49 protein-coding genes and 3 pseudogenes (1 of these 52 running past the window's edge) are annotated in these 57,671 nt (G+C 69.0%); 31 read left to right on the forward strand and 21 right to left on the reverse strand.

Annotated features, from left to right (window positions below; all coding sequences use genetic code 11):
* From ACWC5C_RS38175 to ACWC5C_RS38190, 4 genes are all read right to left on the reverse strand, one after another.
* Positions 1-686 (reverse strand): electron transfer flavoprotein subunit beta/FixA family protein (locus ACWC5C_RS38175; protein WP_450883288.1); only part of this gene is annotated, 686 nt, incomplete at its 3' end.
* 199 nt (positions 687-885) lie between these two features.
* Positions 886-1,392, reverse strand: a complete 507-nt coding sequence (locus ACWC5C_RS38180) for a flavin reductase family protein (protein WP_385436556.1) — start codon at positions 1,390-1,392, stop codon at positions 886-888.
* Between the two features lie 56 nt (positions 1,393-1,448).
* Entirely contained in the window at positions 1,449-1,589 is a 141-nt protein-coding gene (locus tag ACWC5C_RS38185; protein ID WP_450883290.1) for a putative leader peptide, read from the reverse strand.
* A 37-nt stretch (positions 1,590-1,626) separates the two neighbouring features.
* On the reverse strand, positions 1,627-1,998 hold the full coding sequence (locus ACWC5C_RS38190; RefSeq protein ID WP_450883292.1) for a TlpA family protein disulfide reductase: 372 nt from the start codon (positions 1,996-1,998) through the stop codon (positions 1,627-1,629).
* Between the two features lie 190 nt (positions 1,999-2,188).
* On the opposite strand from ACWC5C_RS38190, the gene ACWC5C_RS38195 reads away from it, so the two are divergent.
* Entirely contained in the window at positions 2,189-2,920 is a 732-nt protein-coding gene (locus tag ACWC5C_RS38195; RefSeq protein WP_450883294.1) for a lysophospholipid acyltransferase family protein, read from the forward strand.
* A 61-nt stretch (positions 2,921-2,981) separates the two neighbouring features.
* Here ACWC5C_RS38195 and ACWC5C_RS38200 read toward each other — a convergent pair whose 3' ends face one another.
* From ACWC5C_RS38200 to ACWC5C_RS38210, 3 genes are read right to left on the reverse strand one after another with little or no spacing between them, the layout of a single operon-like run.
* Complete coding sequence (locus ACWC5C_RS38200; protein ID WP_385436560.1) at positions 2,982-4,043, reverse strand: threonine aldolase family protein; 1,062 nt, start codon at positions 4,041-4,043, stop codon at positions 2,982-2,984.
* Positions 4,040-4,825 carry an SDR family NAD(P)-dependent oxidoreductase gene (locus tag ACWC5C_RS38205; protein WP_450883297.1) on the reverse strand — a complete coding sequence of 262 codons (786 nt, stop codon included), beginning with the start codon at positions 4,823-4,825 and terminating at the stop codon, positions 4,040-4,042. The genes ACWC5C_RS38200 and ACWC5C_RS38205 overlap by 4 nt, the downstream gene beginning before the upstream one ends.
* Positions 4,826-4,869: 44 nt before the next feature.
* A complete protein-coding gene (locus ACWC5C_RS38210; RefSeq protein ID WP_450883299.1) occupies positions 4,870-6,270 on the reverse strand; it encodes a DUF6421 family protein in 1,401 nt (466 codons plus the stop codon).
* A 264-nt stretch (positions 6,271-6,534) separates the two neighbouring features.
* Between ACWC5C_RS38210 and ACWC5C_RS38215 the strand changes: the two genes are divergently transcribed.
* Positions 6,535-7,218, forward strand: coding sequence for a glycerophosphodiester phosphodiesterase (locus tag ACWC5C_RS38215; RefSeq protein ID WP_450883301.1), 684 nt, complete (start codon positions 6,535-6,537; stop codon positions 7,216-7,218).
* An 11-nt stretch (positions 7,219-7,229) separates the two neighbouring features.
* Here the strand turns inward: ACWC5C_RS38215 and ACWC5C_RS38220 are convergent, their stop codons facing one another.
* Positions 7,230-7,778 carry a GNAT family N-acetyltransferase gene (locus ACWC5C_RS38220; protein ID WP_450883303.1) on the reverse strand — a complete coding sequence of 183 codons (549 nt, stop codon included), beginning with the start codon at positions 7,776-7,778 and terminating at the stop codon, positions 7,230-7,232.
* A gap of 274 nt (positions 7,779-8,052) precedes the next feature.
* Between ACWC5C_RS38220 and ACWC5C_RS38225 the strand changes: the two genes are divergently transcribed.
* On the forward strand, positions 8,053-8,445 hold the full coding sequence (locus tag ACWC5C_RS38225) for a VOC family protein (RefSeq protein WP_385436564.1): 393 nt from the start codon (positions 8,053-8,055) through the stop codon (positions 8,443-8,445).
* Positions 8,446-8,453: 8 nt separating this feature from the next.
* Here the strand turns inward: ACWC5C_RS38225 and ACWC5C_RS38230 are convergent, their stop codons facing one another.
* Positions 8,454-8,777, reverse strand: a complete 324-nt coding sequence (locus tag ACWC5C_RS38230) for an AzlD domain-containing protein (RefSeq protein WP_385436565.1) — start codon at positions 8,775-8,777, stop codon at positions 8,454-8,456.
* Positions 8,762-9,520, reverse strand: coding sequence for an AzlC family ABC transporter permease (locus ACWC5C_RS38235; protein ID WP_450883305.1), 759 nt, complete (start codon positions 9,518-9,520; stop codon positions 8,762-8,764). The genes ACWC5C_RS38230 and ACWC5C_RS38235 overlap by 16 nt, the downstream gene beginning before the upstream one ends.
* 66 nt (positions 9,521-9,586) lie before the next feature.
* Between ACWC5C_RS38235 and ACWC5C_RS38240 the strand changes: the two genes are divergently transcribed.
* From ACWC5C_RS38240 to ACWC5C_RS38265, 6 genes are all read left to right on the forward strand, one after another.
* A complete protein-coding gene (locus ACWC5C_RS38240) occupies positions 9,587-10,165 on the forward strand; it encodes a helix-turn-helix domain-containing protein (RefSeq protein WP_450883307.1) in 579 nt (192 codons plus the stop codon).
* A gap of 120 nt (positions 10,166-10,285) precedes the next feature.
* The gene (locus tag ACWC5C_RS38245; RefSeq protein ID WP_450883309.1) at positions 10,286-10,840 is read left to right on the forward strand and encodes a DUF5134 domain-containing protein; all 555 of its coding nucleotides are present in this window, start codon (positions 10,286-10,288) and stop codon (positions 10,838-10,840) included.
* Positions 10,841-10,972: 132 nt separating this feature from the next.
* A complete protein-coding gene (locus ACWC5C_RS38250) occupies positions 10,973-11,908 on the forward strand; it encodes a M56 family metallopeptidase (protein WP_385436569.1) in 936 nt (311 codons plus the stop codon).
* An 83-nt stretch (positions 11,909-11,991) separates the two neighbouring features.
* On the forward strand, positions 11,992-12,681 hold the full coding sequence (locus ACWC5C_RS38255; protein ID WP_450883311.1) for a phosphatase PAP2 family protein: 690 nt from the start codon (positions 11,992-11,994) through the stop codon (positions 12,679-12,681).
* Positions 12,678-13,646, forward strand: a complete 969-nt coding sequence (locus ACWC5C_RS38260) for a pirin family protein (protein ID WP_450883313.1) — start codon at positions 12,678-12,680, stop codon at positions 13,644-13,646. Before ACWC5C_RS38255 ends, ACWC5C_RS38260 begins: the two co-directional genes overlap by 4 nt.
* A 705-nt stretch (positions 13,647-14,351) precedes the next feature.
* A complete protein-coding gene (locus tag ACWC5C_RS38265; protein WP_450883315.1) occupies positions 14,352-14,672 on the forward strand; it encodes a hypothetical protein in 321 nt (106 codons plus the stop codon).
* An 11-nt stretch (positions 14,673-14,683) separates the two neighbouring features.
* Here ACWC5C_RS38265 and ACWC5C_RS38270 read toward each other — a convergent pair whose 3' ends face one another.
* The 3 genes from ACWC5C_RS38270 to ACWC5C_RS38280 form a co-directional block, all read right to left on the reverse strand.
* A complete protein-coding gene (locus ACWC5C_RS38270; protein WP_450883317.1) occupies positions 14,684-18,931 on the reverse strand; it encodes a tetratricopeptide repeat protein in 4,248 nt (1,415 codons plus the stop codon).
* A gap of 626 nt (positions 18,932-19,557) precedes the next feature.
* Entirely contained in the window at positions 19,558-20,268 is a 711-nt protein-coding gene (locus tag ACWC5C_RS38275; protein ID WP_450883319.1) for a hypothetical protein, read from the reverse strand.
* Positions 20,240-26,521 carry a hypothetical protein gene (locus ACWC5C_RS38280; RefSeq protein ID WP_450883321.1) on the reverse strand — a complete coding sequence of 2,094 codons (6,282 nt, stop codon included), beginning with the start codon at positions 26,519-26,521 and terminating at the stop codon, positions 20,240-20,242. The genes ACWC5C_RS38275 and ACWC5C_RS38280 overlap by 29 nt, the downstream gene beginning before the upstream one ends.
* A gap of 1,651 nt (positions 26,522-28,172) precedes the next feature.
* Here ACWC5C_RS38280 and ACWC5C_RS38285 point away from each other — a divergent pair.
* The 3 genes from ACWC5C_RS38285 (at position 28,173) to ACWC5C_RS38295 (ending at position 34,558) form a co-directional block, all read left to right on the forward strand.
* Positions 28,173-28,529, forward strand: coding sequence for a hypothetical protein (locus ACWC5C_RS38285; RefSeq protein ID WP_450883323.1), 357 nt, complete (start codon positions 28,173-28,175; stop codon positions 28,527-28,529).
* On the forward strand, positions 28,526-32,428 hold the full coding sequence (locus ACWC5C_RS38290) for a caspase family protein (protein ID WP_450883325.1): 3,903 nt from the start codon (positions 28,526-28,528) through the stop codon (positions 32,426-32,428). The genes ACWC5C_RS38285 and ACWC5C_RS38290 overlap by 4 nt, the downstream gene beginning before the upstream one ends.
* 1,881 nt (positions 32,429-34,309) lie before the next feature.
* Positions 34,310-34,558, forward strand: coding sequence for a hypothetical protein (locus ACWC5C_RS38295; protein ID WP_450883327.1), 249 nt, complete (start codon positions 34,310-34,312; stop codon positions 34,556-34,558).
* Between the two features lie 169 nt (positions 34,559-34,727).
* On the opposite strand, the pseudogene ACWC5C_RS38300 reads toward ACWC5C_RS38295, so the two are convergent.
* Positions 34,728-34,877, reverse strand: a pseudogene (locus ACWC5C_RS38300) (site-specific DNA-methyltransferase); the annotation flags it as partial.
* Positions 34,878-35,533: 656 nt separating this feature from the next.
* On the opposite strand from ACWC5C_RS38300, the pseudogene ACWC5C_RS38305 reads away from it, so the two are divergent.
* From ACWC5C_RS38305 to ACWC5C_RS38390, 18 genes and pseudogenes are all read left to right on the forward strand, one after another.
* Positions 35,534-36,620, forward strand: a pseudogene (locus ACWC5C_RS38305) (C40 family peptidase).
* A 73-nt stretch (positions 36,621-36,693) separates the two neighbouring features.
* On the forward strand, positions 36,694-37,002 hold the full coding sequence (locus tag ACWC5C_RS38310) for a DUF6112 family protein (protein WP_450883329.1): 309 nt from the start codon (positions 36,694-36,696) through the stop codon (positions 37,000-37,002).
* Positions 37,002-37,682, forward strand: a complete 681-nt coding sequence (locus ACWC5C_RS38315) for a hypothetical protein (RefSeq protein ID WP_450883331.1) — start codon at positions 37,002-37,004, stop codon at positions 37,680-37,682. The genes ACWC5C_RS38310 and ACWC5C_RS38315 overlap by 1 nt, the downstream gene beginning before the upstream one ends.
* Before the next feature lie 30 nt (positions 37,683-37,712).
* The gene (locus ACWC5C_RS38320) at positions 37,713-39,113 is read left to right on the forward strand and encodes an SCO6881 family protein (RefSeq protein WP_450883333.1); all 1,401 of its coding nucleotides are present in this window, start codon (positions 37,713-37,715) and stop codon (positions 39,111-39,113) included.
* 95 nt (positions 39,114-39,208) lie between these two features.
* Positions 39,209-40,681, forward strand: a complete 1,473-nt coding sequence (locus tag ACWC5C_RS38325; RefSeq protein ID WP_450883335.1) for an SCO6880 family protein — start codon at positions 39,209-39,211, stop codon at positions 40,679-40,681.
* Between the two features lie 49 nt (positions 40,682-40,730).
* Complete coding sequence (locus ACWC5C_RS38330) at positions 40,731-41,186, forward strand: DUF6238 family protein (protein ID WP_450883337.1); 456 nt, start codon at positions 40,731-40,733, stop codon at positions 41,184-41,186.
* Positions 41,187-41,207: 21 nt separating this feature from the next.
* Positions 41,208-42,716 (forward strand): ATP-binding protein, encoded by a 1,509-nt coding sequence (locus ACWC5C_RS38335; RefSeq protein WP_450883339.1) that lies wholly within the window; start codon positions 41,208-41,210, stop codon positions 42,714-42,716.
* Between the two features lie 76 nt (positions 42,717-42,792).
* Positions 42,793-43,458 (forward strand): hypothetical protein, encoded by a 666-nt coding sequence (locus ACWC5C_RS38340; RefSeq protein WP_450883341.1) that lies wholly within the window; start codon positions 42,793-42,795, stop codon positions 43,456-43,458.
* A gap of 84 nt (positions 43,459-43,542) precedes the next feature.
* A complete protein-coding gene (locus tag ACWC5C_RS38345; RefSeq protein ID WP_450883343.1) occupies positions 43,543-43,992 on the forward strand; it encodes a hypothetical protein in 450 nt (149 codons plus the stop codon).
* 13 nt (positions 43,993-44,005) lie between these two features.
* Entirely contained in the window at positions 44,006-44,200 is a 195-nt protein-coding gene (locus tag ACWC5C_RS38350) for a hypothetical protein (protein WP_450883344.1), read from the forward strand.
* Positions 44,201-44,643: 443 nt separating this feature from the next.
* Positions 44,644-45,141 (forward strand): annotated as a pseudogene (locus ACWC5C_RS38355) (hypothetical protein).
* Between the two features lie 14 nt (positions 45,142-45,155).
* On the forward strand, positions 45,156-45,641 hold the full coding sequence (locus ACWC5C_RS38360; protein WP_450883346.1) for a hypothetical protein: 486 nt from the start codon (positions 45,156-45,158) through the stop codon (positions 45,639-45,641).
* 81 nt (positions 45,642-45,722) lie between these two features.
* The gene (locus ACWC5C_RS38365) at positions 45,723-47,519 is read left to right on the forward strand and encodes a type IV secretory system conjugative DNA transfer family protein (protein WP_450883348.1); all 1,797 of its coding nucleotides are present in this window, start codon (positions 45,723-45,725) and stop codon (positions 47,517-47,519) included.
* Between the two features lie 90 nt (positions 47,520-47,609).
* Positions 47,610-47,837 carry a hypothetical protein gene (locus ACWC5C_RS38370; RefSeq protein WP_450883350.1) on the forward strand — a complete coding sequence of 76 codons (228 nt, stop codon included), beginning with the start codon at positions 47,610-47,612 and terminating at the stop codon, positions 47,835-47,837.
* Positions 47,834-49,015 carry a DnaB-like helicase N-terminal domain-containing protein gene (locus ACWC5C_RS38375; protein ID WP_450883352.1) on the forward strand — a complete coding sequence of 394 codons (1,182 nt, stop codon included), beginning with the start codon at positions 47,834-47,836 and terminating at the stop codon, positions 49,013-49,015. Before ACWC5C_RS38370 ends, ACWC5C_RS38375 begins: the two co-directional genes overlap by 4 nt.
* A 191-nt stretch (positions 49,016-49,206) precedes the next feature.
* A complete protein-coding gene (locus ACWC5C_RS38380) occupies positions 49,207-49,812 on the forward strand; it encodes a DUF4913 domain-containing protein (RefSeq protein ID WP_450883354.1) in 606 nt (201 codons plus the stop codon).
* Complete coding sequence (locus ACWC5C_RS38385; protein WP_450883356.1) at positions 49,809-50,342, forward strand: hypothetical protein; 534 nt, start codon at positions 49,809-49,811, stop codon at positions 50,340-50,342. The genes ACWC5C_RS38380 and ACWC5C_RS38385 overlap by 4 nt, the downstream gene beginning before the upstream one ends.
* The gene (locus tag ACWC5C_RS38390) at positions 50,339-50,815 is read left to right on the forward strand and encodes a hypothetical protein (RefSeq protein ID WP_450883358.1); all 477 of its coding nucleotides are present in this window, start codon (positions 50,339-50,341) and stop codon (positions 50,813-50,815) included. Before ACWC5C_RS38385 ends, ACWC5C_RS38390 begins: the two co-directional genes overlap by 4 nt.
* Positions 50,816-51,268: 453 nt before the next feature.
* Here ACWC5C_RS38390 and ACWC5C_RS38395 read toward each other — a convergent pair whose 3' ends face one another.
* Positions 51,269-51,694 (reverse strand): hypothetical protein, encoded by a 426-nt coding sequence (locus tag ACWC5C_RS38395; protein ID WP_450883425.1) that lies wholly within the window; start codon positions 51,692-51,694, stop codon positions 51,269-51,271.
* Between the two features lie 60 nt (positions 51,695-51,754).
* Positions 51,755-52,312, reverse strand: coding sequence for a hypothetical protein (locus tag ACWC5C_RS38400; protein ID WP_450883360.1), 558 nt, complete (start codon positions 52,310-52,312; stop codon positions 51,755-51,757).
* Positions 52,313-52,863: 551 nt separating this feature from the next.
* Here ACWC5C_RS38400 and ACWC5C_RS38405 point away from each other — a divergent pair.
* Positions 52,864-53,439, forward strand: coding sequence for a hypothetical protein (locus tag ACWC5C_RS38405; RefSeq protein WP_450883362.1), 576 nt, complete (start codon positions 52,864-52,866; stop codon positions 53,437-53,439).
* A gap of 220 nt (positions 53,440-53,659) precedes the next feature.
* Here the strand turns inward: ACWC5C_RS38405 and ACWC5C_RS38410 are convergent, their stop codons facing one another.
* The 5 genes from ACWC5C_RS38410 to ACWC5C_RS38430 all read right to left on the reverse strand — a co-directional run.
* Positions 53,660-54,067, reverse strand: a complete 408-nt coding sequence (locus ACWC5C_RS38410; protein WP_450883364.1) for a hypothetical protein — start codon at positions 54,065-54,067, stop codon at positions 53,660-53,662.
* A gap of 78 nt (positions 54,068-54,145) precedes the next feature.
* Positions 54,146-55,879, reverse strand: coding sequence for a relaxase/mobilization nuclease domain-containing protein (locus ACWC5C_RS38415; RefSeq protein WP_450883366.1), 1,734 nt, complete (start codon positions 55,877-55,879; stop codon positions 54,146-54,148).
* A 4-nt stretch (positions 55,880-55,883) separates the two neighbouring features.
* Positions 55,884-56,246: a plasmid mobilization protein gene (locus tag ACWC5C_RS38420; protein WP_450883368.1), complete on the reverse strand. Its 363-nt coding sequence runs from the start codon at positions 56,244-56,246 to the stop codon at positions 55,884-55,886.
* Between the two features lie 269 nt (positions 56,247-56,515).
* On the reverse strand, positions 56,516-57,166 hold the full coding sequence (locus tag ACWC5C_RS38425) for a winged helix-turn-helix transcriptional regulator (protein WP_450883370.1): 651 nt from the start codon (positions 57,164-57,166) through the stop codon (positions 56,516-56,518).
* A gap of 410 nt (positions 57,167-57,576) precedes the next feature.
* Positions 57,577-57,671 carry the 3' portion of a DUF2637 domain-containing protein gene (locus tag ACWC5C_RS38430; RefSeq protein WP_450883372.1) on the reverse strand. 772 nt of this gene lie beyond the right edge of the window, so the window shows 95 of its 867 coding nt (coding positions 773-867); the start codon falls outside the window, past its right edge — the gene reads right to left on this strand; the stop codon is at positions 57,577-57,579.

The raw sequence follows: 57,671 nt of genomic DNA on the forward strand, positions 1-57,671 counted from the left end.
GCGCCGTCGACCTTCGTCCAGGCACCCTCCAGGCCCACCTCCTCGGCCTCGATGTCGAGGTCCGACAGATCCCAGGAGGTCACCGGCTTCTTCTTGGCCGCCATGATGCCCTTGAACGACGGGTAACGGGCCTCACCGGACTGGTCGGTCACCGACACGACCGCCGGAAGCGACGCCTCCAGGTGCTCGGTCGCGGTGTCGCCGTCGCGGCGGCCCTTGACGGTGCCGTCCTCGACCGAGACCTCCGACAGGAGCGTCACCTGCGGGACGCCCAGGCGCTCGGCGAGGATCGCCGGCAGCACGCCCATGGTGCCGTCCGTGGAGGCCATGCCGCAGACAACCAGGTCGTAGCCGGTCTTCTCGACCGCCTTGGCCAGCACCAGCGAGGTGCCCAGCGCGTCGGTGCCGTGCAGATCGTCGTCCTCGACGTGCACGGCCTTGTCGGCACCCATCGACAGCGCCTTGCGCAGCGCGTCCTTGGCGTCCTCGGGGCCCACGGTCAGCACCGTGATCTCCGCGTCGTCCGCCTCGTCCGCGATCTGGAGGGCCTGCTCGACCGCGTACTCGTCCAGCTCCGAGAGCAGGCCGTCCACATCGTCACGGTCGAGCGTCAGGTCCTCGGCGAAGTGCCGATCGCCGGTGGCGTCGGGCACGTACTTCACACAGACAACGATCCTCAAGCTCACGCCGGCTCTCCTACTGCATCGTCTCTTCCGGGCTGCCTTGTGCTGGCAGCATAGGCGCCCTCGGGGGCTCTTCCCGGTCGGTTGGCGGCCGGGGACGGCCCATGCACCGAACGAAATATTACTCGCCAGTACACCCAGGGTGTTACCCGTACGCAACCCGGTTGAACTGTGACCTTGCCAACGGACGATCAGCGGCGGCTCAGTCGCGCAGCGCGTTGAAGCGCCCCTGGTGGTACAGGAGGGGACGGCCCGCTCCCGCCGGGTCGCCCGCGACGACCTCGCCGATCACCACGCGGTGATCCCCGGCGGGTATCCGGGCCACCACCCGGCACACCAGCCACGCCAGCACCCCGTCCAGCACCGGCACCCCCTCGGGCCCGGTGTGCCAGCCGGTGTCCGGGCCGAAGCGGTCCGCTCCGCTGCGCGCGAACGTCGCGGCCAGCTCCCGCTGGTGCTCGCCCAGGACATGCACACCGACGTGCTCGGCCTCGGCGATCACCGGCCAGCTGGACGAGTTCTTGCCGACGCCGAACGACAGCAGCGGCGGCTCGGCGGCGACGGACGCGAGGGACGTCGCGGTGAAGCCGACGGGGTGATCCCCGTGCGCGGTGACCACCGCGACACCGGCGGCGTGCCTGCGGAAGACGGAACGGAAGAGTTCGGGGGCGCTGAGCCGGGGCGTGCCGAGGTCGGGCGAGGCAGTCATGAACCTGTCCTTCTGCGGTGGGATACGAGCGGGGGGAGCCGTGCTGTCGTCGTCGCTCACCCGCCCGGACACCGCGCACTCGCGGTCCGCACGAGATCCACGTGTACGCGTCCGTAGAGAAGAAGAAGTCCAGGCCGCATGACGTCACCCTGACCATCCCCGCAGCGCACCGTCAAGTACGGACCGGTGGAGGGCATTCCGCGACTAGGGCATCCACCGGGATCTCACACCGGATCAGACCGCCTCGCCGAGCGCCGCGATGACGTCCGCCGTCCGCGGCTGTCCGGCCGCGCGGCGCACGATCCGGCCCCGCGCGTCGAGCACCAGCACGGTGGGCGTCCGCACGATGTCCAGCATCCGTACGAGGTCCAGATGCGCCTCGGCGTCGATTTCGAGATGAGCCACGCCATCGACCATGTCGGCCACCTCGGCCAGGACCCGCCGGGTGGCCCGGCAGGGCTGGCAGAAGGCGCTCGAGAACTGGACGAGGGTGGCCCGGGTACCCAGTTCCGCTCCGAGCTGGGCGGCCTCGAGCTGTTCGCCCCCGTCTGCCTCGCTCTGCCCCTGCACGTGTCGCACGCTGTCCTCCGAATTCGATGCCGTCATAGGGTGCAGCGATACGGGCCTTTAGGGGATTCCCCAGAGCCTGACGTGATGAGGATCTCGCGGACTGGCGGGGGCCCGCGCTAGCACAGAGAGATGACATAGGGCACCATCTGCCAGAAGCCGGGAAACCTACGGCTGCGTAACTTCCGCCGGGAGAGCCCTCCCAGGGAAAACGATGAAGGGTCCCTCTATGGCAGAGCTCGTCTACCCGCCGGTGATCGGCGCGGCCCGCACCATGTTCAAGGCGCTGGACCTGCGTATCGACATGAAGGGCATCGAGAATGTCCCCGAGCGGGGTGGCGCGGTTCTGGTGAGCAACCACATCGGCTATCTCGACTTCGTGTTCGCCGGGCTCACCGCCCGTCCGGCGAAGCGTCTGGTGCGGTTCATGGCGAAGGAGGCGGTCTTCCGGCACAAGGTGTCCGGACCGCTGATGCGGGCCATGAAGCACATCCCGGTGGACCGGGCGGCGGGCATGGACGCCTACAAGCACGCCCTCAAGGCCCTGCGCTCCGGCGAGATCATCGGCGTCTTCCCGGAGGCGACGATCTCGCGCTCGTTCACCCTCAAGAACTTCAAGTCGGGCGCGGCCCGGCTGGCCCAGGAGGCGGGCGTTCCCGTGCTGCCGGTGGCCCTGTGGGGGACGCAGCGGCTGTGGACCAAGGGCCAGAAGCGCGCGCTGGGCCGCAACCACTTCCCGATCACGATGCGGGTCGGCGAGCTGATGGAGGCCGACCCGACGGAGCCGTCCGACACGCTCACCGACCGGGTGCGGGGGCGGGTGCAGGAGCTGCTGGAGGCGGCGCAGCGGGCGTATCCGGTGCGGCCGAAGGACGCGGACGACACCTGGTGGGTCCCGGCCCATCTGGGCGGTACGGCCCCCACCCCGGCGGAGGCCATCGCTCTGGACCGCGGGCGGTAATACCGCGGCCGATGCCCGGCGGCCGTCCCCCGGCGGGAGCGGCCACCGGGGGTGGAGACCGCTAGCGCTTCATCTCTTCCTGAAGGGCCGCCACGAAGCCGTCGACGTCCTCTTCCCGGGTGTCGAACGAGCACATCCAGCGCACGTCGCCCGCCGCCTCGTCCCAGAAGTAGAAGCGGAACCGCTTCTGGAGCCGTTCGCTCACGTCGTGCGGCAGCCGGGCGAAGACCGCGTTGGCCTGGACGGGGTGCAGGATCGTGACGCCGTCGACCGCGCGCACCCCCTCGGCGAGCCGCTGGGCCATCGCGTTGGCGTGGCGCGCGTTGCGCAGCCACAGATCGCGGGCGAGCAGCGCCTCCAGCTGGACGGAGACGAACCGCATCTTGGACGCCAGCTGCATGGACAGCTTGCGCAGATGCTTCATGGCGCGCACCGCGTCCGGGTCGAGGACGACGACGGCCTCGCCGAAGAGCATGCCGTTCTTCGTACCGCCGAAGGACAGCACGTCCACGCCCGGCACATTGGTGAACGAGCGCATCGGCACGTCCAGCGCCGCGGCCGCGTTGGCTATCCGGGCCCCGTCGAGGTGGACCTTCATGCCGCGCTCATGGGCGTGCTCGCAGATCGCGCGGATCTCGTCCACCGTGTAGAGGGTGCCCAGCTCGGTGTTCTGGGCGATCGAGACGACCTGCGGCATCGCCCGGTGCTCGTCGTCCCAGCCGTACGCCTCGCGGTCGATGAGCTCGGGGGTGAGCTTGCCGTCCTCGGTGGGCACGGTGAGCAGCTTCAGTCCGCCGACCCGCTCGGGCGCGCCGCATTCGTCGACGTTGATGTGCGCGGTGTCGGCGCAGATGACCGCGCCCCAGCGGTCGGTGAGCGCCTGGAGCGCGACGACGTTGGCGCCGGTGCCGTTGAAGACCGGGAACGCCTGCGCGTAGGGGCCGAAGTGGCTGCGCATGACGTGCTGCAGATGCGCGGTGTAGTCGTCCTCACCGTAGGCCACCTGATGGCCGCCGTTGGCGAGGGCGAGCGCGGCGAGGATCTCCGGGTGGCCGCCCGCGTAGTTGTCGCTGGCGAAGCCGCGTACCTCGGGGTCGTGATGACGGCGCGCGTCGGTGCTCACGGCTTGGGGGTCAGCCACTGGCGGGTTCCGTTCACTTCCCGGGCGGGCCGCTCCCAGACTCCGGTGATGGCCTCGGCCAGCTCCGTGACGTCGGTGAAGCCCGCGAACTTCGCGTTGGGGCGCTCCGCGCGCATGGCGTCGTGCACCAGCGCCTTGACCACCAGGATGACAGCCGCGGCCGCCGGGCCGCCCTCGCCCCCCAGCTTGCGGAACGAGTCGCCGAGCGCGAGTGTCCACGCCTCGGCGGCGGCCTTGGCGGCGGCGTACGCGGCGTTTCCGGCGGTGGGCTGGGACGCGCCCGCCGCGCTGATCATCACGTAGCGGCCGTTGCCGGTGCGCCGCAGGGCGTCGTGGAAGGCGAGCGAGGTGTGCTGGGCGGTGCGGATCAGCAGATTGTGCAGGGTGTCCCAGTCGGCGAGGGGGGCGTCGGCGAAGGTCTTGCTGCCGCGCCAGCCGCCGACGAGGTGGACCAGGCCGTCGACGCGGCCGAACTCCTTCTCGGTCCGGTCGGCCCAGGCGCGGGTGGCGTTCAGGTCGAGCAGGTCGACCGTCTCCCCCGTGACGCGGGCGCCGCCGTGGGCGTAGCGCGCCGCGTCGACGGCCTCGGCCAGCCGCGCGGGGTCGGAGTCGGAGGCGACGACGGTGGCACCGGCCTCGGCGAGGCGGCGCAGCGTGGCGCGGCCCGCCGGGCCCGCCGCACCGGCCACCGCCACCACGGCGCCGTCCAGCGGCGTCCTGCCGCCCGGCTCGTTCGGGCTCGGGCTCGACGTCGGTGTGGTCATGCTTGCTGTCTCCTCTGCTGTGGGACGGTTCGCCGTGTCACGGCTCACGCGGCCGCTCGTATGTCGTCGTCGCCCGCCGTGATGCCCTTGGTGGAGGCGACCACGTCCCGCAGCTTCTTGGCGAGCGCCTCGTAGAACATGCTCAGCGGAAACTCGTCGGGGAGCACGTCGTCCACGAGCTTGCGCGGCGGCTGGGTCAGGTCCAGCGCGTCGGGGCCCTTGGCCCAGACGGAGCCGGGGTGCGGGGCGAGATAGGTCGACACCAGCTCGTACGCCTTGAACCAGTGGACGAGCTTGGGCCGGTCGATGCCGTCCCGGTACAGCTTCTCGATCTCACCGCACAGCTGGTTGGTGACCTGCGCGGCGCGCGACCAGTCGATGTGCAGGGTGTTGTCTGTCCAGCGTACGACGTCGTGCTGGTGGAGATAGGCGAACAGCAACTGGCCGCCGAGTCCGTCGTAGTTGCGGACCCGCTCACCGGTGACGGGGAACCGGAACATCCGGTCGAAGATCACGGCGTACTGGACGTCCCGGGCCTGGGCGAGCCCCTCCGCGTCGAGCTTCACGGCCTCCTTGAAGGCGGTGAGGTCGCAGCGCAGCTCCTCCAGGCCGTACATCCAGAACGGCTGGCGCTGCTTGATCATGAAGGGGTCGAACGGCAGGTCGCCATGGCTGTGGGTGCGGTCGTGGACCATGTCCCACAGGGCGAACGCCTCCTGGCAGCGCCGCTGGTCGGCGAGCATGTCCCGGATGTCGTCGGGGAGTTCGATGCCCAGCGCCCGGACGGCGGCCGCGCTGACCCGGCGGAAGCGGGCGGCCTCGCGGTCGCAGAAGATGCCGCCCCAGGTGAAGCGCTCGGGGGCCTCGCGCACGGCGATGGTCTCCGGGAAGAGCACCGCCGAGTTGGTGTCGTAGCCGGAGGTGAAGTCCTCGAAGGCGAGACCGAGGTAGAGCGGGTTGTCGTAGCGGGTGCGCTCCAGCTCGGCCAGCCAGTCGGGCCAGACCATGCGCAGGACGACCGCCTCCAGATTGCGGTTCGGGTTGCCGTTCTGCGTGTACATGGGGAAGACGACGAGGTGCTGGAGGCCGTCGGCGCGCGTCTTGGCGGGCTGGAAGGCGAGCAGCGAGTCGAGGAAGTCGGGGACGCCGAAGCCGTCGTCGGCCCAGCGGCGCAGATCGGCGACGAGCGCGCGGTGGTACGCGGCGTCGTGCGGGAGCAGCGGGGCCAGCTCCTCGATGGCCGCGATCACCCTTTCGAGGGTGTCGCGGGCGCGGTGGGCCGGTGGTGCCCCCTCGGCGTCGAAGTCGATGGAACCGTCCTTGGACTGCCAGGGGCGAATCGTTTCTACAGCACCTTTGAGGGATGGCCAGGCCTGGTGTTCGATCACACGCTCCGCAGGCAGAATGCCACCGTCCGCTATGGCGGACGAAAGAATTTCCGTCATGACGACTCCTTCACCGGAGAACCTTCCGTGTAGACACCGTATCCGTGGATGACCTCGCCACTCAAGGGCGGGCAACGGAAATCGTCCTGCGTCACCTCCGTCCCGCCGCTGTTTTTCCTGCCCCATCCGCCCCGGACCATGCCACGGCCGTGCTTGAGCGGCCCTGCTGGAGTCGGCCGTTAGGCTGAGCGCCGGTCCGGACAGCCCGTGACTCCACACACAACCGAAAACCGACACAAAGCCCGACAGAAGAGCGAGATCACGTTGACCTTTCTCACCATCGGACACCGCGGAGTGATGGGCGTCGAGCCGGAGAACACCCTGCGCTCATTCGTCCGGGCCGAGCACGAGGGCCTGGACGTCATCGAACTGGACCTGCACCTCAGCAAGGACGGCGCACTGGTCGTCATGCACGACGCCCACGTCGACCGCACGACCGACGGCAAGGGCCCCATCAGCGACTTCACCCTCGCCGAGCTGCGCGAACTCGACGCCGGGGACGGTGAGCGGATCCCGGTCTTCGAGGAGGTCGTGGACGCGGTGAAGGCGCCGATCCAGGCCGAGATCAAGGACGTGGCCGCCGCGCGGGCCCTGGCCGAGGTGCTGACCAGCCGCGATCTGCTCGGCCGGGTCGACGTGATCTCCTTCCACGACGAGGCCCTCGCCGAGATCCGCACCCTGCTGCCCAGCGCCCGCACCGCCCTGGTGGCCAGCCGCTACGGGCTCGACGCCATCGACCGGGCGCACGCCGTCGGCGCGCGGACGCTTGTGCTCAACATCCGCCGGCTGACCCTGGAGCTGGTGGAGCGCGCCCACGCCGCCGACCTCAAGGTCATCGGCTGGACGGTCAACACCCCGGACCATCTGAAGCTGGCCCGCGGCCTCGGCCTCGACGGCGGCACGACCGACTTCCCGGAGATCCGGCGGGCGGTGCGCTACACGGCGTGAGCTTCTAGGGGTCAGCCCAGGCGCTTGACCAGCAGCTCGAACGCGAGGTCCGGGCGGCGCGGCAGGCCGAAGCGCTCATCGCCGTACGGGAACGGGGTCGTCCGTCCCGTACGGGCGTAGCCGCGCCGCTCGTACCAGGCCATCAGCTCCTCGCGGGCGGTGATCACGGTCATGTGCATCTCGCGGGCGGCCCACTCGGCGGCCGCGAACCGCTCGGCCTCGGCGAGGACCGCCTTCCCGAGGCCGCCGCCCTGCAGGCCGGGGCGGACGGCGAACATGCCGAAGTAGGCATGTTCGCCGCGGCGCTCCAGCTGGCAGCAGGCGATCAGCTCGCCGTCCCGCTCGACGACCGTCATCCGGCTGTCCGCGCCCCGTACGACGGCCGCCACGCCCTCGGGGTCGGTGCGCTGCCCGCCCAGGATGTCCGCCTCCGTCGTCCACCCGGCCCGGCTGGCGTCCCCGCGGTACGCCGACTCGATCAGCGCGACCAGCGGCCCGACGTCGGCCTCGATGGCCCCTCGGTAGGTGAGCGCGGAGGTGTCCACGGCGGGGGTGCTCATGGCGGGAGTGTTGGGGGCGTTCATGGCTGTGCGTCCTAGCGGCCGGAGATCCGTCGAAAGGACCTTAGGGGATGTCTTCCGGATCATGCCGGGCTCCCGACGCCGCTGTGACATCAGCCGCTGCCGCGGCGGGCGGCACCTCGCGACCCCGCGCTCGTCGCTCCCCCAGCTACCGCTGGGAGGTGCCCCCTGACGCCGCTCGCTGATCCGGCCTGATCCGAAAGACACCCCCTAGCGCCGCCCCGCCCGGCGCGGGGTGCGTAGGGTCACGCACATGGTGCACGTACTGAGCGGCCGCACACTGCTGCGGCCAACGGACCCCGAGCGCTCCCGGACCTTCTACGGCGAGGCGCTGGGACTGGCGATCTACCGTGAGTTCGGGACCGGCCCGGAGCGCGGCACGGTCTACTTCCTGGGCGGTGGCTTCCTGGAGGTCTCCGGCCGCTCCGAGACCCCGCCCGCGCCGGGGCTCCAGCTGTGGCTCCAGGTCGCGGACGCGGAGGCGGCCCACGAGGAGCTGGCGGCCAAGGACGTGGAGATCCTGCGGCCGCCGAAGAAGGAGCCGTGGGGGCTGGTCGAGATGTGGATCGCCGACCCCGACGGCGTGCGCATCGCGGTCGTGGAGATCCCCGAGGACCACCCCCTGCGCTACCGACCGGGCCTTTAAGCCGGGCCTTAAGCCACGCCGAGCAGGCGCAGCCCGGCCGCGGTGGCGGCTGCGGCCAGGACGACCACCAGGAACGGCGCCTTGCGCCAGGCGAGCACTCCGGCGACCGCGACCCCGGCGGGGCGGGCGAACCCGGCGGGTCCGTGGCCCTCGGTGAGTGCCGTCGTCGCCACGACCGCCGCCAGCAGCACGATGGCGGCGGTCTCCATCAGCTTCTCCGCCCGGGGCGGCAGCGTGATCCGGCTGCGCAGCAGCGGCCCGGCGAGCCGGAGGGCGAACGTACCGGCCGCGAGCGCGAGGATCGCGGCGGCCAGGGTCAGGGAGCCGGGCACGGGCGCTCCTCCTTGGGGTCGTTCGGCTCGTTCTCGGGGTCGTTCGGCTCGTTCTCGGGGTCGTCCGGCTCGTTCGCCTTCCTCGGTACGGCGGCCAGCGCCACTCCGGCCAGGGCGAGCAGGACGGGCACTCCGGCGGGCAGGAACGGCGTGGTGGCCAGGGCGATGACGACACCCGCCGGGACCGCCCGGCGCTTGTCGCGGTCTCGCAGCGCGGGCAGTACGAGGGCCAGCAGGATGGCCGGGAACATCGCGTCGAGCCCGAACAGATCGGTGTCGTCGATGGCCGTGCCGATCAGCCCGCCGGTCACCGCGCCCAGCGGCCAGCACAGGAGAACGCCCAGGCCACAGGCCCAGTAGGCGGCGCGCTGCCGCGCGATGCCGTCCTGGGCGAGGGCGAAGACGACGCTCTCGTCGTTCATCAGATGGCTGCCGACCAGACGCCGCTTGCCGCCTCCGAGGACATCGGGCAGGGCCAGCCCGAACGGCAGATGGCGTGCGTTGACCACCAGCCCGGCCAGCACCGCCGCGAGGGGGCTGCCGCCTGCGGCGATCAGCCCGACGAACAGGAACTCCGACGCCCCGGCGAGCACCAGCACGCTCAGTCCTGCCGGGACCCACAGCGGAAACCCCGACGCCACGGCGATCGCCCCGTACGACAGGCTGGTGACGCCGATGGCCAGGCAGACGAGCACGATGTCCCGCAGCAGCACACGATCGAGCGTTCTCCATATCGAATGCATGACGCTTATAATGAACACCACAGGCGGCGTTCGTCAAACCGAACAGAAGACGCATGGAGCGAACGGATGGCACAGGAAGTACCGGCGGCGGCTTCGGCCAAGGTCCCGATGGACTCGATCGCGGCTGTACTGCGACGCGAGCGCGGCCGGGCCGGGCTGTCGCTCACCGAGGTGGCCCGGCGCGCCGGAATCGCGAAGTCCACCCTGTCCCAGCTGGAGTCCGGCAGCGGAAACCCGAGCCTGGAGACGCTGTGGGCGCTGTGCGTCACCCTGGACGTGCCACCCTCGCAGCTCCTCGACCCACCGCGCCCCCGCGTCCAGGTGATCCGGGCCGACGAGGGCGCGTCGCTCGCCTCCTCGCAGGCCGAATACAAGGCCGCCCTGCTGTCCGCCAGCCCGCCCGGGGCGCGCCGGGACATCTACCGCCTCAGCGCCGAACCGGGCTCGGTGCGCGCCTCCGATCCGCATATGCCCGGCGTGGTGGAGCACATCCTGCTGGCCACGGGCCGGGCCCGGGTCGGCCTCGCCGTCGAACCGGTGGAACTGCGCCCCGGTGACTATGTCGCCTATCCGGGCGACCTGCCGCACATCTTCGAGGCGCTCGAACCGTCGACGCGGGCGGTGCTCATCTCCGAGCACAACTGAGCACAACTGCCGCGTCCGCGCGCTCCCCCGCTGCGCCAGTGCGCTCCCGTAACCGGGTCCGCGCGCGGGCAATCTCCCGGCATACGTACGTCCGCGGCGTTCCGGACCGGGAGGTGTGCCGTGCACGGACCTCCACTGATCGGCTGGCTGCTGGTCGCGCTGTGCGCCGCCACCGGCACGTACTGCCTGCTGCGCGTGCGCGGCGAGCCGCCCGGACCGAGCCGCCGGGGTGCGCGCGCCGAGGCGCTCATGGGGTGGGGGATGGCGGCGATGGCCGTGCCGTCCGCCGCCCTGGACCCGCGGCCGTGGGGCCCGCCCGTCTTCGCGGCGGTGTTCGGCGTGGCGGCCGTACGGGCGGTGGGGCATCACCATCCGCATCACGCCATAGGGGCGTTGGCCATGGCGTACATGGCGCTCGCGATGATGGCGCACCCCACGGGCGGCCACGGCCATGACGCCTCCATGACGGCAGGCGACGACATGACGCCGGGTGGCATACCGGTGCTCACGGGCGTACTGCTCGCCTACTTCGCGGTCTACGCCGTCCGCTCCGGTCTACGGCTGCTGCCGATGACGGACGGCACGGTGACAGCCATCGGCCCGCCGCCCGAACTGCAGCACGCGTGCCGCCTCACGATGGCGATAGGGACGATCGCGATGCTGCTGACGTTCTGAGCGCGCCCCCTGCCGGGGCGCGCGCCGGGCAGGCCGGGTACGCCGGGTGATGAGGCCCACAAACCGTGGCGTGCGTCACTTCGCCCGCGCGGACATACCCGGGCCGACCGCCACGACCATAGGCTGACGGCCATGATGGTCCCGCTCGCGCTGATGGGCCTCGGCGCACTGGTGGCGGCAATGGCGCCGCGCCTGATGTCCCGTTCCACCTGGGTCGACCGCGAACCCGTACTCGCACTGTGGGTATGGCAATGCGTCGTCGTCGGAGTGCTGCTGTGCTGCGCCTTCACCATGGCGCTCACCGCGGCGGCGGCCTCGGAGGCCGTCCGGGGGAACGTCTTCGCCCCCGCGCCGAGCGGTGTCGTGGAGGCGTACGCGCTGTCCGCGTACGGCCCCTGGGCGGCGCCCGTCGCCCTCGCCCTGGCCTTCGGCGCCGTATGGTCCGCCGTGATGCTCAGCCGCGAGATCGGCCGGGCCCGCGCCTGGCGCAGGCAGCACCGCGCCGAACTCCTCGTCCGCTCCCCCGTCTTGCCCGGTGAGGAGCCCGCCGGGGAGCGGCTCGTCGTCCTGGAGGGCGACAAGCCGGACGCCTGGTGGCTGCCGGGCACCACGCCCCAGCTCGTCATCACGACGGCGGCCCTGCGCCGCCTCAAGGGGCGTCGGCTGGACGCCGTGATCGCCCATGAGCAGGGCCACGCGCGGGCCCGTCACCACTGGCTGCTGCACTGCTCCGGCGCGCTCGCCGGGGGCTTTCCGCAGGTCCCGGTGTTCGCGGCCTTCCGGGACGAGGTCCACCGGCTGGTCGAGCTGGCCGCCGACGACTCCGCGTCACGGCGGTTCGGGCGGACGACGACCGCCCTGGCCCTCGTCGAACTGAACGAGGACCGGGGGGTGTTCGGCCCCTGCCCCAGCGGACTCGCACAGGTCCCGCAGCGGGTGGACCGGCTCCTGGCCCCCGCGGCGCGCTTCACCCCCGTACGCCGTCTGCAACTCACCGCCGCGGCCGCGCTGGTCCCCGTCGTCCCCCTGCTGGTGACCCTGGTCCCGGCGCTGCGGGTGCTGGGCTGAGCCTCCGGGGTACGGCCCACCGCCGGCGTACGGCCCACCTGCGTGTTGGCCCCGTACGCCCGGCGTCGGCGATCATCGACACCATGCAGCCGCAGACCCCCCACCCCCGCCCTCTCCGCGTGGCAGCGGTGCTCAGCATCCTGTTCGCCGTGCTGCTCGCCCTCGTCGCCGCCCGCTGGGGGCCGCTGATGGGCACGGACCGGGACCTCATCGTCCCGCTGCACCGCTCCGCGCTCGACCACCCCGGCTGGACCCAGACCAACAGAGTGCTGACGGACTGGGTCTGGGACCCCTGGACGATGCGCGCCCTGACAGCCGTGATCGTCCTGTGGCTGCTGCTCCACCGGGAGCGGACGCCCGCCCTGTGGGTCGCCGTCACGGCCGCCGCCGGTACCGCCCTCCAGCAGGGCATCAAGGCGCTCCTGGACCGCCCCCGCCCGCACTGGGCGAACCCGGTGGACTCGGCCCACTACGCGGCCTTCCCCTCCGGCCACGCCCTCACCGCGACCGTCACCTTCGGGCTGCTGCTGTGGATGCTGAGGCTGCACGGCGCCCCCGCCGTCTGGCAGCGCCTGGCCACCGCCGTGGCCGCCGTCTCTGTGCTCGGCGTCGGATTCACCCGCACGTACCTGGGCGTCCACTGGCCCACCGACATCCTCGGCGGCTGGCTGCTGGGCGCGGCGCTGGTCGCCTGGGCGGTCGCCATGTACCCGTCCACAGTTATCCACAGGGGCGAGCGGAAATCTCCCTCCGATGGGAAAGTTCGTCCATGAGCAATCTCGATCCGCGGCCCGCGGCGACCATCTGCGGCGGCCGCGCCGACGTCACCGCGCGGCCGGTTCGCGAACTGCTGGCCTCCAAGCAGGTCCCGCTGGGCGAGTCCACCGTGGTGCGCCGCCTGCTGCCGAACCTGGGCCGCCGCATGATCGGCGCCTGGTGCTTCGTCGACCACTACGGCCCGGACGACATCGCCGACGAGCCGGGCATGCAGATCCCCCCGCATCCCCACATCGGCCTCCAGACGGTGAGCTGGCTGCACGACGGCGAGGTGCTGCACCGGGACAGCCTCGGCAGCCTGCAGACCCTGCGCCCCGGCGAGTTGGGGCTGATGACCTCGGGGCGGGCCATAGCGCACTCCGAGGAGTCCCCCCGCGACCACGCCCGGCTGCTGCACGGCGCCCAGCTCTGGGTGGCCCTCCCCGACAGCGACCGCCACACGGCCCCCACCTGGGAGCACCACGCCGAGCTGCCCCAGATCACCGGCGGCGGAGGCCTCCGCGCCACCGTCATCCTCGGCGACCTGGACGGCGCGACCTCCCCCGGCACCACCTTCACCCCCCTGATGGGCGCCGACATCACCCTGGCCGCAGGCACCACCACCCGCCTCCCGGTCCGCCCCGACTACGAATACGCGGCCCTCACCATGTCCGGCGAAGCCGAGGTAGACGGCGTACGCCTGCCCCCCGGCTCCCTGCTCTACCTGGGCTGCGGCCGAAGCGAGCTTCCCCTGCGCGCGGATGTGGACAGCGCGTTCATGCTGCTGGGTGGCGAGCCCTTCGAGGAGAAGATCGTCATGTGGTGGAACTTCATCGGCCGTCACCACGACGATATCAAGCAGGCCCGAGAGGACTGGGCAGAGGGCCGCCTCTTCGGCCAGGTCCACGGCTACGACGGCCCTCCGCTACCCGCTCCCGAACTCCCCCCAGTACCACTGAAACCGCGCGGACGCATGCGTTGACCTGCACTTTCACCGAAGGTGCGCTACCACCGAGCGCTTGATCATTTATGGTCGACATCCAGCGGCCACGTGACATGGACACGCCTCTTGTCGTCGCTTCACCGGGGCATCCGACGAGCCCCAGGTTTGACCGTCTGTGACAGCCTCTGGCAGACCTTATGCTGACCCAATGCTGACTTTCCTGACTCATCATCAGGTCAGAATCGTCCGCTCGATCCACCCGAGGGGCACCCCACGCGAGACGGGGTCGGAGCCAGGTCGCGCTGCGCGATGCTTGAGCGACGGTTCTTGCTGACCGCTGCAGCTGACGATGAGATCGGGCAGCAACGTGGCACGCGCCGCTTTTGTTGCTCCTCTACAAGCCGGTAGGAGTGTCGAGGTGCGACGCAGGAGACGGCTGTGATCAGATGCGGCGTGCGCAGGCTGGTGCTGATCTCGCGGGTGTCCTGCTACGAGGCATGCAGATGTCGGACCGCACCGAAGATTTCGGCGCACGCCCTTCCCTGCTGATCGACCATTGACGCCTCGCACCGGGCCAACGACCAGAGGCCCATTTCAGCCCTGCCCTACCCCAGGGAATAAACGGATAGCCGTGTCGATTCTCGCCCTGCAGGTGATCGCGCTGGAGCAGGGAGGAGTGCATGAGCGACCTGAAGGTCTTCCGGGTCAGAGGTGGCCGGGCGACGGTAGATTCCGGGTGCGTCGATGGCGGTGGAGCGTGAGCTGCAGTCGCTGATCGAGGCCAACATGGAGGCAATGCTCGGCATCCGGTTCCTGGCCACGGAGTACCGGACCGGTGGGCACCGAGGCCGGGTCGATTCGCTGAGGCTCGACGAGAACGGCACCCCGGTGATCATCAAGTGCAAGCGTTCGAAGGACCAGAACGTCTGCGTCGGTACCACGCTTGCCCTCGACGATGACCAGCGCTCCAGTCTAGAGATCTTTAAGCGTGTGGGTCATGGACCAACCGGCCACATCAAACGCGCCGGCGTCGCCGATCGCAACGTACAACGAGATTCATCATGACCGGGGGCGCATCACCCCCCGCTCGCCGGCACCGCCCGCCCATTGCAGCAATGCTTGAATTTCCGCCCCCTCCGCATCATGCATGGACACGGCGCATTCCTGCGTGGCCGCACCACCGCGAACGGCACGGCTGCACCAACAGCCTGCCCGAGGAGGATGGCGCGGTTGAGGTACGTGGGGTCGTCCGCCACCATGCCCGGAAGGTTCCGGCCGGCGACGACGATCAGCGAGCCATGGTGGGCCCGCTCGTACCAGGGAGGTAGGAAGTTGAGCGGCATCCCCGACAGGAGGTCGCCGTGGGGGCTGCTGAGGGTGATTTTGTTGTCGACCAGGCGGGCCTGAAGGTCCCGGGCGGGGACGGGTGGCAGGTCGCGGAGGTCGAGGGGTTTGCCGCCGTTGTCGGTGTACAGGGTGCGCAGGTTGGTGAAGCCCGATTCCAGGAAGAGCCGGAGATGGACGTCCTCGATGCGGCGGCTGCCGTTGATCGCTCCCCAGCCGCCGTGGCAGTCGAGGACGATTCCGGCGCGGTCGCCGCCGAAGAGGATGCATTCGGCGTCGAAGCGATCCGGGGAGCGATCGGGGGCCGGGCCGGTGAGTTCGATCACGTCGGAGAGGTGGCAGTGGGAGTGCGCGAGCCGGAGCATCGGGTGGTGGACGTCCGGGTGGCGGAGGTAGAGGAGTTCGGCCTCGCCGGACTCGTCGATGATCAGATTGCACATAGTGCAGTACTGCCTGGAGGTGGCGAACCGAAGCGTGAGCGACTCCAGGTCGAATGCGGCCAGCGCCTGCTGCACGGTGTCGGAGATCCGCACGCTGCGCAGCCGGGGCAGGGCAGGGGACGGCACCACGGCGTCGTCACGACCGTCCCGGAGGGCGCGAGCGCGGAGTGATTCGAAGACGCGCAGGTCGACCGGGCCGCCGCCCACAAGCTCCACGAGGCTGGGCACGGTGCCATCTGGCTCCGTCTCAAGATGGAGTGCACCCAGGAAGACCAGGGCCTCGCCCGCCTCCGGCCAGTTGCCGAGCGCCTGGTGGAGCGCGAAGGTCTGCCGGGCGCGGGAACGCGCGGCCTCAAATGCGTGGAGGGCCTTCTCGGCGCGGGCCATGTTGAACAGGCAGGTGGCGCGCAGAGGGCCGTCGTCGAGGCGTTCGCTGATCTGCAGGGCCGTGTGGAAGGACGCGGCCGCGGCGGGATGGTCGCCGGCCTCGGCGTGGCAGGTTCCGAGGTTGGTGTGCAGGGACGTCAGCACGCTGTCCATGCCGAGCTTTTCAGCGAGCGGAACGCTCTTGGTCATCAGGGCGACGGCTTCGTCCCGGTTGCCGGTATGCAGCATGCACGTCGCGGCCTGCGCACGGGCGGAGAGGAGGACATGGAGATCTTTGTGCTCGGCAGCGGCTCGCGCGGTCTGTTCGTACTGGTCGGCGGCTTCAGCCCACCGCCCGGCCCGTGCGTGGATGTTACCCAGTGCCATCCGGCAGTGCAGGACGCCATCGACGTCGTCGTGCCGCTCACAGCCGTTAAGTGCCCTGGTGATCGCGGACAGGGCTTCAGCGTGCAGGCCGCGTCGTGAGTGGAGGACGGCCAGGGCTCGTGTCGCCCGGGCCCGGGTATGGGGTGTGGCGGCGTCGCTGAAGTCGGAGACCACGGATCGCAGCATGCGGGCGCCGTCCTGCCACTGCCCCGCTACGACCAGGGCTTCGCCCAGGGCCGCCCGGACCTGGGCGAGTGCCCGACTCTCGTCGGTGGCGGCGAGAGACTGCTCCGCTTCGGTCAGCAGGCGGACGGCGTCTCCGATCCTCCCCCGGTGCCACAGCAACTGGGCTCGCCTCTGCAGGACCTCTGCCTGAAGTACCGGGCTGCCGGACTCTTGGGCCATGTCCGCCGCGACCTGGAACTGCGACTCCGCCGTGTCGTGGTGCCCGATGCCGCCGCTGTACGAGGCGAGATAGGTCAGGGAGCGCGCCGCATGCTGATGGTCGCCGATTCCGATGGCGAGCTCGGCGCACTGCGCGAGGTAGGTCGCGGCCTGGTCGAGATCAGCACGGTGCGCGGCATCCTCACCGAGCCGGAACAACGCCCGGACCTGGCCCTGCACGTCACCCGTCTCCTGGTGGATGGATAGGGCGGCCTCGAGGGGCTCGGCCGGAGCCGACTCCGGCCGGGCGATGGCCGGGACCGCCGCGAGGTCCATCAGCGCCTGCGCCTCCCATTCCCGGCTGCCGATGGCCCGTGCCCGTTCAATGTCCCGAACGGACTCTTCCGCCGCTTCCGCCTCACGGCCAGTGCTGCTGAGCAGTGTGGCGATCGATCGAGTGGCGAGCATTTCGCCGAAGCCGCTGCTCCGGCTCAGGTCCCGGCTGTTGCGCAGGTAATTTTCGGCCCGGCGGGTTTGTCCGACCGCCAGGTAAGCCTGGCCCAGGTGCCCTAGGGCGAGCGCGAGTACCTGATGATGGCCGACGGTCCGCCAGTAATGCAGTCCGCTTCGCAGGTACTCGATGGCGTCGCGGGGCCGGCCCAGGTTGATCAGCAGCGTCCCCAGGCCGAGCTGCGCCATGAACAGGTGCTCGGCATCGTTGGCCGCGCGCGCCGTTTCGGCGCAACGGTGGTACAGATCCACCGCATCCTGGCTCTCACCGAGGTGCCCGGCAACCACGGCTCGGTTGTACAGCGCGGTGGCCGTCCAATGGACGTGACCGGCCAGCTCCCCGGCCTCTTGTACGCACTGGTAGACGCGGTCCAGCTCCTTCCAGTGGCTGGCAATCCGCAGGTGCTCGGTGAGCGCGAAGGCGAGAAGCAGCAGGTGGTCCCAGGTTTCGTAGTGCCGGGCCGTCTCGACGAGAGCGACTGCGCCGGGACGGTCCGCGTCCAGCGACCGCAGCGCTTCGGCATTGCTCTCGGCGGGGACGGTTGCCTCCTCGTCCAGGAAGCCGATCGCATCGGTAGACGACCGCACACGGACGGCTGTGACGAGACAGGAGTGACGGACCACATCCGCCCGTTGCGTCTCCGACCACGGCGCGGACGTCAGCCGGGCGAAGCGGTGCTGAATTTCGTGCATCACGAATCGGTCGTCGTCGAGCTGCTCGATGAGGCTGAGCTCGACCAGCGAATCGAGGAGCGCGGCTGTGTCCGCGAGGCTGACCTCGTTGACCTCGTCCAGCGGAGGCGGTGCGATGCTCGCTGCGACGACCTCGACGGTGAAGGACATGTGCGGCAGGACGCCGAGCGCGGAGAAGACCTGTGCCTGGTCGCGTTCAAGCGCGTCGAAGCTCTGCTGAAACACGGGCTGCAGTGCGGTCTGGCCGGCAACGAGGGCCTTGACGCTGCGGTCGGGGTTGGTGATCTCGGACAGGTAGCGGTCGGCGTTCACGCGGGGCCGACGGGCCAGGTGCGCCGCGGCGATATGCAGGGCAAGCGGGTGACCGGCGCACGCCGCGGACAGCGCGGCCGTCTGCTTGCCGGTCAGCCGGCCGGGGCCGGCGACCGACCGTACTAGCTCCTCGCTGGGCGCGGCCGACAGTGGGCCGAGGTCCATGAGGCGGACCAGGCCGCTGAGCCCGCTGAGCTTGACGCGGCTGGTCCCCACCAGCGCGAACGGGCCGTCGACGGAAAGGATCTCAAGGAGCGCCTCCTCCGAGACGATGTCGTCGACGAGCAGCAGGACACGCTTGTCGGCGAGCGTCGTCCGTAGCAGCGCCAGCTGCTGATCACGGCGGTCCGGCAGGGGAGGCTCGGGCGGAAGGAGCGCGTGAAGTATCGACGACACGAGGTCCGTGGGGTTGGTCGACAGCGCGAGATTCATGTGGAACTGGCCGTCCGGGTACCGCTCCGCGGCCAGCCGGGACATGCGCAGGGCGACGTCGCTCTTGCCGATGCCAGGAGCCCCGGTCACCACAACCGCCGCCCGGCCGCCGCCGTCCGCGCGCCGCAGCACCTCGAGGCCGACAGAGATCTCCGCCTCGCGCCCGAACAGGCGCGGGCGCCGCTCACCGGGCAGGACGGAGTCCTGCACCGAGCGGGACTGTGGAGACGGCAGCGTCACACGGACATCGCCCGCTACGTATCCGGAGATTGCCACCCCACCGTGCGAGGCGTGCGCCGCCCCCGTCGCGCTGACCCAGACGGAACCGGGCGCGACGGCCGCCGTCGCCGCGCTGACTCCGGTGATCGCGGTGCCGCCGTCCGTCGCTCGGGCGTCGCCGCTGTCCCGCACCTCAGCGCCCGGCCGTGCGTCGCCGGACCCGTGCTCGTCCTTCATCAGCCCGCTTCCCCGAGACTAGCTGTAATCGATCCCGGTACCGGCGCTGCTGCCGGAGCCATCAGCCGTCGCGTCACCAGTCCGATCCACCCGTGCCGATCCTGTGGCCACCCCACCGGGCCTGCGGATCCCGGTGTGCGCCGCCCCACCACCGGACGCCCTCGCTTGGCCCGTATCTGTGGCCGAGTCCCCCTGCCGGGGCTGCAACCACGCCCACACCAGCGCTGCGACCCCGGTGCCGACCTGCAACGACGCCGCGATCAGCTCCCCGGTCCCTGGGCCGTTCAGTAACCACACCATCGGTGTCACCGCGATGCAGGCCACCCCGACCACAATCAGCACGATCTTCCACGGCTGTGTCACGCCGTCCCACCTTCCCCCTAGCCAGCCTTTCCGCAGGTATACCAAGGACATTCATACCGTAGCCACTGGTTCCGGCGGTCCGGTTTGTACCTCGTGCGATCCGTGCGAACGCTGACGGCCAGCACGAGCGGGCTGACGTAGGTGTACGCGGCGAAGTGGACGTTGATTACCAGGAGAGAGACGGGAAGGCGGCCGACACAATCGGCATGTCCAGCTCGTATGCGACACGCCCATGCATGACATGCGGCAACGGTGTCTTTCGTTCATACTGGACCGTTGGGTTCATTATCCGATGGCATCGTCGGCTGACGGTCTTCGAGGGCCCGTCGAGCTTCTGCGAGCTGTGACTCGGCATGTTGCAGAGCGGCGATCAGCTTCGGGAGCCCTGCGTCTACGGCCGGGCCCCCATCGGCACCATCGGTGTACGTCTCGAGGGTGCGTGCCAGCCGAAGGAGAGCGTCCCGGGCCGCTCGTTGTTCGTCCTCTTCGAGATACTCCGAGAGCTTAAGCCACTTGGCCTCCTTGTCGGCGGCTTCTTGGGCAGCAAGCGCGACAATCTCACCTGCTACGCCGCGGGCGGTCTCTTCAAGGCCCAGCGCGAGCCGGAGCAGTGGTGCTCCGACCATGTCGTCCTCGCTGGGTTCATGCCCAGGCGGGAACATCCGGTAAAAGCTCCAGGGGCCTTGGGGCTCGCTCAGTCGCTCCAATGCTCTGAACACGGGCTCGAACGCCCCCAGCGGTGGAGCCGGGAATGGCAATGCCATCCGGTGGTTCCAGAGCGCGAGTATGGCGGTCGTAGCTTCGCGACGTACGCCGTCTGCCTCTGCCCCCGTGGCGTTCTCCGCCTGGGTGATCAAGTCACCGATGTGATGGGCCATCCAGCGGCCCAGGACATCACTTTGGGAGAGACTTTCGGCGATCTCCTTGCCAAGTTCGAGGGTCCGCTCAAAGCTCGCCGCATCCTCCGGAGTCATCGAAGAGGTAAATCTTGTAGGATCGTTCACGCGGGGGGAGGGATTCGTCATCGTCTTGGCGGGACCCTATCGTGTAGCTCTGCTCGTGGTCTTTGTGAGTGCGGTCGATCATCACTTCGACGATCAGGCTGCGTCCGGCCAGATCCAGCAGTTCCTGAAGCGCGTCGCGCTGAATTTCCAGCCGCCGTCCCTGAGTTCCTGTCAGACGGCCCGAACTGGTCGCGGACGTATCGTCCCAGTAGGTGCTGCGAAGAGCGATTCCACCGACTCGAGTCCATTCGCGCATATCTGCGTCCGGTTCCAGTCCGAGCAGATTCATGAATTCACCAGAAGGCATATAGGGCGGGTACTTGATCCCTGCGGCCAGCGGATCTTTACTGTCCATCCCCTCATGTCCGTCAGGATCCACGATCCAACCCGTCAGCTGGAAACCTTGTACGTCGAACTGGTAGTCGCTGTCATTGGCGTCGGGAATGCGGTAGCCCATATAGGAAGGGGCCGTCTGCAAGGCGCGTACCAGTGCCCTGGCCGTCGCGGAAGTGACGAGGGCACTACGGATCAGCACTCCCTGCGCAGCTTCATAGCCTGCATCATCGGAGCTTTCCCACACCGTGACCCATCCGTCACCCGCGAAGAGACGCTCGCTGAAGTGCCTGCTGTTCAACCGCCAGACCCAGTCGGCGTCCAGGTCGTCCTTTCCCTCCAAGATGCTCTGCGGTGAGGGATCCCGTCGGTCGGCAAGCCATCTGCCGTCGTCTCGGGTGACCCGGAAATCGCGAAGCCAGTCGGTGAACTGGTCCAAGTCCGCCTCGCTGTCCCGGTACACGGGATGAACCCTGAGCAACTCCCCGGCCACGCTCCACAAGGCGTGAGTCGAGAGATAGAAGTCCAGGTCGTCGGCGTCCGGCCGGGTCGTACGGTAGGCGAAGGTGCTCCCCTCTCTGTACAGCCTGAGGGTGTGGCGCGGGTCGTCCTCGTGGGTGCCGCGGTAGGGAAGCCGCCAGGTGTGCGTGATCGTGCGCCCGGCGAGACGCAGGACAGTCTCCTCGGAAATCCCAAAGGCTTCACCGAGGGGCTTGCACCAGTCGTCCTTGAAGTCCCAGGAGAAGCGGAAGCCGCTTGATTCGGATTCGTGGGTTTCCTCCTCCGTACCGTTTCGCCTTCTTGCCCCTCGCTCCTCCCACGACTCAGTGAGGATTTCCGTCGGGATGTTGATCCCGCGCACGATGGCGAGTTCCTCCGTGCTCAGGATCCCCGGGCCGGACGAGGCGAGTGCCAGACAGATCGCTTTCGCGCTCTCCTGCATCACGACATGCGGTCGGTCATCGAAAATCACTTTCCGCAGCAAGGGCTCGAACTCTGCCAGTGTCCGATGTGTCGCGGGGTTCTGAGCAGCCCGTGCGAGAGCGAGGAGCAGCCACTGGCGGGCGTGCCGATCGTAGAAGGGCAGACGGGCATCGTGGAACGGGGTCACATCGAGCGTGCCGAGCGCGAAACGTAGGAGGGCGTCCAGCTCTTCTTGGCAGTCGAGTTCGGTGAGGAGCCGGACGCAGTGTGCGGCCCGCCACCTGGCGTCGTGCTCGGAGTCGCCGAGGACGGCCCACAGATAGCCTGCGAAGCACTCCGCAGCGCTGGTCGGTCCAGCGGGAAGGTCGGCGAACCTACCGTCGCCCGAGTCCTCGGGCGAGAGGTCAGCCAGCATGGTGCCGAAATCGTCGAGGACGATCTGCGCCTGCTCTCCGGTAAGCCGTGGGGCGAGTCGGGCTGCCAGGTGATGACAGTCCTCGGGGGGAAGCACGGCCGACTGTGAACCGAGTTCTCGAAGAGCCGTCGCGAGCAAATCCGCATCAGGTTCGTCGGCCAACCTGGCGAGTTCTGACAGGTCGATGGGGTCGTAAACCTTGGTGGTCAGCTCCCGACTGAACCGCGCCGCGGCCGTGTCCGCAAGATGCCTCAGTTGCCGACGTGCCGCCCGTGGCAGCAGCGACAGCTCGGCCAGCCTCTTGACCAGTCGCGCGTAGTCGAAAGTGTCGAGGTTGGGGTTGGCCTGGAACGCGGCGAGCATGTCGTCGAGTTCACGCAGGGGCGCTGTGACCGCTTGGTCTATGACCTGCTCCATATGCAGCAGGCGCCCCGACGCGCGAACCAGTTGGCGGGCTTGCTCCCAGCCTTCGGCGGTGGAGAGGTCACACGCCGCAAGGGCGTCCTTGACCTGCCGTGCACGCGCCAGTCGCTGGTCGTCCTGCTCCTCATCCGGGGTCCACCGGCCCGAGTTGTGATCGCGCGACACCGGGAAGGCAATGTGGCGTGTGCCAGCGGCGAGCAGCGTTCCGGAGAGGTCGATGTCCAGTTCGCCAGCGGTCTGGTCGAGACGTTCGAAGGAGGCACTGCTGAAGCGTCGTGCCCGCAGGAATTGTCCCAACGTCTTAGCGATGCGCTTGCCGTCGCCGGGAGTCTCACGCAGTGCTCGCTCGGCGAGGCGGAGGTCATCGACGTGGTGCTCGCCGAACGGCACCAACGCCAAAGCGGTGACAGCGGACGGAGCGAGCGGGCCAGCCTCTTCGTCGAGCACCGCCTGGATGAACGGGCCCTCGGAACAGAAGCGGCGGTCGCGCCAGCGGGAGGCGACGGTCATCGTGGTCGTGGCGCTCAAGTGGCCCATGGTGGCCAGTACCTCGGAGTGGTTCATTGCGTCCCCGAGGTAGGGTTCCAGGCTTTCGGTGAGTTGGGCGACGCGATATGCGCGGCGGTCATCATCGTGGTTGCCGTCGGATGCTCGATGGGCGACGGCGAGGAAGGCTCGCCACAACGCGTGTACATCGTCGCCCACACGGTCGGTCAGGTCGATTGCCTGGGTGAAGTAGGCGTGAGCTTCACTTCTGTCGAATCGCTGGACGGCTCGAGCGAGTTTCACCATCTGCTCCGCCTTGTACTCAGCACTCTCCTGAACCACGTCGAGCGACGCGGCCACGGATTCAGCGAGTTCGACGGCGACGTGCTGCAGCTCGTCGACAGGAGCGGCTGCTCGGACAGCGTCGATGAGGACACCATCCGGAAGGTGCCGCTGCGCACCTCGGTACCAGTCGAGCAGGTTTTGGCGCGACGCCTCGGACGAGCCGAAGGCGAGAATCCGGACACCGAGCCGGGCAATGCCTCTGTGCAGGAAGTGGGGCAGCTCCTCATGGCCCCGGCGGGACGGGGTGGGAGGCACGAGTTCTCGGAAAGGGCCGCCCGTGTCGCTGGAGGATCCGACAAGGCAGTCGATCCACAGGCTCACCCAGGCCCCGAGGGGCACGACACTCTGCTCGTGGTCCTTCACGGTACTTGAGTACGTGTGAGGCTTCTTTCGCGCTTCTCTGACATCCTCGCCAGCGAACTCGTCCACGTCGAAGGGATGCCTCCGGACCTTCGACAGCAACGCGAAGCCGCAGAGCAGCGTGATCGTATCGGTGCCACGACCCCAGCGGCTTCCGGCACCCCTGCCCAAGTTGCCAGGGAGATTCAGGCGCAGGATCCGTTCGGCCTCCCCGTCCGACAGCAGTCCATGGCGCAGGCCCATCGCGATGATCCAACCGACCGCCGTAAGTTCCTTGCTCTCTTCTGAGAATCCCGAATGCTGGCGAACAGAGACGGGTCTGCGCTGACGCTTCAGCATTCTCACCAAACGCCGCGCAACGGGTGCCTGGCAGACGAAGTTGGCCTGCCACGCGGCATAAGCGACCGCGAGCTGGAGGTATTTCAGGGACACGGCCGCGTAGCCGAGACCCTCCAGTTCTTCCGTACGGCCCGAATCGGCAAGCCGGGTGGCAATGATCACTCCGGCCTCGAAGCCCACCCAATTGGGGCGCCACCGAGCAAGGTGGTTGACGCATGCCTCCACTCCGTCGGTATTGAGGAGTCCGAAGGCGACTTCGGCGATATCCGTGGCGGTGACGCTGTGCCGGTTCGAATCGTCGTCAGGCTGCTGCACCCACGCCCTGAGCCATTCCGACGCACTGCGCAGCCGACTGCGGGCGAAGTCGGTCTGGCCTTCGGCGAACGAGAGAAGGGCGCCCTCGCAGTGAAGATTGGAGCCAGGCCAGTCGTCAGCAAGGCTGCGGTTCGCGACAACGTCCTCGATCGTGATGGCGTCCAGGAACTGGCCCGCCAGATCGGTGTTGGACCGCAGCAGGTGAAGTCGGCGAGAGTGGCCGGCGGCCAGGCTGCCGGCCTTGACGGCCAGCCGGGTCGCTTCCCATTCCTTTCCCACGCGCAGTGTGGCTTTGAGAGCGAACTGGGCCCGTTGCTGGGCGATCTCCCGTTGTTCCAGGTCGTTGCCCTCGGGGAGGGCACCGTCGGTCATCGCCAGTTCGACAAGGGTGTCGACCTGACCAGCCTCCCACAGCAGTTGGGGCAAGCTCGCAGCCACGTACGGTTCGTCGGCGGCGAGCGGGGTCAGTCGGTTGATGAAGTCGATCAGGGAGTCGCCGGTCGGACGGTATTTCGTCCGGAACCAGGTCTCGGTTGGTTCGTCACGGAATTGCAGGGTGTCACCGTCGACGAGGAGCGGGCGTCCGAGGTCGGCCGCGAAGCTGTGCACGAGGGCGGCCGATACTCCGCACAGTTCGGTCAGAACTTTGACGGGCATCCTCGGTCGGAGTGCGGCCATGGCCTCGCACAGACGGTCGATCTCCGTACTCAGGTGGTTGGCGTCCTTGCACTGGTCCACCATGCCCTGGAGGAGTTCGTCGAACAGAGAGCTGTCGGGATGCCTCGCCTCACCGAGAGAAACCAGACAGGATTCGAGGTCCGAGGCCGTGCCCAGAACGAGGGCCTGGATTCGGGGGTTGCCGCCGGTGCGCCGATGGAACTCGGCCGCCTGCGCCTCCGCGACAGGACCGAACACGGACTCTAGGTGCTGCCTGGACTCGGCGACGCCGAACCCCTCAAGCTCGATTCTGTGGACGCTGGGTGGCGGTTCCAGCAGATCGATGCGTTCGGTGCGGCACAACATCACGAGCCGCACATTGTCCGGCAGGGTCTCCCGCAGCACACCCGTGACGAAGGTCCGCTCCCCGCCGTCTTTCGCGATGAGCGCCGCGTTGTCGGCCGCGTCCACGACAAGAACCAGGAGCGCCCCTGGAGCGGAGGCTGTGACAGCCGCCGCAGCGCCCCGGACCCTGGCCATGAATGCCTTCGCGTAGTCGGTCGGCTGAGCTGTGGCGACCGGGATCAGCGGGTCGCAAAGGGCATGCGCTGCAAGTTCGTTCGCCAACTGCACCAAGCCCTGCCGATGTTGGTGGCGCGGTGAACTAGATCGCCGGTAGCCACCGTTTCCAAAGCAGTCGTAGACGAGGGTGACGGAGCCGGAAGGAAGGTTCCGTTCGATCTGTGTCGTGAGCACCGACTTGCCTACACCACCGGCCGCGTGAACAACGACGGGCCGCCCGGCGAGTCCGACGATGTCGTCGACGATCGCGCGAGTCTGCTCAGTCACGATGACGTGCCCAGGCTCGTCGATGAGGTTGGGAGCAGGCAGCACGTGTTCCGGTGGGACTCCGAGAGCAGTAAGCACGGTGGAGCGTTCGACGACGTGGTTCGCTTCGAGCGAGGTCGCGCGTCTGGTGATCATCTCCTTCAGCAGAAGGGGTTGCACATCGGGAGCACCGGGAAGAAGGCCCGTCAAGTCCAGGCGGAACAGCCCTTCAAGCCGCAACAGGCCCGGAGCCGTGGCATCCACCTCCAGGCGGCTGAAGAACGCGGCCTCACCGGCTGCGTCACCAGGGAAGTTCGCGTACTGCCTCAGGTACTTGACATCGTGCGCATACTCATGGGCCTCTCCGCCGACTGCCAAGGTGCCGATCGCTCGAAGCACCGACTCACGGACCGGCCGATTGGAAAGGAACTCGAAGGTCACCTTCTCTTCGAGCCCCGGCGACTCCTGGCGGATCTGCCTGAACTTCTCCGCGAACCCTTTGACCGTCTTCGAGAGACCCGACACAGACCACTCCTCCGTGGCCCGTACGGTCGAGTGCTTCAGCTGTCGGTACACCACACGCTTGGCCTCGTGAAGGCCGGTCGCACCGTAGTACTCGGCGATGTCGATTACGTCCTCGCCGTCTTCGCCCTGGGTGTCGTCGGGCGACACGCCCTCGACAGCGATCGCAGTCAGATCGGCGTCGGGAAGCAGCAGTTTCAGCGCCTGACGAGCCGCCCAGTGGTAATGGAACTGATCACCGTCCCGGCTGGCACGCAGAAGATCGGTGTCAGGCATGCCCACTCCCGGCATCCCTCACAGCGACGGAACGGGGCAAGGGTATCCTCACATCACAGCAGACCAAGACGGTATAAGCGCACACACATTACCCACCCCTCCCGGAGTCGGACAACGGGTCCGCTGACGCCTCCTACCTTTGACTCCATCAGGCGAACAAGCCAAGGACGATTACCCCACCCCCGTCCTCCAGACCGTACTGATCGCCCTCAGCACCGGCGATGTCAGCCGACGACGAACCTACTGGCAGGCTCCCGCCCTACCTGCGGCAGCTACTCAGTGTGCCCACGGCACGCCCCAGTTGGACTGGCTTCCCCTCGCCAGTAGCCGCAGCGCGGGCCATCTCTGGGGAGAATTTGGAGAGTACGAACAGCTATGGGGAGCGCGCGGGAAGAATCAATTAGAGCGGGCCGGAACGGCAGGTCACCTCGCTGGCCGACCCCCTTCCGGTGCATCTGCCCAGCAGGACTCAGTCGGTCTGCACTCAGCGTCGCCTGCCCTCATCCCCCATCGGTGCTTGTCACCTAGACAAAGTCTCACCTGCCCGATAATGCGCCTGACACCCCATCACAACGAGCGTCAAATGAGCGTCATTTCAGCGTCAAGATATCGCCCGTAACGCCCACACCGCACATAATGGGGACGCGCAAAACCGCAGGTCAGAAGCCCGTCGCGGCAGGCTCCAGCACCGCCACGCACTCCACGTGGTGCGTCGCCGGGAACAGGTACCGCGACCAGAGACAAGGAAAGATGCAGGTCAGAGAGCCTATCGGGCGCGCCTGCCGGTGGCAGAGCGTCAAATGAGCGTCACGGCGAGGACCAGAATGGCACTCCCCGAGACGCACCCGCACCACATGGCCACCTCCCAAGGCTTCGGCGCAGTGCAGCCCCGTCCTTTCTCATCGTGTGAGGCTGAGAAGGGCGAGGGGTCGGGTTCAGTCTCGGGATGTCCGGCGGAGGCCGGCAGGAGAATGGTTCGTCCACCGACGGCTCGCCCAAAACACCCGCCCACGTCTGACCATCAAGGTGTCATGGCCCGCGCGGCACGAACTCGTGGGTCCCATGTGCTGCTGCGGGAGACGATGGTGGTTGGGGCAGTAATCCGCCGACGTACCCACAGCGCGCATCGTGCTCAAGCGCGACGCGTCGACCCGGAATGAGTTCGCCCCGGTGAGGTCGCCCACCAGCGCGAAGGCCATGAACCTCGCCGTCGCCGACGTCGCCCTGCTCGCCGACCGCTACGCACGCTGCTGCCGGACCACGACGAGACGTCCCTCGACATCTATTCGGAGACCGCGCAGCAGCGCGCCTGAAAGGCGCAGCACTTCTCCTGGGGATGGCTTGCATGCTGCATTTCCAGCCTGGCGCGGACGAGTTCGACCGCAAGCGCCAGATCGGTGAACTGCGCACGGTCGTCGAGTCCCCCAGCTGGCCGTGCTTACCTCGCCGAAGCGTACACCGGTGGCCCCCTGCCGGCCGGCACCCGGGGATGGCAGCCCGGGCCCCCTGCCGCCCGGGGCGCGTCCTGTCCGGCACGGACATCACCTGATCCATCATCACCTATGATGTGAAAAGGGCTTACGCACCGCAGGGGGACGGGTCCGTCACGACGATCCCCGGTCGCCTCGGGCCTGGACACAGGGGGAAGTTGATGCGCATTCTTCTGACTATCGAGGGCGGCCTGGCCGACGAACTGGGCATTCTGGAACGAGCGGTGAAGGACGACCTGAGGCGCCAGGGCGTGCGCATCGTCCGCACCACTGGCGAGGTCGAGCAGGGCGCTCTGGGCGCCGTCGAAGTACTGCAGTTCCTCGGAGAGAACGTCGCGTTGCCAGTGGCGCTCGCGGCCCTCCACCAATACGTGACCGACCGCCTGCGCGGCCCACGGCGCGGCGGGCTCAAGTTCGAGGTGATCCGGACGGACCTCCCGGACGGCACCCGCCGCACTGAACTCACGATGGAGGGAGAGCCGAAGGACGTCGCCGCAGCCCTGAAGGAACTGCAGTGAGCGGAGTCCAGGGGAATCGGGACGAGGAGAAGGTTGCTCCCGCCCTGTCCAGCGCCCTGCTCCTTGGCGGTGTCACCTACCCCCAGAGCAAGTTCGCCACGGTGCCCGCCGCGGCCACCAACATCGAGCGGCTGGGGCAGCTGTTCGCGGACACCGCCGTCTGGGGTCTGGGTGGCCTGCGGCTGAACGCCAAGAAGGACATGACCCGCGCCGAGATGCTGGACACCATCGGCGCCAGTTACATGATCAGCAAGCCGGACGGGCTCTACGTCCTCTACTTCGCGGGCCACGGCCACTACGACCGCCGCACCGAGACGCTCTATCTGGCACCGCACGACACCGGCGACGTGCTGGCCCCTCAGAACTCCATGGTGTCGGTCGCCGACATATTCCGTACGGTCGCCGAGCAGGAACCGCGGGCCGAGCGCAAACTCCTCATCCTGGACTGTTGCTTCTCCGGCGGCGCGATCGAATCCGTGCCGACTGAGGCGTCGAACGCCGGCGCCGAGCGGGGCTGGTTCGTGATGTCCGCCTCCGCGAAGTACCAGACGGCACTCGGCGACTCCGGCAAGGAGATCACCTTCTTCACCGGCGCGCTGCTCACCGCTCTTGAAGGGGTCGCGGAGAACCGTCCGAGCCTGTCCGCCCAGTGGGTCTTCGACACGGTCGGCGGCATTCTGAAGGACTCCCCCGACGCCGAGGGCACCACGCTCCAGCAGCCCCAGCAGTCCGCCGCCACCTGGGCTAGCCGCCCCTGGCTGCGAAACCGCAAGCACGTGGCGCCGCCGCCCGTCCCGCACACCTACACGTCCCCGGCCGCCCAGCCAGGCTCCGCGCAGGGCTCGGCGGCGGTTCCGCGCCCGGACGGCTTCCGGGCGTGGCCCACCCCCGTGCCGGACTTCACGGGACGGGACCTGGAACTCGCCGATGCCCGCCGGAGGTTCGGGCAGCGGGTGGTGCTCCCCGTGCACGGTCCGCGGTACGCGGGCAAGTCGGCGTTCGTCCGCCAGCTGCTCTCTTCGCCCGGCATCGAGGAGGCCGCACCGCCCGGACAGCCCTGGCTGCTGGTGGAGATGGTCATCCCCAACCCCAGCGCCGAGTCCCCGGTCCTCGGTGCCCTCGCCGATGCGCTCCAGGTCGGCCTGCAGGACGTGGACCACGCCGCGGCCGGCGGCGCCGCCGACCCGCGCCGTCAACTGGTCATCGACCAGTTGCGGGAGCACGCCCGCGGCCACACCCTGCTCCTGGTCATCGACTGCGGCCGTCTCGGCTACGACTCCGAGCGAATCAGCGACGAACTCGACGAGCTCCTCGCCCACCCTTATTTCCGCGACACGGCGAACATCGTCATCTCGCGGGTGCCCGTCGAGGTCGAGGGCGGGCAACAACTGACCCAGAAGGCCCCGATACCGCTGGCCGAGCTGACGGACGACGAGGCAGGCGAATTCCTCACCAAGCTCCTGGCTTCGGAGCGGGTTGCCGTTGACGGCGCGAGCGTTCTCCGTCATATCGAGGACGGACGGCTGCGGTTGCCGGGTGAGCTCTATCGCGGAGCCAACGGTTACCGCACTACCAAGGATTCCGTCACCGGATCCGCACCCGGCACCCCGACTCCCGACCCGGAGACCGTGGCCACCGCACTGGTGGAGGGCACCACCCCGAACCTGGCCCTCATCCTCTCGGAACTGGGCTGCTCCTTCGCCCCGCCCGGCGAGCAGTCGGTCACGCCGGAACCGCTCGCCCTGCTCGCGGTGTGGAGCCTCGCCGACCGGCTGTCACTGCCTCGCCAGGTGCTGAAGGACCCGGCGGTCGCATTCCCAAGCAGGATCCTGAAGATGCTCTTGGACTCCCGGGTTCTGTCCGCCGACACCTCGGGCTCCTTCACCATCGGCCAGGCGAGCGAACATGCCCTGCGGACCCTGCTCCTGACCGCGCTCACCGGCCCCGACAATGATCCGTTCACACGTCCTGTGCTCGGCCGGAAGCGTGTGAAGCTCCTGATCCCACCGGGGCTGACCGAGAGTGGCGATCTCGACCGCCGCCTCGCCGCTGCGGCGAGTGTCCTCTTCCCCACCGCCGCCACCGCGCTTGACAAGGACGACGAACAGGCCGACAGCGTCTTCCAGGCCCAACTGCGCACCGCCCTGGGCTGGATCGAGGACGACGCCGAGAAGCGGCTGCCGACGCTGCACGAAGTGGTCTGCGACCTGGTCGTCGCCCCCAAGGGTGACGCGCTGTACCTGCCCGGCTCGAAGGAGGCCCCGCTCCCCGAGCAGGAGGAGACCACCGAGGACACCCCCACCAAGCCCGCCGAACCCCGGCCCACGCCCGCCGCCGAGCCGGTCCCGGCCACGGCCGAGGACCCCGCCCCCACGCTGCACCCGCTCTTCCAGCTCTACCACTCGGTGGCCACCCTCACCTTCGCCGCCCGTCTGGAGGGCGCGGTCGCCAAGCGGGGCGAGATGTTCATGGCGGCCGCCGAGGAGGTCGCCACCGCCCTGACCGCCTGTCGGCCGGGTCAGAGCCCGCACACCCTGCTGCGTTCCGTCGATACCTCGCTCGAGTTCACCGGCAAGCGGCTTGGCCTGACCGTCCGGCTCCTCCCGGTACGGATGCGGGCCACCGACCTGGTGTACGAGGGCGCCCTGGAGCGGGGCCCCGGGCAAGCCGGCCGGGTCACCCTGGCCGTCTCCTGGCTGCTCAACACCGCCGAGGCGTTGATCGACGCCAACCGGCTCGATGAGGCCAAGAACCTCGTCGACCGGGTGCACCTGCTGGTGACCGAGATGCTCCGGCAGGACGACAACCCGCGCAACATCCAGGCGCGCCTGCAGATGAACAGCCGTGTCTCCCGCGCCCGTAGCCGCCTGCTGACCGACCCGGCGGAGTGCCGCCGGGAGCTGGTCCAAGTGGTGCGGAACGCGGTCGCCGGGCTGCGGATCACCCACGAGCAGGGCGAGCCGCTCTCCCTGTGGTCGATGCGCCTGGTCGACGCGGCCGTGCTCCTGCTGCACCAGAGCACCGACGACGAGGAGCTCGACGAGACCCACTCCCTGGTGATGGACGCCCTGGACGCATGCTGGGGCGACCGGCGGACTTGGCCGCCCACCCTCTGTGTGGCCGTGGCACGCTTCCTGCGGAAGGTCCACGCCTGGTACTCGGAGCCGGAGAGAACACGGCGTGGTGCCCAAGAGGCGGTGACCCTCCTGGAGCAGCTCCCCCTGCTCGACGGGTGCGATCTCGGCGACCGCACCCCCCCGCGAACTGCCTGCCCCGCGCGATCCGGACGCCCCGCAGCCCTCCCTGCACGACCAAGACTCCGCAGCCGTCCTGAGCGCACTGGCCCAGTGCTACGGGTTCCTGGCGCGCGCCCTGCGCGACAGTCAGAAGCACGGCGCCGCGCGCGCCCGGCAGACCAGGGCGGCGGACCGTGCCCTGGCCGCCGTCGAGCTGGCGCCCAGCCCGTTCGCCTACTCGGTGTGGCTGCGGCAGGTCATGGACATCTGGCGGACCACGGCGCGGACCAGCGAGGCCGGCGAGGCGGCGGAGCGGCGCCGCAAGGTGTGCGTCCGGGCGGTCCGTACCTGGCTGTCGCAGGAGAACGACCACTCCCGCCCCCACGGCGTGCTCGACCTAGCCTGCCTGCATTCCGACTGGATCTCCCAGGGCAGCCTGCGTGGCGCCGCCCAGGCACCCGGCAAGGACTTACTGATGGCGCCGCCGGAGACCCAGCAGCGGGAGATCGAGCGGATCTACGGCGAGCGCAGCCGCAAGCTGCGGGACCACCGCCACCGCTACGGTCCGTCGATCGAGCTGTGCGTGATGGAGACCCGGCTGGAGCGCGAGTACCGCCGCTGGACGGGCATCTTGGAGTACAACGTCGCCCGGCAGCAGCGTAAGGAGGGCAGAGGCCCTGGGCCACGCACCAAGGTGCCCGTCGTCGACAACAGCCCCGTTCTCGCCCTCTTCAAGGACGCGTCCCGCCGCTGGCCTAGCGACGCCCAGCTGATCTCCGCTGAGGCCGCCTTCCACCGGTACGTATGGAGCTACGAGAAGGCGATCGAGCTCTACGAGCACCTGGCCCGCACCGCCCCCAACGGCGAGGTCCGCCGGATAGCCCGACTGTCCGCGGCCGAGGCCATGCTGGCGGAGGTCACGTACGCCCCGAACCGCAGCTCCGCTCAGGCGCAGGACCGGCTCGCGGCGGCCCACCAGCACCTCAGCTCCGTCATGGGCCGCGACAGCCGCTTCAGCCTGGCCGCGGTACTCGGAGCGCGGGTCGCGCTGCAGCTCAACCAGCCGGTGCGGTGGCAGCCCATCGACGAAGCGTTCGAGTCGGTGGTCGGCGGAGACTACGCCGGCACCGTCGGCCGTTTCCTGGACCGCCGCCACTACGGGGAGGAACGCAGCCCTTCTCGGCTGAGCGACCTGGTGCGCATCACCGTCAAGGGCGGCGACTCCGGGGCCAACTCACTCTCCAGCCTCTTCACCGACTACCTCGGCGACGACGAGGAGGAGGCGCCAACCGCCCCAGAGTCCGCCGAGACAGCCACCGACACGGACTCCCTGGCCCTCGCCACCCCCGCCGACCAGGACATGGGGCAGTCGGAGTTCGTCGGCGAGCTGCTGCTCACCGACTTCACCAGCGTCCAGCTGCTCGACGGCCTGGGCAAGCTCTACCTGGACCGGGCACGTGACGTGGTGGATCGGTGGGAGCAGGACGAGGGCAGGCCGCTCGATCCCACCTCCGACACCGCCCGTACGGCCGCCGCGCACGCCCGCCGCGCCTACGACTGCTTCGACGCCTGCCGCCTGCTGCAAGAGGCCCACGGCAACGAGTCCATCGTGATCAAGTTCGAGCGGGGCCGCGCCGTCACCCTGGCCGCCCGCTACGTGCACAACGCCAACCCGTTCCCGCGCACCCTGATGCGCGGCCGAAGGGACCAGATCCTCCAGGCGGCCAACCTCCTGTTGACCGCCCGTGGGCACAGCGTGGGCGGCTTCAACCGGGTCTGCTCCCGAGCGGTCGGCGACAACTATGACGTGCAGACCCGCCTCGGCCTGCGCAAGCCCCCCGTGCCAAGGCCGGGGTCCGGGCCCCAGCGGTGAAACCGCGTAGGGCCCTCTCCCGTGGGAGGGCCCTACGCCCGGAACGGGTCCGTGCGCCAGCACGCCACCGGCAGCGCCACTTCAATCCCTGTCGGGGCCGCCTGTCCGCGCAGGAAGCCCATGCCTGTGCCGAAGTCGTCGGCGAGCCGGGACTGGTACTCGCCGAACAGACAAGCGCTTCGAGAAGGGCTTCCGAGATCCGCGCCTTCTGCCGGGCAGCCCGCGCCAGAACCGGCGACGCTCCGATGCCGACCGCCGAGGCGGAATGGCTGGAGCGGGCCGAGGCAGATGCCGCGGGGCTCGATCCGCTAGACCATCCTCTGGTTACTCCACCGGACCCCGGCCAGGCGGGAGGTGCTTTGTGACCTCCCGAAGGTCGATGCCTACGCCTACCCGTGGCCGTTCGACGATGAGGGCCGCTGGGTACTCCGTGAAGACCAGCCGACCGACCAGAGGCCCGTGATCTGGCTTCGGCCCGCTCCTAAACACTTTCGCCCCTGTCCGCGCAGGACAGGGGCGAAGGAACGTTCATGCAGCGACGGTGAGCGGGGCTTCCATCCGCTCCCAAGCTCGGTGGCCAGCGTGCAGCAGCGGCTGGAGGGGGCACCTGCGCAGCTCAAGGAGCTGTTCGGCGCGGTCGATGAGCGGCTTCTGACGCCAGAGGGGCGCGGGTGGAGCCGCAGCAACACTACTTCACCTACCGGCGGATGAAGAACTTCGCCATCGTGCGCGTTCAGCCGCGCACGGAGGTCGTGGCGGTGAACCTGAATCCGGCGACGGTGGAGCTGGAGGAGGGGTTCACCCGGGACGTGACCAAGGTTGGCTGCCTCGGCATCTCGGCGGGCAAGGTGATCCTGTGCCCGCAAGCCGATCTGAAGCGTGCCGAGTACTTCATCCTGCGGAGCATTGCAGCTTCCTGATCACCTCAGAGGAAGGGACAGTCGCATACCCGAATCGGGCGTGCGACCGCCCTCTCGCGGGCTCTGCCCTCTTCCCCTGTGGCCCGCTGCGGCGTCACTCCTCGGGCCCGGCGAGGCCGAAGTCGTCCTGGGCAAAATCGCGCTCAATGCGCTGTTCGGCGTCCGCGGTGTACTTCGCCCGCGCGGTGCGTCCGGTGCGCTCGCCGCTGGTGCGTCCGCCCGAGTTGTAGGGCGGATCGGTGATCAGGGCGTCGACGCTGTTGTCGGGGAGGTCGGACAGGACGGTCAGTGCGTCGCCTCGGTGGAGGGTGTAGGGCACGCGGTTTCTCTCTTTCGGGAGCCGGGCGCGCGAACTTCTTATGGGGGTGGCGCGCGGGGGTGAGCCGCTCCAGGAATACCGAACGGCATCCTCGGAGTCAGTGATTTCGCCGGAAGTTAATCGAGAATCCCGGCCGCACCAAGCCAGAGCCAGCGTTCCATCGGTGTGTGGATCGGCTCGTTTGGTGCGGCCGTAATTCGTCCCTACAGTCTCGGGCAAGCTCATCGGAAAAGACCGGGATCTTCCCCCGGCAAGCAGTGCTGATGCGTGCTGTCCAGTCCGATGGGCGGGTTGCGTCGGCATGTTGTCGAGCGTCTCCTGACCGGAGAAAGGCGTCTTTGGAATGTGGCGGGTGAGATTACCGGAGCGGCTTTCCGCCGCTCTGCGATAAAGCGACCTGGTGGTCGGGATGAACTGGTCCCGGCCACCAGGTCGCCGCCCCCTGAACGGGGATTTCGGAATTTTAACCGGCGCGGTTCCGGTGGCCTTTTCGACGAGAGCGCCCGCACCGCACCGCCTATGCACAAGGAGTTGCCGATGCGGCACGCCATGGCACGCCCGGCGTCACAGCCGGGTACGCGACACGCCCCTCACCCCGCCCCTGTCCCGCGCCCGTGAAGGCCCTGTTCGTCGTCGGTACGGTGGTCACCGCGCCGATGCTGCTGATCGCTCCGCTGGCGATGGCGATGACCGGTGCACACGACGCCGACGCGGCCTGTAAAAGAGCAGGCGGGCGGCGACGTTGACGCTATGGCGGTCGCGAAGCAGGTTCGCTCGATCCTCTCCGGGAGCAAGGCCGGTTCGGTCCGCGTGTCCGGGCTTGATGCTCCCAAGGAGCAGGTCCCGAACGCGCAGAAGATCCAGGCCACCGGCGTCGCGCTGAAGATTCCGCCCCGGGGCCAGGTGGTTGCACTGGCCACTTCCCTGCAGGAGTCGGGGCTGCGGAACCTCAGCTACGGCGATCGTGACTCGCTTGGGTTGTTCCAGCAGCGCCCCAGCCAGGGCTGGGGAACAGCACAGCAGGTCCGTGATCCGGTGCACGCCTCGGCCTCGTTCTACGAGCATCTGACGAAGGTCTCGGGCTGGCAGTCGATGACTGTCTCCCAGGCCGCCCAGGCGGTCCAGGCGAGCGGGTTCCCGGGCGCGTACGCGAAGTGGCAGCCGCTGGCAACCGCCCTGCAGAAGGCCCTCGCCAAGTCCCTCAGCGGCGGGGGCGGTTCGGGTAGGGGCGCCGATCAGGGCGACGAGTCCGACGCGGCTGCCCCTGGCGGGTGCGAGAACGAGGACGGGTCGTCGTTCGGCCCGATGCCGAAGGGGTCCATGCCGAAGGGCTACACAATCCCGACGTCGGCTTCCAAGCCGGTGCGCAGGGCGGTCCGTTGGGGCCTAGGGCAGCTCGGGACGCCGTACCAGTGGGGCGGTTCGTGCGCGGATGCGCACGGCAAGGACCCGATGGGCCGGTGTGACTGCTCCTCCCTGATGCAGGCGTCGTACAAGGCGGGCGGCATCAAGCTCTCCCGGACCACGTACACGCAGGTCGAGGCGGGTAAGGCGGTCAGCCCGCATCGGTTGAAGGCCGGGGACCTGCTCTTCACCCGCGGCTCGTCGGTCCGGCCGGAGCACGTCGGCATGTACATCGGGCGCGGCCTGATCCTGCAGGCCCCGGGCACCGGTGACGTCACCAAGATCACCCGGCTCGGCGAATGGCTGCCGTCGATCCTCGCCGCGCGTCGCGTCGCTTGACACACTTTTTCCTCCCCTCCCTCTCGCACCAACTCCGGGCTTCCGCGCGCCCGAACTCGAACAGGAGTTTCCTTTGAAGCTCGCGCAGCGTATCCAGCACCTGGCCTACGACCCAGGCGTACACCCCAAGGAAGGCGGTCTTCCCGGCCTCGACGTACTGAAGAAGGTGATGGGCAGCATCAACCTATACGGGATCATTGCCACGGTCGGGGCCTTGGCTCTCTCAGCGTTGATCTGGGCCTGGGGCCACCACAGCGGCGGTCCCCAAGCCGAGCAGAACGGTAAGAAGGGCACGACGATCGCCGCAGGTGTCGCCCTGCTGCTGGGGGCGGCGAATGGGATCGTCGCGTTCTTCTCGGCACTGGGGGCGCAGGTCCACTGATGTCGAAGAAGCGATTCCCCAACTCTTCGGGTCGGCCCGTCGAGGCGTCGTCGGTGCTGCGGCGCTCGGTGCTGATCGGCGTCATCCTGGCAGTGCTGCTGGCTGCGGCCGGTCTTGCCGCGTACCTCACCCGGCCCGATGCTCCGGAACCACGATCAGGTGGGCACCCGAAGTCCACCGCTTCACCGCAGTCGCCGACGCCCCGTCCGGGTGCGGGCGAGGCCGTCGGCGCGCCGCCTCGCACCAGCGATCCGGTGACGTTCGCGAAGGCGGCGACCAAGGCGCTGTGGACGTATGACACCCGGCGCTTCTCCCGGGCCGGGCATCTGGCCGGGCTGGAACAGTGGATGACCGGCGAGAAGAAGTACGCCGACCTCAAATCCGTGACGGGTCAGGTGCCCGGCCAGGCGCTGTGGGCTCGGATGCACGGCAACCACCAGCACGCCACGGCCCAGGTGAACGAGGTCCACTTCCCCGAGGCGTTCAAGTCCGCCATGTCCCAGGACCCCGGCGCGATCACCCAGGCGTACGTCTACGCCGTGACCGTGACCGGCAAGCAGTCCATTGCCTGGAAGGGCTCCGGTGCCGGGGCCGAGCCGCGCTCGACCACGCTCGCCGTCCAGTGTCGACCCCACCACCACTGCGCTCTGTCCGGAGTCCTCCCGGAGGTCGCCCCATGATCAGCGCCGATCTGCTGAAGGAGGTGTCCGATGGGAGCCTGTGACCTCCCTCTGATGAACTCGGTCTGCGGCGCCGTGCGTGGCGTGGCCGGGAAGACCGGCGAAGCCATCACGGACGGCATCGGCGCCTGGATCGCCAAGAGCATGGGCGAGGTCGCCCAGTCCGCCGCCGGCCTGGCGTCCAAGGGTGTGGACGAGACGACAGCCGTCGACCTGAACGCCGAGTGGTTCCGCCACAACTACGAGCTGGTCTTGCCCATCGGGCTCGTGCTCACCGTGGGGACGTTCTGTCTCCAGCTCACCCGGGCCGCTTGGCGAAGGGATGAACGCGCCCTCGCCCAGGCCGCGTTCGGAACGATCGTCGGCGTCTTCTTCGCCTTCGCCGCCATCGCCTGCACCACCGTCGCCCTCACCGTCGTCGATGCGCTGAGCGCCGGGTTGTTCCAGGCAGCCAACAGCTCTGTCGATGACGCAATCCGCCGCGTGATCAAGGTGAACGAGCTGGGGAGGATGTACGGCCTGGGCTGGGGTATCCCCACGTTCGTCGCGCTCGGGTGCGCGGTCGGGGCGTTCCTGTACTGGGCCGTGATGGTCGCCCGCAAGGTCGCGATCCTGGTGCTGGTCACGCTCGCGGTCTTCGCAGGTGCTGGCGGGGGTTGGGAGGTCGCCAAGCGCTGGCGGCGCGGCTGGATCGAGGCGACCTCCACTCTGATCGTCTCCAAACTGCTGATGACGATCGTCTTCCTGCTCGGCGTCTCCGCGATGGGCAAGTCCGACTCCGACGGCGGGATGGCCGCGCTCTCGGACGCCATGGCGGGTCTGGTCGTGATGGTCCTCGTTCTGCTCTGCCCGTATGCGACGTACAAGTTCGTGCACTGGGCCGCCGACGGCGGTGGGCACGACGACCTGCACCGCTCCGGCGTCGCCGGATTCGGCACGGCGGCCGGGGCGGCGAAGACCGCGGGGTACGTCGCGATGCAGGCCAAGACCGGCGGGATGGCACCCCAGGGACCGTCGAAGGTTCCCGGTCAGGGTGCCGGGGGCGTTGCCTCGGGGATCGACCCAAGTGGCGGCTCCGGTGGCGGCCAGGGCAAGCCGAAGCAGACCCACTTCCGCTTCGGCGAGGACCCGAACGCCTCCGGCGACAAGGGCAGGGCTCTTATCCGCCGTCCCCCGACCGACGGTGACCGGGGCCAGCCGCTCATCCGTCGGCCGGGTCAGGGAACGGGTTCGGATGCCGGCGGTGGTGCGCAGGGGGCGCCGGTCTCCTCCGCTCCCACCCCGCAGGGCGCCTCCGATGGGTCGACGGGGACGATGCACCGGCCGTCCTCGGCGGACGGGCCACCGCCATCCAGCGGTCCGCCTCCGCAGGGCGGTGCCACGCCCCAGCGGTGGATCTACCGCAACCGGCCGAGTGGTTCCGGCTCCTAGAGCCTCACCTGACGGGGGCGGGCTCAGGCCCCGCCCGACCGCCCCCGTCCCCCCTTCTCTCTTCCTTCTCCTCCGCTTTCAAGGACGGCCCTGTCATGCTCTCCGAGACCTCCCAGCCCGACGGCCCGGCCACCGTGAAGTTCCCGCATCGCACGCGCCGGGGCGTGTTGATGGGGCTCACCGTGCCGCAGTTGCTCGGTGTCGCGATCACCGGTCTGCTCCTGCTCGCAGTCCTGCTCGCCTCCGGCGTCGTCGGAGCGCTGAAGCTGATACCGCTGTGGGCCCTGCTGCTGGCGGCCGTCTTCGTGCGACACCGCGGACGATCGCTGGCCGACTGGGCGCCGGTCGCCATCCGGTACGCACTGCGGCGTGCGAAGGGCCAGTTGGTGTGGCTCGCCCGGGCCGATACCCGTCCCTGCCGGGAGGGACTGCTGCACCTGCCCGGTACAGCCGCCTCGCTCCGCGCCGTCACCGCCCCCGACGGCCGCTTCGGCGCGGTCCACGACCCGCATGCGGGCACTCTCACCGCTGTGGTCCGCGTCTCGGCCCGCGCCTTCGCGCTGCTCGACCCGGGCGCCCAGTCCGCCAACGTGACCGGCTGGGGCCGCACGCTGGCCGCGCTCGCCCGCACCGGACACGTCGCGCGCATCCAGGTACTGGAGCGCACCGTCCCCGACAGCGGTGACGCCCTCAACCGGTACTGGCACGAGCACGGGAACGCCGAGACCCCGCTGGCCGGGGCCGTCTACCGCGATCTGCTGGACGCCGCCGGACCGGCTGCCGCGCCGCACGAGGCGTACGTCGCACTCGCCCTCGACATGAAGGCCGCCCGCCGTCTGATCAACCAGGCAGGTGGCGGGCTCACGGGAGCCTTCTCCGTGCTGAGCCAGCTCACCTCCACCTTCGACCAGGCCGCCCGTGACGCCGGGCTGGCACCCGGCCCGTGGGCGTCCGTATACGAGATGGCGGCGGTGATCCGTACCGCCTACGATCCGCAGTCCTCTGCCGCGCTGGACCGGTGGTCCGAGACCGGACGCCCGCAGGCCGATCCCGCTGCCGCCGGTCCCGTGGTCCTGGTGGAGAAGGGCGACCGCGTCCAGACCGACTCCGCGCACCACACGACGTACTGGGTCGAGAACTGGCCCCGGACCGAGACCAGCCCGGGCTTCCTGCACCAGATGCTGTTCACCTCCGGGGTGCGCCGCACGCTCTCCCTCACCTACACCCCGAAGGGGCTGGACTCCGCGCTTAGGGACGTGCGGCGCAAGAAGTCGTCGATCATCGCGGATGCTGCCGAGCGGGCCCGCAAGGGCCAGGTCGACTCCGAAGAGGACGCCGTGGAGTACGCCGACGTCAAGGAGCGCGAACGGCAGCTGATCGCCGGACACGCGGATGTCGCTCTCACCGGGCTGCTGACCGTCAGCGCCGATTCCGAGGACGCACTCACCTCCGCCTGCGCCGCGATCGAGACCGCCGCCGTCTCGACCATGACCGATCTGCGGCGGCTGACCTGGCAGCAGGCCGAAGCTTTCACCCGAGCCGCCCTGCCCCTCGCCCTCGCGGCGTAACCAACCCGCCCGCCCCCCTGTGCCACGCTCGACCGAAGGTCCCTTCCCCATGCCGACCGACTCCCTGCCCGATGCGGCCTCGGACTTCATTCCGTTCGCCACCGCCGCGCTCGACTTCCACCGGGCGATCAACATGCCCGTCGCCCCCATCGCGGCTTCCCGCGCGGAGCTGGACTCCCTGCACGCGCACCTGGCCGCCCTTTACGGGCTAATCGACGCGCACACCGCCCGCACCACCCCTGTGGCCGAAGTCGAAGGCGACCACCTGCGGGCTTGCCGCATCCGGCTGTGGCAGGCAGCCGACCACCTCCACTCCGCTTTCCACGCGGCCCCGCACTCGGACACCGGCCGCCCACCTGCCCGGGAGGCGTGCCGGACCCGGCTTCCCGAGGGCACACCCGACCTCACGGTGTGCCAGCGCCACCTGGCCACCTCCGTCCGGGTCCGGCGGGATCACACACCGGCCGATCTGCGCGACCCCTTCACCGGCCTCATCCGCCACTGACCACCAGGAGCACGCCCCGGCATGGCCCCCTCGATACGCACCCGCGCCACCGCGAGCCCACTGTTCGTCCCCCGCAAGACCAACCGCCGCACCTCACGTGCCGAGCGAGCCAGGTTCGCCACCGCCCGCCACCAGGCCCGGCACGCCAGCCATCCCGAGCCTCGTCCCGCGTATTCCGGCGTCGACCCCGAGCTGCGGGCCACCTATCCCGCAGGAGGCCGTCCGGGTTCTGCCTCGGCCCGGGGTGGCAGTCTCCAGCTGCCCGCTCACCGCATGACGACCGCGACCGCTTCCGGCGCCTACCCCTTCCTTGCCGAAGGCGGCCTCGGCGCACAAGGCATCTACGTAGGCCGGGACGTCCACGCGGAAGCCGCCTTCTGCTACGACCCGTTCTCGCTCTACGGGCGTCTCGACGGGTTCACCAACCCCAACATCCTGCTCGCCGGGGTGATCGGGATGGGCAAGTCCGCCGTGGCCAAGTCCCTCGCGGTCCGTGCCGTCGCCTTCGACTATCAGATCTATGTGCCGTGCGATCCGAAGGGCGAGTGGACTTCCGTCGCCCGGGAGTTGGGCGGCCAGACCATCGCGCTGGGCCCCGGCCTGCCCGGACGACTCAACCCGTTGGATGCCCCGGCGCGGCCGAGCGGGATCAGTGAGCAGGACTGGCGTAGCGAGGTCCGCAAGCGACGCCTTCTCCTCCTTGGATCGCTTGCCAAGACGGTGCTGCGGCGCGATCTGCATCCGATGGAGTACACCGCGTTGGACGTCGCCCTCGACGAAGTCGTCGCACAGGCCGAGACCAGCGGGAGCACTCCGCTGCTGGGGCAGATCGCGCACGTCCTCGGCACGCCGGAGCAGCTCGACGCCGCCCTCGGCGAGCCCTCCGGCCGCCTCGGGCACGCCGCCGAGGACCTCGCGCACGCCCTGCGGCGGATGGTGCACGGCGACCTGGCCGGGATGTTCGACGCCGAGTCGACCGTCGCCTTCGACCCGAGCGCCCCGATGCTGTCCATCGACCTGTCCCGCCTGGGCGGCGCAGGCGACGACACCGCACTCGTCCTGGCGATGACCTGCGCCTCCGCGTGGATGGAATCCGCACTCGCCGACCCCACCGGCGGACGGCGCTGGGTGATCTACGACGAAGCCTGGCGCGTCATGCGCCACGTCGCCCTGCTGGAGCGCATGCAGTCCCAATGGAAGCTCTCCCGAGGGCTCGGCATCGCCAACATGATGATCATCCACCGGCTGAGCGACCTGCTCACCGCAGGCGACGCGGGCTCCCGAAGCCGCGCCTTGGCGGAGGGCCTGCTCACCGACTGCTCCACGCGGATCATCTACCGCCAAGAGGCAGACCAACTCGCCGCAGTCGCCTCCCTGCTCGGGCTGACCGGCATCGAGGCCCAGGCCGTCTCCGCCCTCACCAAGGGACGCGGCCTGTGGAAGGTCGCAGGCCGCTCCTTCATCACCCAGCACCTCCTCCACCCCCGCGAGCGCGAACTGTTCGACACCGACGCCCGGATGCACGGCTGACCAGCCAGAAGGCCAAGCGGGCGGTGCCCAACACCGGAAGCGGCGCCGCCTGCCCGACCATGCGAAGGAATCCACGATGCCTCTCGATCCGACCACCCGCGAGTCCCTCCTCGCAGTGATCCCGGAGGCCGCCGCGCGAGGGCGCAAGGCCCTGGAGGACTGGGACGCCGTCTCCGAGGGCCTGTGCGATGAGAACTCCGAGCCGCTCGACGAGCGGTACTACGTACGCCAGAACCAGCGCGACGCCGAAGCCTGGGCCGCCTTCAAGCCCTTCCTCGGCCACGGGCCCGAGCTGCTCGCCCAGGCCGAAGGGGACTTCCGTACCCTCCACCAGGACTATGAGGACCCTGACTTCGAGACCATCGATCGCCGTAGGTCACAGCTCACGGCCTTGCGTGACGCCGTGCAGGGGGGCCGACAGGAGCGCGCTGCCTGGGAGTACGCGAACGAGATGATTCTCCGCGACCATCCCCGGGGCCCCGAGTTCCGGCGCAGGGCGGAGATCCTGCGTAACGCCGAGGGGTGGCACTACGCGATCACCTTTGCCACCAACGCCGACGTCCTGGTCGAGATCGACCAAGCGGCCCGCGCACGTCCGGACACCGGCCGCACCCGCACGGCTCAGGCCGACGCCGCCCGCGCCCGCTCCACGACCACGGCCGCCCCCACCGCGTCCACACCCGCCACCGGCCCGTCGGCACCCGCGCAGTCCGGCCCCGAGAGGACTTACCGGACGCGCTAGCGGAAATCTCCGGCACCACCAAACTCCGCCTCCTGGTGGACCCTCGTCGCCACCACGCCCCCGACCGAGAGAGGTGCAGCACTCGTGACGGAAGCTCCGCACATCACCATCGGCCACCACCCCCATGCCGGTTTCGTGGCCGCCCCCTCCCACGATCACCACGTCACCGACCACCTGCTGCGCCGGGTCGGCTTCGAGCGCCTCCCCGACAGCCGCCTCTACACCCTGCCCGAACCACACCGTGATCCGGTACGCCGCGTCCAGCTCGCGGTTCAGTCGCTGCGGGCCGCGCACCAGAACGTCAGCGCGGATGCCGCCTACGACCTCCATCCCGGCGAGCGTCCGCCACTGCCCGGCGCGCCGCCGAAGGAGCTACCCCTTGTGACGAGTTCCGCCCAACAGCGACGGGGCCAAGCAGCGGCCGCCACCTCGCCCACCCGCTCGGACACCGCAGCCTCGCAGCGCGGCTCGCTCATCGAGAGCGCGTACCGGACCGGACCGGCTGCCGCCCGGCAACCCGCGCACCACCGGTAGGAGAAACGTTCTTGTGTCCTTTGAGCTTGAGCCCGATGTCGCCTTCGGCCGCACCACCGACTTCGGGATCGCCGCTGCCATCGCCTATGACCGGCCCTTTCTCGATGAGGTCCTGCGCAAGCACCACTTCGAGTACAACGCCGAGCTGGATGTGCATCTGCTTCCGCACAACGCGGCGGTCCAGAACGGTGGCTTCCGCCACCTGTGAGTTCCAGGACGTGGGACTGTCGGTTGCCGCCGACCCCCGCGCCGTGGTGCCGCCGGACGGTGACAGGCCCGGGCCCGAAACCGTTCAGTCCGCGGGCGCGCTGCCCGGGAGGACCGCGAGCTGCGCGACCCCGTCGAGGTCGCCGAGGTCATCCGGGATGCGATGGACGAGGGCATCGGCGTGGTTGGAGAACTGGACCGCACCTCGTCGGCACCGTAACCGCCTGGTGCAGCTGCCTCGACTCCGACGAGGGCCGGAATATGGCCCTTCACCTGCGCAGCATCACGCACCTGGTCACTTCCCTCCATGACGAGTTCATGGGCGCGGTGATGGAGCTGAGGACATGAGTCAGGGGGCACCCAGGAAATCACCCTCCCGCTCTCGGCTCCTTCTGCCCCGTTGCCGCCCGCCAATCGCCACACCCGCTGAAAGGAGCCTGCTCCATGCCCGTGAAGAAGATCTGGCCCATCGACCACGCCTGCGGCCACACCACACAGGCCGATCTATCCGACCGCTCCGCTGACCGGCGTGCTAGCTAAGCGCGCTGGCTCGCCTCCCGTGACTGCTACGAGTGCTGGCGTGCCTCTCGGGACCAGGACTCCGAGTCCAAGGCCGAGTGGCTGGCGAAGAAGCGCGCCGAGGAGGCAGCCGAGGCCGAGGAGTGGGCCGAGCAGTACCGGATGCCGCCGCTGGATGGCAGCGAGCGCGCGGTCGGCTGGGCCACGCGCTGCCGCCATCAGCTCGTGGCCGCTGCCTACACCGCTCTCGTCCTCGAAGGCGAGATGGACGAGGCCGAGTGGGAGGCCATCGAGGAGTCCGTACGGCCGCTGACCCGAGCCGGGTGGTGGATCGACAACAGGGACGCCGAACCGGCGGACCTGCCTGAGCTGCTGGAGGCCGCCAGCGAGGCCGACCGCCCCAGCGAGAACCCCCACTTTTAGCCCCGGAGATTCCCGTGCCGTCCGTACCCGACACCCCGCGCTTGCCCACCGACCCGGTGGGCAAGCGCACCTTCGGGCACCAGATCCTCACGCTGACCGACCAACTCGCCGGAGCCACGACGTACGACGAGGCTGCCGAGACAGCCGAGCACGTGCTGGACGAGGCCGACGGTGTGCTCGCCCAGCTCGGCCAGTTCTTCGAGGCCGCCGTGGAAAAAGCGAAGGAATCCGAGACCGACGAAGGCTGGGAGCTGGCCTACAAGTTCGAAGACGCCGGCGCCACGCTCACCGCGCTCAGCGACGAGCTGCACGACGCAGGCGACCGGATGCGGGATCTCGACCCGCCCCCTGCCGCCCGCTGGCAGAACCAGGTTGCCCGCTACTACGCCACCGCCCCACAACGCCGTCCGGGCGCCGCGAGCCCGGCCGCCGACGTACCCGACCCAGCCACCGCGCAGGTACTCGTCGAGCGCACCCCGTACGTCCGCCGTCACCGCTAGGAGTCCGCCCATGAATGCCCGCAGAGCCTCCCTCGCCCTCGCCGTCTCCCTTTTCACTCCCGCACGTCTCTGGAATTCGTCTTGTCTGCTGCGCGAACCAGGACGCCCTCGACCACCACCGGTACGGACGTCCTGCTCTATCTCCTGCTCGGCCTCGCCGCCCTCGGCATCGGTGGTGGCTCGCTGGCCTGGCTGTTCGGCAACCTCACCAACGCCGCCGTGGGCAGCGGGCCGTGGGCTCCGCTTGAACCGACTCAGGCCCTCTTCCACCCCGAGGTTCTCTGGCCGCACCTCTCCCGGCCCGCCCTGCTCACCAGCTGCTACGCCATTCCCGCCGTGCTGCTGCTCGCGGCCGCCGTGCTCGGCGCGAAGCTGTGGCTGTACTTTCGCACCAATTGGCAGGGCCTCGCCGACCACAGCGACCTGGGTGATCTGCTGCCGAAGAAGGCTGCCGCGAAGGCCACCGGCCTGCGCCCCAGCTTGAAGGACACCAAACCCAAGAACATCGCCCCGAACGATCGCGGGGTACTGCTCGGCTCGCTGAAGCCGGGCTCGGCGGAGGTCCGCTCCTCCTGGGAGGACGTCCTCCTCGCCATCATGGCGCCCCGGTCGGGCAAGACCTCCGGCCTCGCGATACCCGCGATCCTCCGCGCGCCCGGTCCGGTGCTGCTGACCTCCAACAAGGCAGCGAAGGACGCCTTCACCGCGACGCTCGATGAGCGCGCCAAGGTGGGGACCGTGTGGACGCTGGACCCCCAGCAGATCGCGCACGCCGAGCAGACGATGTGGTGGGACATTCTCTCCGATGCCCACGATCTGACCGGAGCCCGCCGCTTGGCGCAGCACTTCGTCACCGCCTCGGTCGACGAGTCCAGCGCTGGGGACTTCTGGTCCACTGCCGCCGCCAACACCTTGACGGCCTTGTTCCTTGCGGCTGCGCGGGGTGGGCGTCCGGTCACCGAGGTGACCGCCTGGCTCGCGTCCCCGGCCGACCGGACGCCGATCGATCTGCTCACCGATGCTGGTCTGGATGCGGTGGCCGCCCAGTTGCAGGGCACCGTCGCCGGAGCCGTGGAGACTCGTGACGGCATCTTCGAGAACGCGCGGCAGTACGCGAGTTGCCTGCTCGATCCGCAGATCGCCGCCTGGGTCACCCCGCCCCAAGGCGCAACGAAACTGCGGGAGTTCAAGCCGAAGGAGTTCTGCAGCAGTACCGACACGCTCTACCTGCTGTCGAAGGATGGTGGTGGTAGCGCGTCGGCGATCATCGCCGCCGCTGCCGACGCGGTGATGCGGGCGGCCGTCATCCAGGCCGAGCGCGATGGTGGGCGCCTCGATCCGCCCCTGCTGGCGATCTTGGATGAGGCCGCCAACGTGTGCAAAATCCAGGACCTGCCCGATCTGTACTCCCACTTGGGCTCGCGGGGCGTCATCCCGATCACGATCCTGCAGTCCTACCGGCAGGGCCAGCGCGTATGGGGCGAGACCGGGATGGACGCCCTCTGGAGCGCGGCGACGATCAAGCTCATCGGCTCCGGGATCGATGACGCGGACTTCGCCGACAAGCTCTCCCGTCTGGCCGGGGACCACGACGTGCGGACCCTCTCGGTCTCCTCCAGCGAGTCCGGCAAGTCCTCCTCCGTGAGCATGCGGCAGGAGCGTGTGCTTCCGCCGGACGCGATCCGGGCTCTGCCCAAGGGGTCGGCGCTGCTGCTCGCGACCGGGGTCCGTCCGGCCTTGCTGGATCTCAAGCCCTGGTACCGCGAGCCGGACGCCGACCGGCTCGGCGCCGCCTCGAAGCAGGCGACGGCCGCCATCACCGAGCGCGCCCTGGCCAAAGACCGGCCCGGCCCCGACCAGTACGGGCCAGCCGCATGATCACCGCCTGGCTCCACAGCACCCCGACGAGACGACCGGGCTTCGCGACCACGTCCTTCCACCCGATCTTTCCTCGCGTCGAGGTGCTTGATGACCTGCCCCGAACCGTCCCGGGCCACCGCCCATTGCTCCGAGGGACTGGCCGACAGCCCCGCCATCCGCCATAGCGAGCGCTGGTGGCTGGTCGCCCCCAGCGGCACCGTCCCCGCCGACCCCGCGCTCGCAGAGGAGTTGGGCTCTCTGGCGGCCGACATGGACGCCGCGAACCGTGCTGTCGCCCAGCTCGTGCGCGATGAGCCCGACCAGGGGCTGGGGTGACGCCGCTGCTTCAAGCCGAGCGGGCGGTCCTGGGGGCGGTGTTGCTGGAGCCACGCCAGCTCGGCCGTCTGTCCGGATGGCTGCGACCCGAGCACTTCTACCGGCCTGCGCATTCCGCGCTCTACGCCGCGATGCTCACCCTCCGCGACGGCGGCCACCCGGCGACGAAGCCCCCGCCGGACACGCCGGTCCCGCTGTCCTGGCTGAACGATGTTCGTCAGGGGGCAAGTACCCGCACGCGTGGCGTGACCACCGCATACGTCCACTCGCTGGTCTCCGTCTGTCCGCGCCCGGCGCACGCGCCGGTCTACGGGCGGATGGTGCTTGAAGGTGCCATTCATCGCAGCGTCACTCAGCACGCCGTCCGCCTTCACCAAGCCGCCCGCGCCGACACCGCCCGCGGCAGCGGCGTCACTGAGACCCTGCACCACGCTCAGGTCCTGCACGACGTGCTCGACGACCTCGCCCGCAGCTGGGGGACCGAACCCCGGCCCGCGCACCAGCACACCACCTCAGGCCCTACAGCCACGGCTCCGCGACAGGGCGGGGAGCGGGCGCTGGCCGACGAGCAGTTCCTCCTCGGCGCGCTCGCTGCCCACCCCGACCAACTTTCCCAGGTAATCGGCTGGCTCCACCCCGGCGACTTCGCCGATCCCGGGCACCGGCAGATCTACCGCGCGCTCGGAGCACTGCAGCACCGCGGCGAGCCCGTGGACGAACTGACGGTTCTGTGGGAGTGCCAGCGCCGAGGCGCACTCGCTGACGGCTCACTCAATGCCGAGCGCGTGCGTCACATCTGCCACGTCCCCTTCGCGGGTTCGGCCGAATACTTCGGCGAGCAGGTCCTCGACTCCTCCCTGTTGCGCACGGCCGCCACCTCCGCCCGGCAGGTCTGCGGCCTGGCCGAGAACGACGCACTCGCTCCCGGCCAGCTCATCAGCCATGCCCTGTACGCCCTCGTCCCGCTCGACGAGGTCAGCCGACGCCGGGCCGCCACCGAGGCTGGACCCGCACCGGATGAGGCCACCACGAAGGCGTCGGGTGTACCCCCTCCGGCCCGTGCCGCCGCAGCACGGGCTCGCAGCCTCGCACCTCGCGCCGAGCACAAGGCCCCGCCAAGCACGACCAGGCCTGCGCCCGCTACCTATGCCCGGCGTTCCCGAAGGAGTTCCCCGTGACAACTGACGGCGCTGGGCAACGGTGTCGTACCGCAGCAGGCCGTGAGGGCACCACGGATCCTCGCTCCGCCCACGGCCGCCTGCCGCCACCGCTCCGGCGGCTGAGCCGCCCTTCTACACCTGGCTTCCCGGCCGGGCCAAACTCTCTTTTCTCCGGATTCTCGACGCCCCAACACCCGAGTACGAAGGGGATGTCGATGCCGGAGTCCGTCGACGAGAACGAGCCAGTGCGGATACCGGACCATGACCTGGACGACCTCGTCTCCACGGTCAGTGGTCTGGTCGCCGCCTCCCGCAAGCAGGCCGAGACCCTCGCCCGGCTCACCGACGAGGAACCGTCCCCGCCCGACGGCGAAGAGGAAAGGCCCGGCCGGGAAACCGCTACGCCTCCGATCAGCGAGAGCGGCCCGGCCGAGGCTGCTTCCGTCTTCGTCCTGGCGCTGGCCGGACAGGCATACGCCGAGGAGCTGGCGGCGCTGAAGGTCTGGGTGGAGGACCTGCTGCTGCCGGTCTACGGACGCGAGATCACCTCCACCCGACCGTGGTGCGCGCAGTGGACCAAACACCCCGAAGCGGTGGCCCGTCTGCATGCGCTGTGGCTGGCCTGGCAGCAGTTCACGGACGCCGAGGCCGGGCTCAGCGGGCCGTCCATGTGGCACCGCGACCACCTCGACCCCGCCCTGCTGCAACTACGCGCGCCAGACGGCCCGTTCAGCGCGTGCACTACCAGCCCTACGCGGCCCAACCACCGTCTGCTGCCAGCCCCCGATCCCACGGCGTACAGGGATGCGGCATGAAGGCTCCGGGCTACCGCATCGTCCGCTTCGAAGCGGCCTCCGACCATGTCGAGCACGACTTCATGCACGCGACGCTCTCCGACGACATGTACACCAGGCTGGCCGCGCGCCACGCCCCCGACGAGAGCTTCCTGCTGTTCTACGACCGCGCCGCCATCTGGGGTGTCCCCCGCAGGGCGGGGTACGTCAGCATGCACGTCCAGCGCGATCCTGGCGAGCGCACCTTCATCTTCGAATCCACCCGTCGGCCCGCCGTCCCGCTCGTACGGAACTGGCTCATCTCGCAAAGTTTCCCCCGTGCGGCGAGCGAGCTGGGCCACACTCCCGGCCCGCGCCCGGCCGATGCCCCTACCTCTCGGTTGGAGGACCGGCCGCTGCCGCTGGCCTCGGCGCCTGCGAGCACGCTGGAGCGGCGGGCCACCGCCGCCCGCACGCCCGCCGGTGCCGCCGCCAGTCACGGCTCATCCGCCCCGGCCGCCGCGCTGGCTCCGGCCCCGAGCCAGGGACGTACGCGAAGGGGGCCTTCGTGAGTCGGGCCCGTTTCGCCTTCGCCGCCCACCCGGAGGCGCTCGCCGATCTCCGCAATGCCCCGGAAAGCATCCGTGACCTATCCCTGCTGGAGCTACAGCACCTGGTCCATGGCAACGAGCGCGGCGCTGCCCTCGAGCGTGAACTTGCAGGCTGTCACAAGGTCTACGTCGATCCGGAGACGCGCTGGCGCCTGGTCATCCAATATCGGGACGCTCCCGCCTCCTCCCAGCACGACCGGGAGATCTACCTCCTGGCCGTGGGCGAGCGGCAGGACCACGCCGCCTACCGCAGTGCCGCCCGCCGCCTGGAACGCGAACGCCAGGCCGCGGCCCACACATCACCCACGCATAAGCGTCGTACTCAGGCCGCCAAGGCCCGTTCCACCCCCGCCGCAAGCACCCGTACGGAGGCGGCCACCCCGCCTTCGGCTGCCGACCCCGTACAGCAGCAGCGCCGTCGCCGCGTGCGCTGACCAGATTCCCCGAATGACGCCCATGCCCTACGACCCGGATGCCCCGCAGTGACGCGATTACCACGCTTCCCTGCGCCATCTCGCCAGTTCCGGCGGCGTCGGCGACCCCGCCTTCGCCCGGTTGGCCATTGGCCGCACCACCACCTCGACGACGGACCGTGTCAGCTCCTCGCCACCTCCCCCCCGACCACCGCATCCACATTCGTTCCGGAGAACCACCATGCAGAACCCCCACTTCCGGCCCCGCCCCCGCGAACCAGATCCACCACGCCATCGGCGCGCTCGCGCCGTTGTGGATGCGACTAGGACCTGCCGCAGCAGCACAGCTGCCGGGCCGAGGTAGCTGCCGTCGTACAGCCACCTGCTGACATGGCCCTCACCGCATCCCCCGTCGGTGAGGGCCACATCTGTCGCCGCCCGCGGCACTGCCAGTGTCGGCCTTCGCTAGGCAGTTCAGGCGAAGGGAGAACTGCCGGTGCTTGTTCCCGGGTAAGCACCGACTCGGCATTGCCAGGTGCCCGATTCATCAGGGTCTTCCCAGATGACCTCGCCTTGTGTCAGGCGAGGTCTGGCTGGCCGATGACTACCGGGAACCGCTGGAAGGCCCACGGAGTAGAGCTCGACATACGCGTCCGGGATTCTGTCGGCGAGTTGGTAGAGGATACTCGCATCCGTTCCGCTGACGTCGACGGAGAACCCCACCCCCATGCCCGAGCTGTCGGATACCAGCACGTCCACGTACCGTTCTGTGCTGGCCACGGCGTACGTGGTAGTTGGTTGCTCGGCAACACCGGCCCAGTGAAGGTCGTGCAGCACCTTTTGGGCGAGCCCTTCGATTCTGGACAACCCCGCCTCCTTCTCCTGTAGGAACTGCACCATCTTCACGTAGGCGAGGCACCATCGTCACCATGGAGTCCGAGTGAACTCGTCGCCGATTGGTCAGATCAGCGTGATCGTGAATTCGAACACTGTGTTGATGGTGCGGGTTCGGTTACCGGCCATGGGGAATTTGTCTGTCGACTTGAGGACGTAGTGTGCGGTCTTGGCCTTGAAGGATGAATGGATCGTGTAGTTGGCCGGGACGCTCCGATGCGTGTCACGGTAGCCGAACTGCCGCCCGTTCTGTGTCGCCGTAGCGACTTCATTCATCGGCCCCGTAGCAGCACCTGCCGTCCTCCGGTTGAGCTTGTGACTCCACATGAACCGGATGTTGGAGGATCCGTACTTCACCTGCGCAGTGAAGTGGCCATACTGACTGTTGGCCCTGTAGTCGGGGTCCTGCGGCGTGAAGAAATGAGTTGCCGCGCTGGCCGTCTTCGTTTCGGGCTCAGCCTTACCCTTCGAGGATACCCAGCTCTTGGAATGCTCGGTGATGGTCACTTGGTAAGCCCTGAGCGGGGAGTGCTTGGACGACTCGGAAGCGGACGCAGTGCCGGTCAGCGGCAGTAGCGTGAGCGCAGCGAGAGCGATGCTGGAAATGACTCGGACGTGCTTCACGGTTCCCCCTTGTCGTGTTGCGGTGAAGTGATCCTACGCATCAGCACAGCGAACTGCATCTGCATTTTCGACTGTTCAATTTGCAATCATCGAGAGGGAACGCTCCACTCGCGCCACCATGCTCGATATCTCATTCCTCGATTCACCCAACCGCAGGCGGGGCATGGAGGGGATCGTCCCGGGTACTCAGATCCCCTAAGTAGCCGGGCTCACCCAACGTTGGGGAACGGACAGGAATCGTCACCGGATCGCTCCCCGCCAGCCTCGTTTACGGCGGCGCGCTGGGCGATGATTCCCGCACCAGGCACGAATGCCAAATCGCTGGCGGCAACACGCATTCTCGCGGCACGGAGCGGATGTACCTGACGGCTTCGTTCTACTGAGCTGGTACCCGACGTCCGATCACGCTACGGAGGTGTCGGCCCGTCTCGGCGCACCTGTCGGGATCGACGCGCACCTGGTGCCACGGCAGCTCAACCAGGTCGAGGTCCCACGGTAGTTCTCATTGACCGCGGCTTGGCTCTGGTTAGCCCGACGGCTGAAGATGAGGCATGGATCAAGGGCAAGCTGCAATCTGGGCAGCAGCGATCGGCATTCCTGGCGTCATGCTGAGCGGCGTACTGTCCTACCGAGCTGGTCGCCGACAGGTGCGTGACCAGGGGGCCAACGAGCATCTGCTGTGGCTCCGGCAGCAGAGACAACTGCTCTATGTCGAGTTTTTACACTCAGTGGACCTTTGCCTGAAGGTACTGGAACGCTATAGCGGCGAGATCGTAGGCGTCTCCGACCAACTGGATGCAGGTCGGGTGGACGCCGACACCTACGACTTTGCACCGCTCTACCTGCCCGGTGATGTCTTGCAGCGCATCGATGAGATGAGTAAGAGCCGGGATGGTCTGCTGATGCTTGGTCCAGATGAAGTCGATGAGCGGGCGCAGGCCTTGTTCACTGCCGTCTTGGACTACCAGAGTGCCCATAGCAACGTGCTGAACGCTCTCAGGACAGGCCCTCAACCAGATGAGCACCCTGCCTGGTCAGCCCTTGCTGATGCCGATGACACAGCTGTGGCCCGCCGTAGCGACTTCATCGCTGCTGCACGCGCTGCTTTGACAACGCCGCCGAAATGACCCGCCGGGCGACCAGGTCACGTCGCTCTCTGCCCGGGGCGATCCGCTGGCCACCGGACCGTCTGTGGGCCGTCCAAGGGAGACCGATGACGACCAACGAGGACGGTTGTCCGGAGCGACGGTCGCAGGCCACAGGAATCAATCGGCGACACTGGTACGGCCATGCCTAAGCCCAGCGATCTGGGTCGCCGACGTGACGGTCGCGCCGCCGCCGGTGTAGTTACCCGCACGTGCCAGCATTGAGATCATCGGGGAGATAGGTACCGGCCAGCGTGCCGTCGTAGCCGACGGCCCGGGCGACTGCTTCAAGGCTCGGGCACTTTTGGCCACCTTCGCCCGCCATGGCGTCGAAGTCGGCCCGGGTCAGCTCGGGCTCGTGCCACTCATGGGCACAGCGACAGCGGAGGAAGATCTGGTTCCGGCGGTCGCAGATGACCAGCCAGTCGCGGCGGGCGCCGCACTTCGGGCACATCACGGTGATGCCGGTGATGGTGATCGGGTCTGCGTGGGTGGTGGTCTGTATCCGGATGGAGTCATCCGGTCCGCTCGCTGTCTGCAGCCGCGGCAACGGGTCGTCGACGGACGTCGGCAGGGGGGCTCTGGGCTGCTGGAGTTGTTCTGTGGGCATGCGCATCGGCTCCTTGTGTTCCTCTGACCAGCCCTAACAGGCGAGGTCGGGTGTCGTCCAGACTTTTGTGCCGCGTCTTCAGCGCCTCGGTCGGTGCTCGGCCGAGGCGGGATTCCGCGTCGGTGTGGCGGGGTGTGTCCTTGGTGGCTGGGGCTGTTGCTTTGTGATTCGTGTATCGGCGCGGCGCTGTGACGGGTCCGCGGGGAGCCGTCCGAGGCGGCGGAGCCGCCAGACCAGGACGTCGGTGACGCGGTCGGCGGTGTCCAGCTCGCGCCATCCGACGGCCTTCTGGAGCAGGGCTTCGGGGTCGTGCCCGGCGCGCTCGGCCTGGTCGAGGGTAGCGACCAGGGCATCCCAACCGCGCTCGCGACGAAGACTGCCGGTGCGCCCGGGAAGAGCGGCTTCGATGGTGCCGACGTGACGTGTTCGCACGCGCTCGGGCAGGCGGCGCCCCTGCGCCCGCATCGCGCGCATCGGTGTGGTCGCAGCGGTGCGGTAGGCCGCCCGGAGCTGGTCGGCGGATTGCCTCGCTGCGGCTGCTTGTTGGGCATGCTGGCGGGCGGAGTGCCAGCGGGCGGCGGCGACGGCGGCCACGACCAGGGTGGACAGGAGCATGGCGGTCGCGCCGCCGTCCTCGCCTCGTCCCAGGGCGTCGCCAGCTCGGATAATGCCGCGTGCGGCAGAGCGGACAGCTCGGTCGTCGGCGCGTTCGGCCCGGGTGTGCCATCGGGTGGCCCGTTCGAAGGTGCGGGCCGCTTCGGTCACCTGCTGCCGGGTGGAGGCCGGAGAGGTCTGGGCGAGTGCGTCGAGAACCTCTCCGACTCCGGAGAGCTGTGCGGCGACTTCATCTTCGTTGCCGTCGGCGAAGGCGATGGTGGTGTGGGCGTCGAGGATGCCGGTGGCTTCGCGGCGGGCCTGCGCCGGACCCCGGCCGCCACGCGGATGGTCGAGGGTTGGTGGATCGTCGGCTTCGTCTTGAGGGCCGAGACGTCGGCGGATCTTAGGGAGGGAGAGGTCGGGGGCAAGACGGGAGCCGGAGAACCAGATCGGCTCACCTGCGCGGTTGCGGTCGCCGGGCAGGGCGACTTTGTAGCCGAGCACGTCACCGGAGGGGGCGAGGCGACGCTCGATGCGCACCCCTGCCTCGGCCAGTCGGCGGAAGAACTCGGCTTCGCCCTCGGCTCCGGCCATGGCCTGGCGGACGTGGTCACGTAGAAGTTCGCGAGAGGTCGCACTGCGGCCCGCGCGTTCGGCCTTGGAACGCTCGGCGCTGGTGGGCCGCTGGGCAGCCGTACCGTCACCGGCATTGAGCTCCCTGAGACCGAAGTCCGCTTCGATCGCTCGGCATTCGGCCTGCGCGCGCGAGAAGTCGTTGTGGCGGCGCGGGGCACGCCCGTCCTGGCGCTTCAGTGTGGCAACGATATGGATGTGGTCGTCCGCGTGGCGCACGGCAATCCAACGGCAGGCTCGGTCGTCGCCCTCTTCGGAGATACCGGTGGCGTGCACGACGCGACGGGCGACCTCTCCCCACTCCGCGTCCGACAGGTGCCGGTCCCCCGGATCGGTGCGCACGGGACAGTGCCACACATGCCGCGCCGGGCGGCGGTGCTCGGATACGGCCTGGACGGGAAGGTCGAGCCGGTCGGTCAGCTGCTTGAGCGTCGCCTCCGGGTCCCGGCCGGGGTCGGGTGCCAGCTCTGGCATCCAGGAAGCGACCAGGTGCGGGTCGGTGTGCTCGTCGCGGCGGCCTGGACCGTAGAGGTAGGCAAGCAGGCCGTACGTGCGGCCGCCGAGAGAGATGTCGGGCACCACCGCGTCAACGCTTCGCGATCTCGACGGCGGCGCCTTCGACCCGGGCAGCGGCTCGCAGCACGAGGGCAATGGCGTCCTCCGCATTCGGAGCCTCTCCGCCGGAGTTCAACGAGCGGGCCACCTGGTTGAGGTTATTGCCGACGCGAGCGAGCTGGGCGGAGGCGTTCATCAACTCCTCGACGAGGGCACGCTGATTCATCAACCAGCTCTGCGGCCCTTCCTGAGTTCGGGCGACAGCGACGGCGGCATCGGCGAGAAACCCCGCGACCCGCAGACCCACGGTGGAAGCAGCACGTTGGACGTCAGCGAGTTCGTCGGCGGTCAGGCGGATGCTGCGCAGGCGGTCGCGTCGCTGGGACTGGCGCATCCGCGGACGCATGTGCGCTGCAGCAACTGCACGCGGCGGCTTCTCCTCCCCCGGTTGCGATCCGCCCTCGGTCGCAGCCTCCAGGTTCGGCGCCCCCTGGTGCCGGGCCTCCCCCGACCCACCGGAGACGGGGGCATGCCCTTGTGAAACTCGCTCGGCGGCTTGTCCGGCGAGAGTGTTACGCAAGGTATAGCTTGCTCGGCCTCGTGGCGGGTGGTCGTCGGGGGGACCCTGGTGGGCGGTGTCCAAGAAACGTGGCTGGGTCATCGTCAGCGTGCACCGTCCTGGTCCCGCAAATCGAGTTGGCTCCAGTACTCGATCGCGGCGTATACAGGGCCCAGCGCGCGGCCCGCCTCGGTCAGTAGGTACCAGGCACCATGATGGGATCCCGTCCGGGTGGCCAGGCCGTCGTGCTGCAGCCGGGCCAGCCTCCTTCCCACATATCCGATTCCCAGGTGCAGTTCATGGGCGATGTCGAGCTGGGATGCGGGGCCAATCGCGTCGAGAGCGCAGACCGTGGCGGTGGACTGGCGCAGGCGCAAACGCCGTGCGGCGTCCTCAATACGTTCGGCAGAAGCCGTCTCACCGAGCGTGAGGTGCGCATGCGACCACACTTCCAGAGCTCGGTGAACCGACGTGAGGGCGTCGCCACGGGCCGTAAGTTGGTAAGAAACGTCCGTGTGGTCACCGATTCGTGTGACCAGGCCAGCGGTGTGCATCTCGTTGAGCATCGGGTACGGGTTGGCGATGAACGGCAGTGCCCTGGCGATGTCGCATCCCCGCATAGGAGTTCGCCCCTGAGGCAGCGTCTGGATGATCCAGGTGGTCCATTTCCGCGCCAGGACGCGCAGAGCTTGTTCCACGCGCTGCGCATCAATGGCGCCGATCTGTGGGGCGGTGTGCAGGCCGGTGGTGGGCATGATGACGTCTCCTTCGTGACGGGGAGTGGACTAAAGCGTGAGAGGTATCAGCGTCGGTGGCTCACGGGCCGAACCGGGGAAGTGCTTCTCCGAATTTCGCGGAGGAGTTCAGCGATGTAGTCGAGGGCGAGAACCGGGTGGTGCAGCGTGCGAGGCGGGCTCGACGGTGCTCGCCACACCGTCCAGCTCTCGTCCGGACCAGACTGCGCACGGTGTAGGTGGCCATGAGCGGACAGGACGGCCAGCCAGGCGTCGATCTCGTCATTGGTGGGTGGCGTGGTACGCACGGCGAGGTCTCCTCTGCGGAGGCAGAAGTAGCTGGAGGCGAGTGAATTGACCGGCGGGGCGGACACCCCGCTCGCGGTGTCCGGAGTGACCGGATGGGGTGTCCACCGGGTGGCTTCGCGCGGTCAGCCGGTGGGGCAGAGTGTCTGCTTGTCCGCCTCGGCACGGAGCTGCTGCATCAGCTCGGTCAGCCGGTCGTTGGACAGCGGGCGCCCTTGTC

This window comes from Streptomyces sp. NPDC001700 (assembly GCF_053596435.1).

Coding starts and splice junctions, on each gene's coding strand:
- ACWC5C_RS38180 (WP_385436556.1), bottom strand. CDS start 1,392: ATGACTGCCTCGCCCGACCTCGGCACGCCCCGGCTCAGCGCCCCCGAA.
- ACWC5C_RS38185 (WP_450883290.1), bottom strand. CDS start 1,589: ATGCCCTCCACCGGTCCGTACTTGACGGTGCGCTGCGGGGATGGTCAG.
- ACWC5C_RS38190 (WP_450883292.1), bottom strand. CDS start 1,998: ATGACGGCATCGAATTCGGAGGACAGCGTGCGACACGTGCAGGGGCAG.
- ACWC5C_RS38195 (WP_450883294.1), top strand. CDS start 2,189: ATGGCAGAGCTCGTCTACCCGCCGGTGATCGGCGCGGCCCGCACCATG.
- ACWC5C_RS38205 (WP_450883297.1), bottom strand. CDS start 4,825: ATGACCACACCGACGTCGAGCCCGAGCCCGAACGAGCCGGGCGGCAGG.
- ACWC5C_RS38210 (WP_450883299.1), bottom strand. CDS start 6,270: ATGACGGAAATTCTTTCGTCCGCCATAGCGGACGGTGGCATTCTGCCT.
- ACWC5C_RS38220 (WP_450883303.1), bottom strand. CDS start 7,778: ATGAGCACCCCCGCCGTGGACACCTCCGCGCTCACCTACCGAGGGGCC.
- ACWC5C_RS38225 (WP_385436564.1), top strand. CDS start 8,053: ATGGTGCACGTACTGAGCGGCCGCACACTGCTGCGGCCAACGGACCCC.
- ACWC5C_RS38235 (WP_450883305.1), bottom strand. CDS start 9,520: ATGCATTCGATATGGAGAACGCTCGATCGTGTGCTGCTGCGGGACATC.
- ACWC5C_RS38240 (WP_450883307.1), top strand. CDS start 9,587: ATGGCACAGGAAGTACCGGCGGCGGCTTCGGCCAAGGTCCCGATGGAC.
- ACWC5C_RS38250 (WP_385436569.1), top strand. CDS start 10,973: ATGATGGTCCCGCTCGCGCTGATGGGCCTCGGCGCACTGGTGGCGGCA.
- ACWC5C_RS38255 (WP_450883311.1), top strand. CDS start 11,992: ATGCAGCCGCAGACCCCCCACCCCCGCCCTCTCCGCGTGGCAGCGGTG.
- ACWC5C_RS38260 (WP_450883313.1), top strand. CDS start 12,678: ATGAGCAATCTCGATCCGCGGCCCGCGGCGACCATCTGCGGCGGCCGC.
- ACWC5C_RS38265 (WP_450883315.1), top strand. CDS start 14,352: ATGGCGGTGGAGCGTGAGCTGCAGTCGCTGATCGAGGCCAACATGGAG.
- ACWC5C_RS38270 (WP_450883317.1), bottom strand. CDS start 18,931: ATGAAGGACGAGCACGGGTCCGGCGACGCACGGCCGGGCGCTGAGGTG.
- ACWC5C_RS38275 (WP_450883319.1), bottom strand. CDS start 20,268: ATGACTCCGGAGGATGCGGCGAGCTTTGAGCGGACCCTCGAACTTGGC.
- ACWC5C_RS38280 (WP_450883321.1), bottom strand. CDS start 26,521: ATGCCTGACACCGATCTTCTGCGTGCCAGCCGGGACGGTGATCAGTTC.
- ACWC5C_RS38285 (WP_450883323.1), top strand. CDS start 28,173: ATGCGCATTCTTCTGACTATCGAGGGCGGCCTGGCCGACGAACTGGGC.
- ACWC5C_RS38315 (WP_450883331.1), top strand. CDS start 37,002: ATGTCGAAGAAGCGATTCCCCAACTCTTCGGGTCGGCCCGTCGAGGCG.
- ACWC5C_RS38320 (WP_450883333.1), top strand. CDS start 37,713: ATGGGAGCCTGTGACCTCCCTCTGATGAACTCGGTCTGCGGCGCCGTG.
- ACWC5C_RS38325 (WP_450883335.1), top strand. CDS start 39,209: ATGCTCTCCGAGACCTCCCAGCCCGACGGCCCGGCCACCGTGAAGTTC.
- ACWC5C_RS38330 (WP_450883337.1), top strand. CDS start 40,731: ATGCCGACCGACTCCCTGCCCGATGCGGCCTCGGACTTCATTCCGTTC.
- ACWC5C_RS38335 (WP_450883339.1), top strand. CDS start 41,208: ATGGCCCCCTCGATACGCACCCGCGCCACCGCGAGCCCACTGTTCGTC.
- ACWC5C_RS38340 (WP_450883341.1), top strand. CDS start 42,793: ATGCCTCTCGATCCGACCACCCGCGAGTCCCTCCTCGCAGTGATCCCG.
- ACWC5C_RS38370 (WP_450883350.1), top strand. CDS start 47,610: ATGACCTGCCCCGAACCGTCCCGGGCCACCGCCCATTGCTCCGAGGGA.
- ACWC5C_RS38380 (WP_450883354.1), top strand. CDS start 49,207: ATGTCGATGCCGGAGTCCGTCGACGAGAACGAGCCAGTGCGGATACCG.
- ACWC5C_RS38385 (WP_450883356.1), top strand. CDS start 49,809: ATGAAGGCTCCGGGCTACCGCATCGTCCGCTTCGAAGCGGCCTCCGAC.
- ACWC5C_RS38395 (WP_450883425.1), bottom strand. CDS start 51,694: ATGGTGCAGTTCCTACAGGAGAAGGAGGCGGGGTTGTCCAGAATCGAA.
- ACWC5C_RS38405 (WP_450883362.1), top strand. CDS start 52,864: ATGGATCAAGGGCAAGCTGCAATCTGGGCAGCAGCGATCGGCATTCCT.
- ACWC5C_RS38410 (WP_450883364.1), bottom strand. CDS start 54,067: ATGCCCACAGAACAACTCCAGCAGCCCAGAGCCCCCCTGCCGACGTCC.
- ACWC5C_RS38420 (WP_450883368.1), bottom strand. CDS start 56,246: ATGCGCCAGTCCCAGCGACGCGACCGCCTGCGCAGCATCCGCCTGACC.
- ACWC5C_RS38425 (WP_450883370.1), bottom strand. CDS start 57,166: ATGCCCACCACCGGCCTGCACACCGCCCCACAGATCGGCGCCATTGAT.